Origin of the sequence: Pseudomonas cedrina subsp. cedrina (genome assembly GCF_001983175.1) — a bacterium.
In the GTDB taxonomy this organism is placed as follows: domain Bacteria; phylum Pseudomonadota; class Gammaproteobacteria; order Pseudomonadales; family Pseudomonadaceae; genus Aquipseudomonas; species Aquipseudomonas cedrina.
Map to the genome: position 1 here is coordinate 281840 of NZ_MNPW01000006.1, position 57671 is coordinate 339510.

Genomic DNA, 57671 nt, shown 5'->3' on the forward strand with positions numbered 1-57671 from the left:
GCTTTGACGGACTTGGGCGACAACCGCAGGCTGCGCAAGCTGCGTTTGACGCTCTTGAGGTGGTTGACCAGGCTCGGCCCCCGCGCCATGGCCACGCCCATCGCCAGCACGTCGATGACCACCAAATGGGCAATACGCGAGGTCAGCGGCGTGTAGATCTCGGTGTCTTCGTGCACGTCGATCGCCAGGTTGACTGTGGACAGCTCCGCCAACGGCGTCTGGCTCGGGCACAGGGTGATCAACGAAGCGCCGCTCTCACGCACCAGGTTGGCGGTGATCAGCAGGTCTTTGGAACGTCCCGACTGGGAAATGCAAATGGCGACGTCGGTGGGCTTCAAGGTCACCGCCGACATGGCCTGCATGTGCGGATCGCTGTAGGCCGCTGCGGTGAGCAGCAAGCGGAAGAATTTGTGCTGGGCGTCGGCGGCAACGGCACCGGAGGCACCAAAGCCGTAGAACTCGACACGCTGGGCCTGGGACATGGCCGTCACGGCCTTTTGCAACTCCACCGGGTCGAGCTTCTCGCGCACTTCCATCAGGGTGTGCAGGGTGGTGTCGAAGATTTTCAGGCTGTAGTCGGCGACGGAGTCGTCTTCGTGAATCGCGAATTGCCCAAAGCTGGCACCGGCGGCCAGGCTTTGGGCCAGCTTGAGCTTCAAGTCCTGGAACCCGGAGCAACCGATGGCGCGGCAAAAGCGCACGATGGTCGGCTCGCTGATGCCCACGCTATGAGCCAGGTCGGCCATGGAACTGTGCATCACAGCCGCAGGGTCAAGCAGCACATGGTCGGCAACCTTGAGTTCCGATTTGCGTAACAGGTGGCGCGACTGGGCGATATGTTGCAACAGGTTCAAAGGGCTGGACTCTTTGTTATGGGCAGGGCCGAGGATGTAGCAAGCTTGTAGTTATACTACAGGAATTGCCGTTTTGCCCGTCCGGCGCATCACTAAATCGTCCTGTTCCCCTTTATCTCTGCGGGCGACGCACATGTAGCCACAGGGGCGGTGTCGCCATCACTAAGGAAAATCTGCATTTTCCCGTAACAAATCTGCCAGCGCTTGGGCCTCTATCGGCCGGCTGATCAAATAGCCCTGCACTTCGTCGCAGCGCTCTGCGCGCAGGAAGTCCAATTGCTGCTGGTCCTCCACCCCTTCAGCCACCACCTTGAGCGCCAAACCGTGGGCCATGGCGATGATGGCTCGGGTGATGGCGGCATCTTCACGACCCTGGCCAAGCCCGCGAATGAAGGTTTGGTCGATCTTCACGTAATCCACGGGAATGCGCTTGAGGTAGCTGAGGGATGAATAACCGGTACCAAAATCGTCGATGGCCAGCTTCACGCCCAGGTCGCGAAGTTGCTGGAAGGTGGCAATGATGTGCTCGACGCTATCGAGCAATTGGCTTTCGGTCAGCTCCAGCTCCAGGTATTGCGGGTCCAGACCGGTTTCTTCGAGCACCTGACGCACCAGGCTGACCAACTTGCCCTGGCGCAACTGATGCACCGACAGGTTCACCGACACCCGGATCGGCGCCAACCCCTGGCGCTGCCATTCACAGGCTTGCCGGCAGGCCTCGCGCAGCACGAACTCGCCCAGCGGCACGATCAGGCCGGTCTCTTCGGCCAGGCCGATAAAGTCCCCCGGCGGCACCATGCCCCACTGTGGATGCTCCCAGCGGATCAAGGCTTCAGCAGCGTTCAGCTTGCCGGTGGCCAGGCACAGTTTGGGTTGATAGAACACCGCGAGCTGGCGCTCTTCAATGGCCTTGCGCAGGTGATTCTCCAGTTGCAAGCGCTCCAGCGTGCTGGCTTGCAGACTGTCGGTGTAGAACTGGAAATTGTTGCCGCCCAGGTGTTTGGCGTGCTGCATGGCCATGTTCGATTGGCTGACCAGCGCAGAAATTTCCCGCGCATTGTCCGGCAACAGGCTGACGCCCATTGATGCACTGACCACCAGTTCATGCCCTTCTACCGTCACCGGCACCCGCAGTTTGGCCAGCAACCGCGTCGCCACCCGCGCCAGGCTCGACAGGTTGCCGTAGGCGTCGAACAGCACGGCGAATTCGTCCCCGGAAAGGCGTGCAATGGTGTCGGCCTCGGGCAGGGCATTGATCAAGCGCCGCGCCATTTTCTGCAGCAACTGATCGGCAACCTCGTGGCCCAGGCTGTCATTGAGCAGCTTGAAGCGGTCCAGGTTGATATGCAGCAACGCCAGGCTGCGCCCGCCCTGGCGTACACGCTGGTGGGCTTCGCGCAGCCGTTCGCGGAACAAGGAGCGGTTGGCCAGGCCGGTCAGCTCGTCATAATGGGTGAGGTAGCGCATGCGCTCTTCGGACTCACGCCGCGCCGATAGATCGGCGAAGAAGCCCACGATATGGCTGACTTTCCCGCGGATATCGCGCACCACATTCAATTGCAGCCACTGCGGGTAGAGCTCGCCGTTCTTGCGCGTCTCCACCAGCTCGCCCTGCCAGGTACCGTGACTGAGCAAGGCCTGGCGGATCACCGGGAAGTGGCGGCGAGCATCACGGCTGCTGGGCAGCTCCACCACGTTGCGACCGAGCATGTCGTCGATTTCAAAGCCGGTGACACGGCTGAAAGCCTGGTTGACCGCGATCAGTTTGTAACTCGGATCCAGGATTACAATGCCTTCGCTGGCCGCTTCAAATACGGTCGACGCCAGACGCTGTTGTTCCTCCAGGGCCTTGCCGGCGCTGATATCACGGCGAGTGCCGAGCATGCGCGTGACCCGGCCGCTGGGCGCACGCTCCACGGCGCGGCCTCGGTCTTCGATCCACACCCAGTGCCCATCGCCATGGCGTACGCGGTATTCGACCTGATAATCCTCGCTACGACCCTTCAAGTGTTCCACCAAGGCGCGCTTGAGCAGTGGCAGGTCGTCGGGGTGCAGGCGCGGCTTGAGGTGGCCGAGCATCGCCGTGACGTACTCCGGTTCCAGGCCAAACAGCTCCTTGAGCTGGGTGTGATGGACTTCGTCAGTTTGCAGGTTCCAGTCCCATAGCCCCAACTCACTGGCCTGCAGCGCCATGGCCAGGCGCGCTTCGCTTTTATTCAACGCCAGGCTGGCGGCGTCCAGCTCCTGGCTGCGCTGCGCCACGCGATCCTGCAGGCCGATCTGGGCTTCGCGCAGTTCCTGTTCGACCTGGCGGCGCTGCTCGACTTCGCGCACCAACTCCTGGTTGAGCTGCTCGCTGCGCTGCTGTGCCTGCTGGAGATGCTCGATCAATGCCTGGTTCTGGAAGCGGCGCAGCAGGCCGCGCTGGATCAGGCGATTGACCTGCCACGCCACTAGGCTCAAGGACGCGAGCAGGATCAGGCCTAATACGCCCCAGCCGCGCTGCTGCGGGTCGCCGCTCCAGAACAGGTAAATGATGGCCGGCACCAGACAGGGCACGGCGAACGACAGGAACGCCGGCAGGCTCACGGCATAGGCCACGCTGGCCGACAGCGTCGCCGCGCCAATCAGGCCGAACACCCAGGCCTGTTGCATGAAACTGTCCACCGGCACCAGGGCAATGGCGGCAGTGGCCAGGGTCAAGCCGCTGACCGCCGAGCCGAGCATGAACATGCGTCGCCACACCGGCTGGGCCTGGCGGCTGGGCATGGCCGAATCAAACGCCGCCACTTGGATCACGCGCATCGCCACCAGGGCCAGCAGCCAGACCAGCCAGATGCTGTCCAGCAGGTATTGCTTGGGGTTCCAGAGCAGCCAGGCGCACACCAGGCCATTGACCAGCATCAACAGGGTCGGCAGCAGCGAGCCCTGATACAACAGGCGCGTACGTTCGACCGCCATCTCGGTGGCGTAGTGTTTGCGAAGAACCTGCGCGGGCGCCGTCGAGTGGCCGAGCAGATCGGTGCTGAGGGTCATAGGCAGTATTCTTATAATGGTGAGCCCGAAACGTCGACGGAGCATACACAAGCAAACGCTTGGGCCAAACTGCTCCACGTCATAAAAACTGCGCGGGCATGGCCCGCAAACTCCGGGGCCAGACGGCTTGAGCGAGACACGGCGGGGGCTGCGACCCTTGACCGACCAGTCATCACCCCGGATGTTTTGCGTCGACCACCCGGCATTGGTATTTGCCCCACTCCCCCGGGGGCCATAGAATGCGTCGATGCGCGATGATCTCTCCCTTTTGCTGAATTCCCTCAACGATGCCCAACGCCAGGCCGTAGCGGCCCCCGTTGGCCGTCAGTTGGTCCTGGCCGGTGCTGGCTCCGGTAAAACCCGAGTGCTGGTGCACCGTATCGCCTGGTTGATCCAGGTCGAAAACGCCTCCCCGCATTCCATCCTGTCGGTGACCTTCACCAACAAGGCTGCCGCCGAGATGCGCCACCGCATCGAGCAGTTGATGGGCATCAGCCCGGCCGGCATGTGGGTCGGCACCTTTCACGGCCTGGCGCACCGCCTGTTGCGCGCGCACTGGCAAGAAGCGGGGCTGGCCCAGACCTTCCAGATCCTCGACAGCGATGACCAGCAACGCCTGGTCAAGCGGGTGATCCGCGAGCTGGGCCTGGACGAGCAACGTTGGCCGGCGCGCCAGGCGCAATGGTTTATCAACGGTCAGAAAGACGAGGGCCTGCGCCCTCAGCATATCCAGGCCAGCGGCGACCTGTTCCTGGCCACCATGCGCAGCATTTATGAAGCCTACGAGGCCGCCTGCGCGCGCGCCGGGGTCATCGACTTCTCCGAACTGCTGCTGCGCGCGCTCGACCTGTGGCGCGACAACCCGGGCTTGCTGGCCCATTACCAGAAGCGCTTCCGGCACATCCTGGTGGACGAGTTCCAGGACACCAACGCCGTGCAGTACGCCTGGTTGCGCCTGCTGGCCAAAGGCGGCGACAGCCTGATGGTCGTGGGCGACGACGACCAGTCGATCTACGGCTGGCGTGGCGCGAAAATCGAGAACATCTACCAGTATTCCGAAGACTTCCCGGACGCGGTCACCATCCGCCTCGAGCAGAACTACCGCTCCACCGCCGGCATCCTCAAGGCCGCCAACGCCCTGATCGCCAACAACACCGGGCGCCTGGGTAAAGAATTGTGGACCGACGGCGGCGAAGGCGAAGCGATCAACCTGTACGCGGCGTTCAACGAGCACGATGAAGCGCGCTACGTGGTGGAAACCATCGAAAGCGCGCTGAAGACCGGTTTGGCGCGCAGCGACATCGCAATTCTGTACCGCTCCAACGCCCAGTCGCGGGTATTGGAAGAAGCCCTGTTGCGCGAGCGCATCCCCTACCGCATCTACGGCGGCCAGCGCTTCTTCGAGCGCGCGGAAATCAAGAACGCCATGGCCTACCTGCGCTTGCTGGAAGGCCGCGGCAACGATGCGGCGCTGGAGCGGGTGATCAACATCCCGGCCCGTGGCATCGGCGAGAAAACCGTCGAAGCTATTCGCGACCACGCGCGCCACGCCCATGTGTCGATGTGGGAAGCCATGCGCTTGCTGATCGCCAACAAAGGCCTGACCGGCCGCGCGGCGGGGGCGCTGGGTGTGTTTGTCGAGCTGATCGAGAACCTGGCGGCCAAGTGCGCCGAAATGCCCCTGCACCTGATGACCCAGACCGTGATCGAACAGTCCGGGCTGATCGCCTACCACGAAGCGGAAAAAGGCGAGAAAGGCCAGGCCCGGGTAGAAAACCTTGAGGAATTGGTGAGCGCCGCCCGCGCGTTCGAAAACGCCGAGAACGAAGAGGACCTCACACCACTCGCCGCCTTCCTTGGCCATGCTTCGCTGGAGGCCGGCGACGCCCAGGCTGACGAACATGAAGACAGCGTCCAACTGATGACCTTGCACAGCGCCAAGGGCCTGGAATTCCCTTACGTATTCCTGGTAGGGATGGAAGAAGGCTTGTTCCCGCACAAGATGAGCCTGGAAGAACCCGGCCGTCTTGAGGAGGAGCGCCGCCTGGCGTACGTGGGCATCACCCGGGCGATGCAGAACCTGGTGATGACCTACGCCGAAACCCGACGCTTGTACGGCAGCGAGACCTACAACAAGGTGTCGCGCTTCGTACGGGAGGTGCCGAAGGGCCTGATCCAGGAGGTGCGCCTGTCCAACAGCGTCAGCCGCCCATTCGGCGGTGGCCAGCAGCAGAACTCCAGCAATATGTTCGCCGGCTCTGAAATTCCGGAAACCCAATTCAGCCTTGGCCAACAGGTCAGGCATTCGGTGTTCGGCGAAGGCGTGATCCTCAACTTCGAAGGCGCCGGCGCCCAGGCGCGGGTGCAGGTGAATTTCTCAGAAGGCAGCAAGTGGCTGATGATGGGTTACGCGAAGCTCGAAGCGATCTGAGGACCTACCCCCCTGTCACTGATCGTTCCTACGCTCTGCGTAGGAATGCCGCCTGGGACGCTCCGCGTCCTGCTTTAAAGTCGCGACGCGGAGCGTCACCGGATGCATTACCACGCAGAGCGTGGGAATGATCAGTGAGCCGCCCTTGTTTTTAACGAGTGCGGGCCAATATGTGTAATAAGTCCTACAGACCACTCTGAATCGGTCCTACGCAAAAGCCCGAAACATTATGTCGCTAGCCACTGTCTCTACACCTGTGCAACATGGCGCGCGTGCAATCCACAAATGGGAATTCCCTTTATGAAACGTTTTCTTAGCATCGCCATGGCGTTGTGCATCGGCCTGACGATGAGCATCGACGCCAACGCCAAACGCTTCGGTGGCGGCAAAAGTTCAGGTGCGGCACCGACTCACCAGACCAGCCAAATGGCTCCATCCGCCGGTGCCGGCGGTGCTGCGGCTACCGCAGGCGCAGCCGGTGCTGCCGGCGCCGCTGCCAAGGCCGGCGGTGCTTCGCGCTGGCTGGGCCCTCTGGCCGGTATCGCAGCCGGCGGCCTGCTCGCTTCCATGTTCATGGGCGGCGGCTTCCAGGGCATGCAGATCTTCGACATCCTGATCCTGGCGGTCATCGCCTTCGTGATCTTCCGCTTTATCGCCGCCCGTCGCCGCAAGCAGCAGGAGCACCTGGCTCCGGCCGGCGCGCCGATGCAGCGTGAAGTGTTCGAGCAGAAACCAGCCATGGGTTCGATCTTCGGCGGTTCGGCGGCACCTGCTGCCGCCCGTCCGGTGATCAACGCGCCGGCCTGGTTCAACGAAGAGCGTTTCGTCGAAGCGGCCCGCAGCCACTTCCAGTCCCTGCAGCAGCACTGGGACGCCAACGAAATGGACAAGATCGCCGAGTTCGTGACCCCGCAACTGCTGGAGTTCCTCAAGCGCGAACGCGCTGATCTGGGCGACGCTTTCCAGTCAACCTATATCGACGACCTGCGCGTACAACTGGAAGGTGTGGATGATCGCGCCGACAAGACCATTGCCACCCTGACCTTCAGCGGTGTGTCGAAGACCTCGCGTTTCGACCAGGGCGAAGTGTTCAGCGAAAGCTGGAACATGGAACGTCCACAAGGCGAGAACCAGCCTTGGCTGGTTGCTGGTATCCGCCAGAACGGCTGATCGCATAGCGCCTTGAGCGTGCTGTAAACAGCCCCGGCTGTGTATCGCCTGAAAAGGAAATACGCAGCCGGGGTATTTTTTTGCCCGTCAAAAAGCACTGCATGGTTTTGCTGGATTAATGAGAACTGTTCTCACTATACTCGAATCCTCTCCCGGTTCTGCCCGAGCATAGGAACGTGCCGCCGTGCTGGAAAAACTGTTCAACCAACATGCATCTGCGCTGCACCGTTATCTGTTGCGCAAAAAATGCTCGCCCAGCCTGGCATCGGATCTGGTGCAGGACACGTTCCTGCGCATCGCCCAGCTGGAGAACCTGGAGCGCATCCTTTGCGCGCCGTCCTATCTGTTTCGGGTAGCGCACAATCTCATGATTGATCATCATCGGCGCTACGGTGAAAAGCGCTTCGATAACGACGCCGCAGCGTATTTCGCGACCCTGGTGGATGAGGCCAGCGGCCCTGAGGCACAGGCTTTCGACGCCTTGGCCATGGAGCAGTTGGAAAGCCTGCTGGAACGGATGCCGGAGCGCACCCGTGATATCTTCATGCTTTGCCGCGTCGAAGGCATGACGCACAAAGAAACCGCCCGCTATTTACGGATATCCACAAGCTCTGTACAAAAACACATGGCGATGGCACTGGCCAGGATCGGCAAGGCACTCGATCCCGACCCAGAGGATTAAAGCCTTGGATATTCCAGGAAGCACGAAGGTAACCAGTCAGAACCGTGAACGATTCCCCTCAGTCTATCGACCCGGTAGAGCGCAACGCGGCCGACTGGGTGATGCGTCACCGCCAAGGACAGCTTTCACCACGTGAGCTGGAGGCTTTCCGGCGCTGGCAGGCGGCCGACCCCCGGCACGCCGCCGCCGCACGCCAGGCGGATCGCGCCTGGCAGGCAACCGCAATGCTCAAGCGTCGTGCGGGCTACATCAAACCCTCACGCCCACCCCGTGCCCGCTGGATACGCCGGCCACTGCCGGCCAGTGGCGCCATAGCCGCCCTGGCACTGGGTTGCTGGCTGTTGCTCGCCCCGCCATTCTGGCTGGAAGCCTTGAACAGCGACTATCACACAGGTTTTGGTGAAACCCGCCAGATCACACTGGCGGACGGCAGCCACGTGGAGTTGGGTAGCCATAGCCTGCTGAATATCGCTTACGACGACCAAACCCGCCTCGTACGCCTGAGCCAGGGCGAGGCGGTCTTCACGCCCGCCCCGGTCAATGAGCAGGAGCGACGCCCTTTTACGGTACGCGCGCCCGGAGCCGATATCACGGCTCGCGGCACGCGCTACGTGGTCGGTGTGGGCAACGACCGCGAAGGCTGGGTCGGGGTGTTGCAGCATCAGGTCGAAGTCAATCTGACGCCTCAGCAACGCGATGACGCGGCCGGCTCTGCGCAACTTGAGCAAGGCAACAGCCTGGGCTTCAGCCCCAAAGCCGGCATCGTGCCGCTCTCTGCCCGTCCCGATGAGCTGGCCAGCTGGCAGCAGGGACAGTTAGTGTTCCAGCGCGAACGCCTGGGTGAAGTCGTGGCGCGCATTAATCGCTATCGGCCGGGCCTGGTGATGGTCAAGGGCGACGCGCTGCGTGATGTGCGTATCAGCGCTGTCACGCGGCTGGACAACCTCAACGACGCGCTCAAGCGCATCGCAGCCCAAGCCAATGGGCGCCTGCTCGACCTGCCGGGCTTGACGTTGATCTATTGAAGATCGGCCGCGCAGCGCAGCAACCCTAAATATCCATATAAAACCTCACGCCTAGATCATATCGATCTATCGCGTTTTCATTGTTGGCGCGTTTCTACTACATGTGAATAACTCTTATTTGCTTTAGTGAGGCCGGTTTTGCAAATGCAACAGCACAACAAGAAGCGTAAGGCGATAAACCGCACTCGACTGAGCCTGGGGATACAGTTGGCCGTTTTCGCACTGTGTGCCAACGCCGCAGATCTCAGCCCTGCTAACAGCAACACCGCGCAAAGCTCCACTCACGCTCAAACCCGAGGCGGTTATCACGAATTCGATGTACCCGCCTTGTCACTGGATGCGGGGCTCGTGCTGCTGGCACGTCAGGCCGGGGTCGAACTTTACCTGGGCAGCAACGACCTGACCGGTCGCAACGCCAACCCGGTCAAGGGCCGACTCTCCCTGGACGCGGCGCTCCAGCAATTGCTGGCCAACCAGGCCGTGACCTACAACCTGGTCGGCGAACCTGAAAGGCCCGTCATCCAGGTGCAATCCGCGCAGGGCACCAGCGGCATCCAGCAAGGTGACCTGGCGCCCATCTATGTACTCGGCATGGAGGGCAAGGAGTCCCGCGACGAAAAGGGCTACAACGATATCTACGATCAGGACACCTCTTCCGTCTACGCCGGCAAGGAACAGATCGAACGCTACAAAGGCGCCGCCCCCGCCGATATGTTCAAAGGCATGCTCAACGTCTACAGCGGCGACGGCCGCAACAGTGGCGCGCTGGACCCAAACGTGCGCGGCATTCAGGGCCCCGGCCGCGTGCCGCTGACCATCGATGGCACCGAACAGGCGCTGACCGTATATCGCGGTTACATGGGCGCCAACAACCGTAACTACATCGATCCCAACCTGATCGGCAGCATCAAGGTGCTCAAGGGGCCGAACCTGGAGCGCAACGTCTACAGCGGCGTGGGGGGCGCGGTGGTCGCCAACACGTTGAACGTGGATGACATCCTCAAGGAAGGCCAGGCGTTCGGCGGCGAGCTGAAAATCGAAGGCAGCAACAACTCGGTGTCGCCCAAGCTGCCGACGCTGATGACCGGGCAAAGCCCGCCAGCCGACTATCAATACATCCCGGTGTATTCCTACTATGACCCGTCGCTGTACAAACACCCGCGCACCGGTCGCGACAACAACCTGATCTCCGGTGACGACTCGGCTTATCGCCTGGCCCTCGGCACCCGCCAGGAAAAATTCGAACTGCTCGCCGCCTACGCCTACCGCGAAAAAGGCAACCACTACGCGGGCAAGAACAAAACCGGTTTTTATTCCACCGGCAAACAGATCAATGGCCAGTTCGACTACATCCCCAACCTGGCCAACATATATAAGCCCGGCGACGAAGTGCCCAACACCTCCAGCAAGATGGAGTCCTGGCTGGCCAAAGCCAAACTCAAGATCGATGACGACCAGTCCCTGGAATTCGGCTACCGCGATACCGATTCGCTGTACGGCGAGATCATGCCGTCGCGCATTTCGTTCTTCCGCCCCGGCGATCAGTTCGACGCCCAAACCAGCGGCGTGCCGCAATGGCCCCTGAGCCATGTGCAAAGCAAAGCCTACAACCTGGAATACAATCTCAAGCCTCAGGACAACCCATGGGTGGACTTCTATTCCAACCTCTGGACCACCAATACCCAAAGCGACACCTACTCCAGCGGCGGCGTGCCCAATGCCACCAGCGCGGCCAACCCGGTCTTTCGCAACACGGCGGTGGCCAACGCCCAGCATGATCGCGCCGGGGTGACCCTCAGCAACAAATTCAAGATGCTCGACAGCCTGGACCTGACGTTGGGCGCCAGTTATCAGCATGAGAAATTGAGTTCGAAGGATGATTACAACGATCCCATCATCTTCGACACATTGCGCATGAATCCGCGAGCGGGGCGCCGTGACGAAAGGGAGTACAACTTCAACTTCGATTGGCGCCCGGTGACCTTTGCCAAGTTCACGGCTGGGGCGCGGTACTCGTCGTATTGGGCATTTGACGATTATTTGAAGGGAACCCAAGACAAAACGGGGGTTACCACGCAGTTCGTGGAAAGCGGCCGGACCGTCAGTTATACCACCCGAAAAACACTGAGCAACGCCGAGTGGCAAGCCAATGTCGATCAGAAAGTGGCAAATAACCAGTTCTTCTGGGACATGTTTGGCATTCCACAGGCGCAGCGTCTGGCCGAAATAGAACAAATCAAAAAAGACACCGCCCTTATTGAGGACACTCAACATCAGGCCAATTGGGCTAGCGACGGAAAAGGCAAGTATTCACGCGCCAACAACCCGTGCATCAACGGCCTGAGTGCCGGTGAAGCGATCATTGCGTGCAGTGCCTCAGCCAGCACCACGGGTTATCAGAAAGATGTCAGCGCCAAACATCAGAAAGACAGTGCTTGGGCGCCTAACTTGTCAGCCACTTTCTATACCTCGGAGAATGGCCGGTTTTATTTGCGCTACAGCGAAGCTATCCGTTACCCCAGCCTGTTTGAAAGCACGCTTGGTTTCTCCTCATCGGTCAATCCCTGGGGGCTGGAGCCGGAACATGCCTATAACTATGAAGCCGCCTATATCCACAACTTGGCCGGCTGGGGCGGCAGCGAGCGCGCCGATATCAAACTGACGTATTACCACAACACCATCAAAAACGTAATTGAACGCAGCCCGGAGTTGCGCTTCAGCAACTTGGAGAAACAGATAACTTCCGGCGTGGAATTCCAGGGCCGTTACGACAACGGGAGGGTGTTTACCGACCTGAGCATCGCCCATGTACTGAAAAACAAAGTCTGCGACGAAGACTCCGCCGTCGCGATCAGCACCAATGGCAGTACCCCCAATTGTGTGGACGATGGCTTCGTGGGGGGTTACCTGGTGAGCATGGCCCAGCCGGAATGGTCAGCCAACCTGGGCGCCGGTGCACGTTTCTTCAATCGCAAACTGGAAGTCGGCGCACGTGCCATCTACTACCGCCAGCATCAGAGCAAGTTCTATAGCAACTATCCAGACAGCGCGATGGTGAGCTATTACATCAATACGCCCATGTCGTGGGACAAGATCATTACTTATGACGCGTACGTAAACTACAAGTTGACCGACGATGCATCCATCGAATTAACCGGCACCAACCTGAGCAATCTCTATTACATCGACCCGCTGACACGCTCCGCGATGCCCGCACCAGGTCGAACATTGAAAATCGGCTTTACCACTACGTTCTAACTTGTGAGGTGAGCTATGGGAGGCTAAGAGCACTTGGCAGCTGCTTGACGTGTTGACTTAATTAAAGTTACTTAATGGATGATAAAAAATGAAAACTTTCAACTACACAGTATTGGCAGTAGCGCTTCTTGGTTTGGCCGGCGTTGTTCAAGCGGACGTTTCGTCGGGGCAAAGTTATACCGGCACTATCGTCGTTGAAGGCACCGGCGGCACGGGCACCGTGAACCACCCTGGCACGCCAGGCCAGCCGGCCGTGGGCGTCCTGGCATTTTACGGCGGTGCAAAAGTCGGGTTCGCCGGCCTCAAAGGCATGGTTGCCACCGACGCCAACGGCGTTACCACCATCACACCGGCCATGATGCCTGCCTCCCACGCCGCGCTGGGCAACTTCGACTTCAAACAAGTCGCCAGCCAGCAGGTGTACTACGGCGAGTGGTCGCAGAACGGCACCAATAATGACCCGACCCGCGTCGTCTACTACTCCGGCGACACTACCGGCCGCGTGCTGCCGACGGCCAGCGTGACCTACGCGGTACAGGGCATCAACAACTACTCCGGGGCCAACGTGCTGTCCGGCGACCTGACCGCCTCCTTCGGCACAGCCTCGCCGACCCTGACCGGTTCGATCGCCAACGCCAACCTGCGCGTGGCGGTGAACGCCAACATCAACACCACCACCGCCGGCTTCAGTGGCACCGCAGCCGCCCTGAACCCAGCTACCAACGGCTTGCTGTCCACGGGTACCACCCAAGGCAGCTTCTTCGGCGCAGGCTCCACCGCGTCGCTGGCCGGTATCGCCAAGTTCGACAACCGCAACTACGACACCGCTTTCGGTGGCGTCGCCAAGTAACCGCGGCTTGAACTGACGTAGCACCGCGAAGCAAGTGCCTGACGGTCGGGCACTTGCTTTTTGGCGTTTTGAAGCGATTCCGAGAGCCCGGTAATGCCCCAGCCCTACTGCAAGCGACCCTTCACGCTCCACGTTTTGCCTGTTTCTTTGCTGCTGTTCATGCCTGCAACGGCGTTTTGCGCCGACCAGGACACCACCCTGCGCCTGAACCAGACCATCGAGTACCGCGCCAACCAGCAAGAGCGCAAGCTGCTCAAGGACGAACTGTCCGGCGATGGGGCCGCGCCGCTGTTGAATGTCGACGGCCAAATCTACAGTGTCGGCAACAACCTCGATGAACTGGGCCGCGCGGTGTACTTGTCCGTCGAGCGCCAGCAATGGCCGCAGGCCCGCGACTACCTCAGGCGCTACAACGCCCTGCCCGGTCACGACCCGATGCTCACCGCCTATGCCAATGGCGGCCTGGCCCGCGCCGACGGCGATCTGGAAAAAGCAGAAGGCTATTACCGCGACTTGCTGGCCATCCAGCCGGATTTCCTGCCCGGTCGCCTTGAGTTGGCGCGGGTGCAGTTCGAAAACCGTAAGGATGGCGATTCGAAAGTGGCGTTCGAGCAGATCAGCAGCGGCCTCAGCCCGTCGGATGCGCAGGCTATGGGCCTGGGCAAGACCGTCGACAGCTTCGTCCAGGCCCTGGACCACCGCGAAGACTGGCAAGGTTCCTTCGCCATCGGCCCGACCTGGAGCGACAACCTCAACCAGTCTTCCGAAAGCACGGTGACCTACCGCTTTGTCACCGACCAGGAAACCATTCTGGTCAAGCGCTCCCTGCCCAAGGCCGTGTCAGCCCATGGCCAGGACTACGAGGCCACGCTCAACAAGCGCATGGCTGTCAGCGGTCATCACGGGCTGTTTGTGCGTTCGTTGTTGTACGGCCAGGCCTACGAAAAGGAGAGCATGTACAACGAGGGCACCGTGATCAATAACGCCGGCTACAGTTACCACGACGCCCGCAACCAGTACGCATTCGGGCCGTCGTACGAGTTCAACACCATCGGCGACAATGCCATGTACAGCGCCTGGGGGCTGCATGGCGAGTGGATCCATAACCTGTCCGCCACGCGCATGTTCAAGCTTGAAGGCGATTACAAGGACATGGCCTACAAGCACGAGATCAACAGCAACCTCGACGGCGGTCTCAGCACAGTGTCCGCTACCCTGTTCCAGGTGCTGCCGCAACAATGGACGCTGTTCGGCGGTGTCGATATCGCCGATCGCAACACTCGCGACCGCACCGCCGCCTACCTGCAAAAAGGCCTGCGCCTGGGGGTCGCCAAAGACTTTGACATCGGCGTAAGCGCAGTTGTTTTCGCCTCGTACCGCCAGCGTCAGTACGATGCCTACAGCGCAATCCTCGATGATCGACGCTATGACGAGGAACAAAGCTACATCGTCATCCTGCGGGCGCCGCGCCTGGCGGTGTACGGCATCGTTCCCAGCCTCACGGTCAAATACAACAAGGTGCAAAGCAATATCGACTGGCTTTATTCCTACGACAAAAACAGCATTAGCCTAAAACTGGAGAAACAGTTCTAGCCCCCTCGTTACTACAGACGATGTGCGGGCGCCGGGATTTCTATTTCACGGTTGCACTTATAGCGAGCTACTGTATAAAACGCCCCTATAAACCGCGCCATCAGCAAGAGGATCCCGGCCGTGGAAGAAATCATCGAACAACTGCGTGAAGCCAACGAACCGGTCCCGGTTCCGCTGGAGCTGCCTGACGAAGACCAACTGGTGGAAATCGAGGAACAGCTGTTCATCGACATCCCGTTTGTCTTTCGTGAATTCCTGCTGACCGTCAGCGACGTGGTGTACGGCAGCCTGGAGCCGGTGACCGTCACCGACCCGCAATCCCACACCTACCTGCCCGACGTGGCCGCCAACGCCTGGGATGCCGGTGTTGATCGCAGCATGATCCCGATCTGCCAGGACGGCGACGACTACTACTGCGTCGAAGAAGACGGCACCGTGGTGCTGTGGTCCGGCGAAGAAGAACTCGTCACCGAAGAGACCTGGGAATCGGTGTGGCACTGGGCGCGGGACGTCTGGCTCGAAAGCTGATCGCGAAGGCTGTAGTGAGCGAGCTTGCTCGCGCTGGGCTGCAACGCAGCCCCCACTGCCCGTCAGTGCTCCGGCGTGTCCTTGTGGTTATCCAGTGTCTCCAGCAAGGCGACCTGCATCCGCGTATGCACGCGGATGAACCACCGCCAGAGCACGGCCGCCACCGCCGCCGCGACCACCGCGACCAGCACCAGCAACTTGTTGGTCGGCAGAATACTGGCCGACAAGGCTGCCAATAGCACGAAGATCAACAGCAGCGAGAGAATCGGGATCAGCTCGGAAATTACCCGCCGCACGCGCTGGGTATGCCGCCCGGCCATTTCCGGTTTCACGCTCATCTCCGCCAGCAGCATCGACAGCGCCTTGAGCTTGCGATACGCCGCGATCAAAAACGGCAGAGAAACCAACAGCGCCCCGCCCCAGATCAACGCCTTCTGCCAGCTCGGGTCGCTGATCCAGCCTTCCAGATACCCGCCAATGCGTGCCGCAAAATAACTACCGGCAAAGAAGATCGCCACCACCAGCGCCAGGTTCACCCCCACTTGCAGGATGATTTTGCGGATCATCGACGCCAGCATCGCGCCTTCGCCCTGGGGCTGAATGCTGCGCAGCCACTCGCCATACATGCCGAACACCCGGCTCATGCGCTTGGGCATGACCGCCGCGATCTTCAATGACAGCGGGTCCGCGCCACGAATCAGGTAAGGCGTGAGTAAGGTGGTAATCGCCGACACCGCCACCGCGACGGGATAAAGAAAATCGCTGGTCACCTGCAACGTCATCCCCAACGCCGCGATGATGAAGGAAAACTCACCAATCTGTGACAGCCCCATGCCCACGCGCAGTGAGGTGCGGCCATCATTGCCGGCGATGAAAGCGCCAAGGCCGCAGGACAGCATTTTGCCCAGCACCACGGCCACGGTGATCACTGCAATCGGCCAGGCGTACTGCAGCAGGATCTGCGGGTCGATCATCAAGCCAATCGCCACAAAGAAGATGGCGCTGAACATGTCGCGCACCGGCTCGATCAAGCGCTCGATCTTAATCAACTGCCGGGATTCGGCCATGATCGCGCCGATCAGGAACGCGCCCAGCACCATGCTGTATTCCAGCTTGACCACCAGCAGGCAGAAGCCGAAACACAGGCCCAGTACGGTGATCAGCAGCATTTCGTTACTTTCGAACTTGGCCACGTAGGCCAGTAGACGGGGCACCAGCAAAATGCCGATGACCAACGCAACGATCATGAACAGCGAAAGCTTGCCGACCGTGGAAAACACCTCGCCGGAACTGACCGTGCCGCTCACCGCAATGCTCGACAGCAAGGCGATGATGCCGATACCGAGGATGTCTTCCACGATCAGCACGCCAAAAATAAGCTGGGCGAAGCGCTGGTTTTTCATCTTCAGGTCATTGAGCGCCTTGACGATGATGGTGGTGGAAGAAATCGCCAGGATCGCCCCGAGAAACAGCGAGTCCATGGTGTTCCAGTCGAACCACTGGCCGATCTCGTAACCGATCCAGATCATCAGGATGATTTCCAGGAAGGCCGCGATAAACGCCGTGGCGCCCACCTTGAACAGCTTGCGCAGGCTGAACTCCAGGCCCAGGCAGAACATCAGGAAGATCACCCCCAGCTCAGCGAGGGTCTTGATGGTGTCTTCGTCGTGGATCAGGCCGAACGGCGGGGTGTGGGGGCCGATGATAAAGCCGGCGACGATATAGCCCAGCACGACCGGCTGCTTCAACCGGTGAAATAGGACAGTGACAACCCCTGCCACCAGCATGATCACGGCCAAGTCCTGGATAAAGCTGATGGCGTGCATGGCGAGGGGCTCCTTGAGGGTACCGGCGCTTTTCCCACTTCCGCCCGCGCCGTTGAAATATCGCTAAGTTCGGAAGGAAAAGTCTGCCTAAATCGTAAGAAATGCCCTGAGATGGGCTTTTGAAGGTTAACACCGCGACTTCCGACAGAAAGCCGGTGCAATATATGGAAACAGATCGGTAGAAGCGTGACGGCAAGCTGCCCAGTGGCGTCCCGTTAGGGATGGCGCTGCAAAGATTCCAGCACCCACAGAGGTGCCTCCCCAACCAATGCCTACAACCCGTGAGTGTGCTATGGAACCCGGAAACGCCCAGCTGTCGATGACGGTATTGATGACCCCAGATATGGCCAACTTCTCAGGCAATGTGCATGGCGGCACGCTGCTCAAGTACCTCGACGAAGTGGCCTACGCCTGCGCGAGCCGTTATGCCGGCCGCTATGTCGTCACGCTGTCGGTGGACCAGGTGATTTTCCGCGAGCCGATCCATGTCGGCGAACTGGTGACGTTCCTCGCGTCGGTCAACTACACCGGCAACACCTCGATGGAGGTGGGCATCAAGGTGGTGACCGAGAACATCCGCGAGCGCTCGGTGCGCCATACCAACAGCTGCTTCTTCACCATGGTGGCCGTGGACGACCAGCGCAAACCGGCCCCCGTTCCGCCGCTGCAACCGCATAACAGCGAAGACAAGCGCCGCTTCGTGCAGGCCCAGCAGCGCCGGCAGATCCGCCAGGAGCTGGAAAAGCGCTACCAAGAGATCAAGGCTGACGCGCTGTAAATTCCAAGCTGTAAACCCAATCAAAATGTGGGAGCGGGCTTGTGTGGGAGCCGGGCTTGCCCGCGATGCAGGCGCCTCGGTATTTCAGTTACACCGAAGTGATCCTATCGCAGGCAAGCCAGCTCCCACACAAGCCCGCTCCCACATTTTTGATCTGTGTCGTTACAAACCGATCGGCGTTGCCTCGAACCGCACACGAGGATGGGCAATACGGTCCTGGGCGCGCACCAGTTCCAGCTCATAACTGGCGCAGGCCTGGGTTTCCAGCAGTACTTCATGCACCGCTGCGGCGGTGAACTCAAAGGCTGCCAGCAGGCTATCACCCAAGAGTACGCGTGCCAGGAACAGGCCCGACGTCAGGTCGCCCACGCCCACCGGCTGGCGCGCAAATGCCAGCAGCGGGCGGCGCAGGTGCCAGCTGCCTTCGGCTGTCACCAGCAGCATCTCGAAACCGTCCGGCAGCTTGCCGGGGTAATCCAGATGTTTAACCAGCACGGCCTTAGGCCCGCGCGCCAGCAACGCCTTGGCCATGGCCAGGCAGTCGAACAGCGATTGCGGCTTGCGCCCGGCAAAACTGTCCAGTTCCAATTGGTTAGGGCACAGGAAATCAGCCATGGCCGCGGCTTCATCCAGCAGGAAATCGCTGACGTCCTGGGGCACGATGCAGCCTTTTTCCGGGTGGCCCATCACCGGGTCGCACAGGTAAAGCGCCCTGGGGTTGATGGCCTTGATGCGCGCCACTCCGGTCAAAATGGCCCGGCCCTGGGCCGCACTGCCCAGGTAGCCGGAGAGCACGGCGTCGCAGTTACCCAGCTCGCCGATTGCGGCAATGCCTTCCACCAGCGCCGGAATTTGCTGCGGCGCCAACACTTCGCCTGCCCATTGACCATACTGGGTGTGGTTGGAGAACTGCACCGTGTTCAACGGCCAGACGTTCACCCCGACCCGCTGCATTGGGAACACGGCGGCGCTGTTTCCCGCGTGGCCAAAAACCACATGAGACTGGATCGCAAGCAGATGAGGTGTGCGTTTCATGCGGGAGATTTCCGTAAAGCCGTTGAAATTCTGGCCGCGCAGTATGCGACTAAACGCAGCCTGTACGACAGACCGGCGACACAGTTAAGCTGCTCTCACTTTGTTGGAGTCTTTTCGCATGCTGACCCTGGGAAACATGTTCGTGTTGATGCTGCTGGCGACCGGCGCCGCGTGGGTATGGCACAACCACGGCCTGCGCGAGCGGGCGCTGGAGCGGGTCAAGCAGCACTGCGCCAAGCTCGACATCGAACTGCTGGACGGCGCGGTCGCACTCAAGCGCATCGGCTTTGTGAAGGACGCCAATGGCCGGCGGCGCCTGGCGCGCATCTACAACTTCGAGTTCACCGTGACCGGCGAAGCCCGTCATGCGGGGACCATCACCCAGTTCGGCGCCCACAGTGCGCAGATTGAACTGGCGCCCTACCCGTTCGAGATCAAGACGCCGCTGCCCAGCGCCGACGTGATCGAGCTGAGCCAGTGGCGCCAGGACCACGGCACCAAGAAACGTCAGTAACGGCAGGCCGCCAGCGCGGCCTGCAAGGCGCCCACGTCCTGTGGGGTGCTGAAGATCAATTCGATGCGTGAATCGCGGCGCCACTCGCTGGGCTGCCAGGTGAGCACGTCGTTATCCACAGCGTTGGCGCTGATCCAGCCTTCGACGCTGTGGATAACCAGTTTGGCGCGGCGCCAGTCAAGGCTTGCCAGCCAGTGACGCAGGCGTCGAGTATCGAACTGCTGGCTCGGGTGCCAGCGCCAGCCGATACTCCAGCCGCCTTCCTGGGCCTGGTTCAAGCAAATAGGCCGCGACGGATCGCTCCAGATCGCCGGCATTTGCGCGAGCCCGTTGGGCACAACAAAGTTATCCATAGCCGTGCGTGCCTGTGCGTTCAAGCCAGGCAACTGCTCCAGCGGCAACTGGGCCTGGCGCGTCCAGTACAGTGGACAATTGGGTAATTGCCGGTCGATGGCCTGGCGCTGTACCGCGTCCAGCGCTTCATCCTTGTTCAATACCAATAGACCCGCACTTGCCAGCGCTTGCTGTTGGGCTTGCGGTAAAGGTTTGCCGGCTGCCAGGGCTTGCGCATCCAGCACCATCACGCAAGGTTGCACGGCCAGCACGGTCTGCCACGGCGTCTCCCGCAACTGCCTGAGCAACTGTGCCGGATGGCCCAGCCCCGACGGTTCGATAAACAACCGGTCGGGCTTGGTCTTACGCAACAGCCGCCCAAGTCCCACCTGGAACGGTGCGCCATTCACACAGCACAGGCAGCCGCCAGCGACTTCACCCAGGGCAATGCCGTCGTCATCTTGCGTGAGCAAGGCGGCGTCCAGGCCGATCTGCCCGAACTCGTTGATCAGCACGGCCCAGCGCTCGTCTGCCGGACGCTGGGCGAGCAGGTGCTTGATGAGGCTGGTCTTGCCGGCGCCCAAGGGGCCGGCGATCACGTGGGTGGGAATGTTCTGCAGCATGGGGAGCATCATTCAGGCCGTGTAGAGCGTTTGATCCTACGCGGTTATGCGAGCCAATCCAGTGTCAGGATCAAGCGGCGTTCAGCCGCCTTGAGGGCTGGCGAGCGGTGAATCAGACCGTGGCCTTCGTTGCCATGCCATTTGGTGCCCTTGAGCAGGGCGACTTCGCCGCACTGGATCTGCTCGATACGGTCGGTGGGCTCGGCGTCCGGCTGACCGAGCGTGCGACGGTCCATGACGCCCTCACGCAACCATTGGCTGCCGATTCCGGCATAGGTGGTGATCAGCCGCACCGGCACGTGGTCGACGTGAAAACGCGGGCACATGGCCTTATCCAGCAGCCGCAGGCGCACGCCGATACGCTTGGCACCCAGCAAGCAGGCAAACGCGCTGATCAGCCACGACACATCGGCGATAAACCCCTCGTATCCTTCAAGATCGCGACAATGACGCGCCAAACCTCGCAAGTCGGGCACTGCGTCTTCGCGGTCAAGTTCGATGACCATTGAATCGGCCAACGGCTCATTGAGCGCCACCAGCAAGGCGCCAAACTCCGCGATATGCAGTGGTAATTGGCGCTGCCACAACGCCAGGTTGACGCCGTCTTCGAGGATATCGGACAGCGCCAGCGGAGTTTCCCCACGCGTCTGGCGAATCACGGGGCGCAGGGTAATCACCGGGGCCAGCATCAGGCTGCCTCTTCAAACCAAGGGCCAAAGGGATCGGCCAGCAGGCACCAGCCTTCGACGCCCAGGGCCATTTCTTCATCGCTGAGCAAGCAGGCGTCCAACTCGGCACGCATCTGCGTGAAGTCGATGTTTTGCCCGATAAATACCAGTTCCTGGCGGCAGTCGCCGGTGCTCAATTGCCAATTGCCCATGATCGCCGCGACGCTTTCCTCGTCCTGGGGCCACTGGCTTTTCGGTACAAAGCGCCACCAGCGCCCGGCAAACCCATGGCGCATCAAGCCACCGGCCTGGGACCAACTGCCCGCGTCCTGGTGCTTGCTGGCCAGCCAGAAAAAGCCCTTGGAGCGCAGCAGTTTGCCGTTGACCCAAGGCCGGTCGATGAAATCGAAAAAACGCTGGGGATGAAAGGGACGCCGAGCACGGTAAGCGGTGGAAGCAATGCCGTATTCCTCGGTTTCCGGCACATGTTCGCCGCGCAATTCCTGCAACCAGCCTGGGGCCTGGGCGGCGCGTTCGAAGTCGAAGCGCCCGGTGTTGAGGATCTTGTCCAGCGGCACTTCGCCCATGACCATCGGGATGATCTGTGCCTGGGCATTCAGGCGCTCAAGGATCGCGGTCAGCTCTTCGCGTTCGCGGCTGCTGATCAGGTCGATCTTGCTGATGAGGATCACATCGGCGAATTCGATCTGCTCGATCAGCAAGTCGGTGATGGAGCGTTCGTCTTCTTCGCCGAGGGTTTCGCCGCGTGAGGCCAGGCTGTCCGCAGCCTGGTAGTCGAGCAGGAAGTTCATGCCATCGACCACGGTGACCATAGTGTCCAGGCGCGCGATATCGGCCAGGCTTTGGTCGTTTTCATCACGAAAGGTGAACGTTTCGGCCACCGGCAAGGGTTCGGAAATGCCGGTGGACTCGATCAGCAGGTAATCGAAGCGGCCTTCCTTGGCGAGCTTTGCGACTTCTTCCAGCAAGTCTTCGCGCAAGGTGCAGCAGATGCAGCCGTTGCTCATCTCCACCAGCTTTTCTTCGGCGCGGTTGAGGGTGACGTCGCGCTGGACTTCGCCGCCGTCGATGTTGATTTCGCTCATGTCGTTGACGATCACCGCCACCCGCAGGTTTTCGCGGTTGCGCAGGACGTAGTTGAGCAGCGTGCTTTTACCGGCGCCGAGAAAGCCGGATAACACAGTAACGGGGAGACGATTGGGCATCAGGTCATTCTCATCAGGTCGCCGGTCGGGCCAGGCTGTGCATTTATGTTATAGTATAACAACTCAAATTAGCCAACCCTCTTGTTCGTCACGACAAAGAGCGCAATGCTTGCGCACCCTCCCGGCGTTGAGTAACCCCATGAAATACCTGGTGTGCGCCCTACTTCTATTGGCAACCGCAGGCACTGCCTGCGCCCAGGCACCCAGCCTGCTGACCAAGTGCACACGCAGCGCCAACCTGCTGGCCTGCGTTGATCCGTTGGGTAATGCCTACAGCGTGGCAACCGTTGGCAGCACCACGTACTTGCGCGGATACGAGGTGATCGGCAAACGCTACTGGGCTCAGACCAACAGCCGCTACGGACAACTGACGTTCTTTACCGGGCTGGCGTCGGATGGTGAGGCGTGGGTCGGCTACACACGGCGCGTGGGCTGGACCACCCTCAACCGGTTTTCCAGTTCGGGTGGCGCCAGCGCCAAGTTCACCTGCAGCCGCGTGACCGGCTGTTAGACCTGAGCGTTCTTCTGTTGCTGCACCCACGCCAGGTAGCTGTTCATCGGTGGGTTCTTCTGGAAATACTTTTTCAGGCCTTCGAACAGGCCGTCGGCAACCGCCTGTTGATGACGCGCGGTAACCAGGCGTGCGCTGTCTCGTGCATTGGAGATAAACCCGGTTTCCACCAGGATCGATGGCACATCGGGTGACTTGAGCACCGCAAAACCTGCCTGTTCCACGCGTTTCTGATGCAGGCTGGTGATGCCTTCGAGGCTGCCGAGGATTGAGCTGCCCAGCTGCAGGCTGGAGGCGATGGTGGCGTTCATCGACATGTCCAGAATGACGCCCGCCAGCATCGGGTCCTTGTCCTTCAGATTGAGCAAGCTGGTGGCGCCAAGCAAATCCGCGCCGTTTTCCCGTTGCGCCATGAACCGCGCGGTGGCGGACGTCGCACCGCCTTCGGACAAGGCATACACCGAAGCGCCAGAGGCGGTGATGCGCGGTGCGGCATCCGCATGCACCGAGATAAACATATCGGCGTTGTGCTTGTGCGCAATTTCTACCCGCTTGCGCAAGGGGACGAAGAAGTCATCGTTGCGCACCAATTTCACGTCAAAGCCCTTTTCGCGCTTCAAGCGTTTGGCCAACAGCTGGGCAATGGACAGCACCACGTCTTTTTCGCGCTGGCCCTTGGAGCCGACGGCGCCTGGGTCCTTGCCGCCGTGACCAGGATCGACCACCACAATAATGTCGCGCTTGGGATGCGCGTTATCCACCAACGGCGCAGGCTGGGCGGCAATCTGACGAGGCGCCTGGGTGGCGCTGGTCAGGTCCAGCACCAGGCGATGGCCCTGGCCATCCTGGGGTGGCAGTAAAAAGCTGTTGAGCTGCATCGGGGCGGCCAGGTCGAGCACGATGCGCGTATCGTCTTTGCCGAAATGCCCCGAGCGGATCGAAGTGATGCCGCTGTTCGTCAACGCCAACTGCGAGAAATCACCACTGAGCCCGGCGCCACTCAGGTCGATGATCAGGCGCTCCGGCGCGCTCAGGGTAAAGGTCTTGTATTGCACCGGCCCGCTGAGGTCGAACACCAATCGCAGCTTGTCGTCCGAGCGCCACAGGCGAGCGTTGCGAATCTGCGTGGCCGACGCCGCGAAAGGCAAGGTGAACAGAGGGCTGGCCAGGAGCAGGTTAAGAAGCTGACGTCTGTGCATGACAAATACCGCAAGTGAAGGAGCTTCCCTACTCGACATGACTGAAAAAAGGCTGGAGCAGAATATTCATCGTCGACCGTATTGTTATACTATAACATGTCTAATTATTGCCAACGATGGACCTGCCTATGAATGCGCTGACTCTGCCGGATATCGCCGCGCAGGCTTCACGCCAAGCCTTGCCACTGGATTGGGTTGGGATGTGCGGCATCGCCCTGCCGATCCTGATTGACGGCCAGCGCCTGGCTGCCACCGCCGATGCCGGCGTGAGCCTGGACGATGGCACCGCCCGTGGCATTCATATGTCACGCCTGTACCTGGCGCTGGAGATGCTCGACCAACAGCCGCTTACGCCTGCACTTCTGCTTAATGTACTGCAGCGTTTTCTCGACAGTCATGAAGGTTTATCTAATAACGCGTACCTGCGGATTCACACCGACCTGCTGCTCAAACGTGCGGCGCTGGTCAGCCCGCTGGCCGGCTGGAAAAGCTACCCGGTGAGCGTCGAAGCGCGGCTGGAAAACCAGATGTTCCACGTGGAACTAAAAATTGACGTTGCCTACTCTTCAACCTGCCCCTGCTCCGCTGCCCTCGCCAGGCAATTGATTCAACAGCAATTTATCGATGATTTCGCCAACATACCGTTGCAGCATGAAGACGTGTTGACCTGGCTCGGCAGCGCTGGCGGCATCGTCGCCACGCCCCACAGCCAGCGCAGCAGCGCGCAGCTGCATGTCCAACTGCAAGGCGAGCTCCTGCCGCTTACAGAATTGATCGATAACGTCGAAGCCGCCCTTGGCACCGCCGTTCAAACCGCCGTAAAACGCGCGGACGAACAAGCCTTCGCCCTGGCCAACGGTCAGAACCTGATGTTCTGCGAAGACGCCGCCCGCCGCCTCAACCTCGCCTTGAAACGCTCGGATGCCATCAAAGCCTTCCACCTGAAAGTGATCCACGCCGAAAGCCTGCACGCGCACGATGCCGTGGCTGAAAGCCGCTGGACGAGAAACCCCGCATGATCACCTGCACCGCTTTGCGCTGGGGCGCCCCCGGCCAACCGCTGACACCCCCGATTGATCTCAAGCTGGAAAAAGGCAGCCTCACTGGTGTTATCGGCGCCAACGGCACGGGCAAAAGTAGCCTGCTCAAGGTCATCGCCGGCCTGCAAAAACCCCTGGCCGGCCATGTCAGCGTCGATGTTCCACGACGTGGCGGCCTGTCGTTTCTGCCGCAGCAGCAACACTTGGATCGCCAGTTCCCCATCAGCCTGCAAGAGTTGGTCGCCGCCGGTTTCTGGGGCACTCAACTCAGCCCGCAGCACCGCGTCCGGCGCCTTGAAGCGGTGCTGGAAGACTGGTGCCTCGTCGGTCTGGAACAGCGCCCATTGATGGCGTTGTCCGGTGGCCAATTGCAACGCGCCCTGCTGGCCCGCATGAGCCTGGCCGAAACGCCGGTGCTGCTGCTCGACGAGCCTCACGCCGCCCTCGACGAAGAAGGCCAGGCGCTGTGCTGGCAACACATTCACGCCTGGCATGCGCAGGGCCGCACAGTGGTCGTTGTCTGCCATGACCTCGCATCCGTGCGCCACCACACGCAGCACGTGGTACAGATCAAAAGCACCGGCTGCGTATTCGGCCCGAGCAAAGCGCTGATCCGCCCGCAACCTCAGATGCAGGTAGCCTGATGCACTTCGCCGCCCAGCTGTGGATGCCCTTCCTCGACTTCGTCTTCATGCGCCGCGCGTTGATCGGCGGCCTGGTACTCGCCTGCAGCACCGCGCCGCTGGGCGTGTTTCTGATCCTGCGGCGCATGAGCCTGATCGGTGACGCCGTGGCCCACGGCATCCTGCCCGGCGCCGCCCTAGGGTTCTGGTTCGCCGGCCTGAGCCTGCCCGCCCTGACCCTCGGCGGCCTCGGCGCCGGCTTGAGCATGGCCGGCCTGTCGGCCTGGATCACCCGCCGCACCGGGCTGCGTGAAGACGCCAGCCTGGCGGCCATTTACCCCATCTCCCTCGCCGCTGGCGTGCTGATCCTCGGCATCGCCGGCAAACGCCTGGACCTGCTGCACCTGTTGTTCGGCTCCGCCCTGGCCGTGGACGAAGCCACCCTCACCGGCATGCTCTGGGTGTGCGGGTTCAGCCTGATCGTGATGGCCGCGATCTACAAACCGCTGCTGCTGGACACACTCGACCCCCTGTTCCTGCGAACCGTCAGCCGACTCGGCCCGTTAGCCCATGGGCTGTTCCTGACGCTGGTGGTGCTGAACCTGGTGATCGGTTTCCAAGCGATCGGCGCCTTGATGGTGGTGGGGTTGATGATGTTGCCAGCCATCGCTTCACGTTTCTGGAGCCGGCGCCTGCCGGTGTTGATCGCGGTATCGGCGGTGCTGGGATGCCTGTCGGTGTGGCTGGGTTTGTTGCTGTCGTTCTATTACTCGTTGCCCAGCGGCCCGGCCATCGTGCTGGTGGCTGGCGCCGGGTATCTGCTGTCCGTGGTCTTCGGTCCGGTGCATGGCTTGCTGCGCCGCCCGCCCTTGCTTACATCCCAATGAGGTGTTTCCCGATGCGCGCTCTATTCGTGCTGTTCAGTCTCGTCCTGTCGTTATCGACGGCTCAGGCCGCAGACAAGCTCCAAGTGGTTACCAGCTTCAGTATTCTTGATGACATCACTCACCAGATCGGCGGCGATCACATCCAGATCAGCAACATGGTCGGCCCCGATGCCGACGCCCACACCTACGAGCCAACGCCGGACGACGCCAAAGCCCTGCTCAAGGCCAACGTGATTATCAAGAACGGCCTGGGTTTCGAGCCCTGGCTGGATCGCCTGGTGGCCAGCACCGAAACCAAAGCCACCGTGGTCACCGCCAGCAAAGGCGTGATCTCCCACACCATGGATGAAGACGGCGAGACCATTCCCGACCCGCACGCCTGGCATAACCTGGCCAACGCGCAAATCTACGTCAACAACATCACCAAGGCGTTGATCGCTGCCGACCCGGCCAACACCGCCGACTACCAGCACAACAGCCAGACCTACCTGAAACAGATCTACCGCCTGCTCGCCGAAGCCAAGGCCAAGTTCGCTGCATTGCCACCCGGCAACCGTCGCATCGTCACCTCCCATGACGCCTTTGGTTATCTGGGCCAGGCCTATGGCATCGAGTTTCTCGCGCCCCAAGGTTTGTCCACAGAACGTGAGCCGTCCGCCGCCGAAGTGGCCGAGCTGATCACGCAGATCCGCAAAGACAAAGTCAAAGCCGTGTTCATGGAAAACATCAAGGACTCGCGCCTGCTCAAGCAGATCGCTGACGAAAGCGGCGCGCAGATCGGCGGCACGCTCTACTCGGACGCCCTCGCCGCAGAAGGCCCGGCCAGCACTTTCACCGGCTTGTTCGAATACAACCTCAATACCTTGTGCGCAGCGTTGGCCAAGCCATGATCCGCAAGAACCCCTCCGGCGATCTGCCGGTGATTGCCGAATCGGCCTACGTCGACAAGACCGCGATCATCTGCGGCAAGGTGATCATTGGCGAGAACGTGTTTGTCGGCCCCTACGCGGTGATCCGCGCCGACGAAGTCGATGCCAGCGGCGCCATGGACCCGATCACCATCGGCGCCAATTCCAACATCCAGGACGGCGTGGTCATCCACTCCAAATCCGGCGCGGCGGTGACGATCGGAGAGTTCACCTCCATCGCTCATCGCTCCATTGTCCACGGGCCATGCAGCGTCGGCGACCGCGTGTTCATTGGCTTCAACAGCGTGCTGTTCAACTGCGTAGTGGGCGACGGCTGCGTGGTGCGCCATAACTCGGTGGTCGACGGGCGCGACTTGCCCGCCGCGTTCTATGTGCCCTCCACCACCCGCATCGGGCCCAACACCGACCTGTCGCAATTCCCGCCCGTGAGCGTCAGCGCCTCGGAGTTTTCTGAAGACGTGGCACGCACCAACGTCGATCTGGTACGCGGCTACAAAGCCCTGCAAAACGAGTTTTGAATCATGAGCCGCCTGCTGATCCGCAACGCCCGTCTGGTGAATGAAGGCCAGGAATTCGACGCCGATGTACTGATCGCCCACGGTCGCATCGAGAAGATTGCCGGCAGCATCGAAGGCTGCGCTGCGCCCGTCGCTATCGACGCCCAGGGCCAATGGCTGCTGCCGGGCATGATCGACGACCAGGTGCACTTTCGCGACCCTGGCGCGCCGGACAAAGGCAGTTTCTACAGCGAATCGCGCGCGGCGGTGGCCGGTGGCATCACCAGTTTCATGGACATGCCCAACACCCAGCCGGCCACCCTGACCCTGGAAGCCCTGGCGGACAAAAAGCGCCGCGCCGCCCTGCATTCGGTGGCCAACTATGGTTTTCACTTCGGCGTGAGCAACGACAACCTCGACACCGTCGCCGCGCTCGACCCGCGGGAGGTGGCCGGGGTCAAAGTGTTCATGGGCGCCTCGACCGGCAACATGCTGGTGGACGACCCACGCATCCTGGAGCGCCTGTTCGCGCAAGTCCCGACCATTCTGTTGGCCCACTGCGAACACACGCCGAGCATCCAGGCCAACGAACTGCGCCTGCGCGAGCGCTTCTGCGAGCACATTCCCGCCGTGGCACACCCACTGATCCGCGATGCCGAGGCGTGCTATCGCTCGTCGTCCCTCGCGGTGGAATTGGCCAAGCGCCATGGCACACGTCTGCACGTGCTGCACCTCACCAGCGCGCGAGAATTGAGCCTGTTCGAGGATAAGCCACTGGCGCAAAAACGCATCACTGCGGAAGTCTGCGTGCATCACTTGCTGTTCGATGACCGCGACTACCACCGCCTCGGCCACCAGATCAAATGCAACCCGGCGATCAAGACCCGCGCCGACCGCGACGCGCTGCGCCTGGCCTTGCTGGGTGATCGTCTGGATGTGATTGGCACGGACCATGCGCCGCATACCTGGGCGCAAAAACAGAAGGGGTATCGTGAGGCGCCCTCGGGCTTGCCCCTGGTGCAACACGCCCTGCCGGCGCTGCTGGAATTAGTCGCCGACGGGCTGCTGCCGTTGACCACCCTGGTGGCGAAAACCAGTCACCGTGTGGCCGACCTGTTCGCCATCCCGGATCGGGGTTATCTACGCGAAGGTTATTGGGCCGACCTGGTGTTGGTCAAAGCAGAGCCCGCAGGCAAACCGGTCAGCAGCCAACCGATCCTCGCCCGCTGCGGCTGGACGCCTTTCGCTGAGCGCAGCTTTCGCCATAGCGTCAGCACCACGCTGGTCTCCGGCCACCTGGCTTGGCACAACGGCCAGGTGGTCGACAGTTGCCAGGGCTTGCCCCTGCATTTCCTGCGTTAAGCGCGCGGCTTGACCGTACCGCAATCGTTGCCCAGCCATTGGGCGTGGGTGTCCAGGCTGCCCTTCTGCTGGATGCCGGTGGCATTGAAGGTGCCGTTGACGGTGGTGGTGAATTCCTTTTGGCTTTGGAACGTAGCGACGCCGGTGCCCTGGGCTTTGGGGCAACTGAAGCGGAATTTCCATTGATTGCCGGTCTTGTCGGTGACCTCCTGTTTGCAGCCCGATTGCGGGTCGGTCAGGGGGATCGAGTCCGAGGCGACCTGCGCCGGGGTGAGGCACACCTGCACGCCTTTACCGGCCATGGTGATGCCTTGCTTTTCCAGCATGGCGCGCTGTTCGGGGGTCATCTGTTGCTTGAGCTGACCGAGGATCAGCGACAGGTCCGGCAGGTCCTGGTTATCGACTTTCATATTGCTGGTGGTCAATTCCCACAAGCCCGGCGCCAGCATCTGCGCCTGCGCCGCCACCGGCAGCGACAAACCAATAACCATGGCTAAAGACAGCAGACGAGCATTCATCGGGTAACTCCTGGGTAATTGTTGGGCGTTAGACGCTGCAAAGGCGCCAGTGTTGCACGGCAAATAAAATAGCGACATTCCTCACCAGACATGGTCTGTTAGGCACTGGATTGCCTGGAGTACCGTCGTCCATGGATTTCTTTGGCCCGCACCTGCTCGCCTACTTCATCGCCACGCTGCACTTTCTGGGGACCCTCGCCGCGATTCACGCGGTGCTGACCGTCAGGACCGCCCAAGGCTCGATCGCCTGGGCCTTGTCACTGATGTTCATGCCTTACCTCACGCTGATCCCCTACCTGATCTTCGGCCGCAGCACATTCGACGCCTACATCCAGGCGCGTCGCCAAGCCAATCAGGAGATGCACAAGGCGATCACCGCACTGAACTGGCGCCCGTGGGTCGAGGAAGCGCTCGCCGCGCGTAACTCCAACGCCTACGCTTCCCTGCGTGCCATGCCCAAACTGGGACGCATGCCGTGCCTGGCGAACAATCAAGTGCGCCTGTTGATCAACGGCGAGGCCACCTTCAGCGCGATCTTCGACGCCATTCGCAGCGCCAGGACCGCCGTACTCTTTCAGTTTTTTATCATTCATGACGACGAGCTCGGCCGGCAACTGCACACCCTGCTGAAGGAAAAAGCCGCGCAAGGCGTCGCCACCTACGTGTTGTACGACCGTATCGGCAGCCACGCCCTGCCCCATCGCTATGTGCAGTCGTTACGTGAAGCCGGCGTGCATATCAAGGCATTTGCCACCCGCAGCGGCTGGCTCAATCGCTTTCAGGTCAACTTCCGCAACCACCGCAAGATCGTGGTGGTGGACGGCATCACCGGGTTTGTCGGCGGGCATAATGTCGGCGATGAATACCTGGGCAAAAAGCCGCCACTGGCGCCATGGCGCGATACCCACGTGCAGGTCGCCGGCCCTGTGGTGGCGTGCTTGCAGGAGTCGTTTGCCGAAGACTGGTTCTGGGCCGCGCGCGAGTTGCCGCCGCTGATCCTGCCGGACGCCTACCCCGAGGACGGCGTGCTCTGCCAGTTGCTTGCCAGTGGCCCGGCCGACCCGTATGAAACGTGCTCGCTGTTTTTCGTCGAAGCCATTCACGCGGCGACCGAACGCGTATGGATCACCAGCCCGTATTTCATCCCTGACGAAGCCGTATTCGCCGCCCTGCGCCTGGCGGTCCTGCGCGGTGTCGATGTGCGCCTGCTGCTGCCGTCGCGCCCGGACCACCGCATCGTCTACGCCGCTTCCAGCCTTTACGCCATCGAAGCGGTGCGGGCAGGCGTGCGGGTGTTCCGCTATACGCCGGGCTTTCTGCATCAGAAGGTGGTGCTGGTGGACAGCGAAATCAGCGCCATCGGCAGCGCGAACATGGACAACCGTTCGTTCCGGCTGAATTTCGAAGTGATGTTGTTGACGGTCGATGTCGCCTTCGCCAAAGAGGTGGAGCAGATGCTGCTGGACGACTTCGCGCACGCCCATGAAGTCAGCCATAAAGAAAGCCGCGAGACCCGCCGCCTTCAGCAACTGGGCATGCGGGTGGCGCGGCTTATTTCACCGATTCTGTGATAGACAATGGTTAACTAACTGTGGGAGCTGGCTTGCCTGCGATGGCGGTGTATCAGTCAACTCATCCGGTCCTGACACACAGCCATCGCAGGCAAGCCAGCTCCCACATTTATGTCTCCAGCGTTCTGAGATCAGCGATAGATATCCTCCCGCGTCCACGGCAGTTCATGGCTGCCATCCGCATGGGGCTTCACCGCCAGAATCTGGTGCAGGTTGATCCAGCCACGCGCAAACGCATAGGCGCACCCGGCCAGGTACAGGCGCCAGATCCGCAATGCCTGCTGCGGCACCATTTTCGCTGCCGCTTCCAGGTTGTCTTCCAGACGCTCGCTCCAATGGTCCAGGGTGCGTGCGTAGTGCAGGCGCAGGCTTTCGACGTCAACCACTTCCAGCCCGACTTCGCTGATTTCAGCGGTCATCATTGCCAGGTGCGGCAGCTCGCCATTGGGGAACACATAACGCTCGATGAATTCACCGGCGCCACGGCCTACAGGGCGGCCGTCGGTGTGCTTGGCGGTAATGCCATGGTTCATCACCAGGCCGCCTTCGCGCACCGCGCCGAACAGGGTCTGGCAGTACTGCGCCAGGTTGGCGTGGCCGACGTGCTCGAACATGCCCACGCTGACCACTTTGTCGAAACGGCCGTCTTGCGGCAGGTCGCGGTAGTCGAGCAACTGCAGGTCCACCTGGTCTTCCAGGCCTTCAGCTTTAACCCGTTCCCGGGCCAGTGCCAGCTGTTCCTTGCTCAGGGTGATACCGAACACTTTCACCCCGAATTCCCGCGCGGCAAAACGCGCCAACCCACCCCAGCCACAGCCGACGTCGAGCAGATACTCGCCCGGCTGCAACCGCAATTTGCGGCACAGATGGCGAAATTTGTCTTGTTGGGCCTGGTCGATGGATTCGCTGCCGGTTTCGAAATAACCGCAGGAGTACGCCATGTCCTGGTCCAGCCACAGCTGGTAGAACTCGTTGGACAGGTCGTAGTGATAGGAAATGGCCGCTGCGTCGGTGGCCTTATCGTGGAACGAGCGTACCGGGCGGCTGCCCTCGTCGTCTTCGATCAGGGCGTGACTCAACTCATCACATACGCGGATGACTTCCGAAATAGAGCCTTCCAGCTCCAGCTTGCCCTCGACGAAGGCTTCGCCCAGTGAGTCAAGCGTTGGATGGGTCAGCCTGGTCACGACCGTGGGATCCTTCACCACGATGGTCACACTGGGCTCGGGGCCCAGGTTGAATTCATGGCCGTCCCAGAGTCGAAGACGCAGTGGTAGCTGAAGATTCTGTAAGGCCGGTGGAAGTTGCGCGAGCATGAGTAGTCCCCCCCTTGTTTCAGACGTCTGAATGAGGGTAGACCATTCGCAGACAAAGTAGGAGGCTATCGATTTGATAGCCCTCTTCTATGCAGCTCGGCGCTCGAGCAGGCCTTCCTGAATCCACTGTTTCAGCCACGTGACCGCCTGCAATGGCGCACCCTCTGCGTAAGTGACTGCCAACTCGGCGCACAGTTCGGCAAAGTTCCAGCCGGTGGTCGCCATCCCCGCCAGAGCGCTGGCCTCGGCGGGTTCCAGGCTGCGGTAATGGCACACACGCTGATAGCGCCATACCAGGCAAGTCTGCGCCGAGTCCAAGGCCTGGCTCCCAGGGAATTTGGACTCGTCCTTGCTGGCACGCCAGAGCGCAACGCTGTTGAAATGGCAGGGCACCCGTTGCACCGACGGCGCCAGGCTCACCTGCAACACCGGCCAAGCTTGGGGAGGCAACAAGGTCATGTCGTTGAGGGTCAGTGGTTTGCCCTGCGGCGCATCAAACGCCAGGGTAAACACCCACTCTAACCGCGCCAGTTCCGCCAGCGGCGCACTTTGCTCCGCCACCAAGTGCTCGAGGATAAATGTGGGAAAACGCTCGCCCAGCCAGCGCAGGCTGTAATGAACCGATGGGTAACGGCGCACATAGGCCGCGGTCAGCGCCGCGAATTCATCGTCGCCCAGCCAGTAAAGAACCGCGCTGAAGTCATGCCGCAAAACGTCCTGCAGCCGCGAGAGATAAGCGTTGTGGTAAATCGCCAGGCCCGTGTCCACAGCCAGCGTCGGGCCGCCCAGCAAGGTGGCGGCGAAGCCACTGCTGGCGTTGGGCTTTTCGGCTGAAAGATAGTCTTCAAAGGCCAACTGCCAATCGGTCAGGCGCATGACTGTCTCCTGGCCAGGGCCGTCGCGCCCAATTGGCGGGCTTTGCTCAACTCGGCAAGCAGGTCCTCGAAAGGCGGGAAATGATCGTCCCGCTCCAGCAGCGTCGACACAGGCCCCAGGTGCTCAAGCGTCTGTTGATAGAGCGCCCACACCGGATCACAGACAGGATGGTCATGGGTATCGACCACATAGTCGCCATAATCCATATGCCCCGCCAGATGCAGCTGGCGGATGCTCCCCGGCGGCAGGTTGCGGATAAAGGTCCACGCGTCGAAACCATGGTTGCGCGAGCTCACATACACGTTGTTGACGTCCAGCAACAACTGGCACCCCGACAGGTGAGCCAGGGCATTGAGGAATTCCCACTCGGTAAATTCGTCCGCCCTGGAGCGCACATAACTGGAGACGTTTTCCAGCACCAGGGGGCGTTGCAACACGTCCTGCACTTGGCGCACGCGGGCGGCCACGTGGTAGAGGCTTTCTTCGGTGTACGGCAGTGGCAGCAAGTCATGCAACTGGTGGGCACTGCCGCGGCTCCAGCACAGGTGATCCGAAATCCACATGGGCTGGATACGCTCGGCAAGCTGCTTGATGTGCTTGAGGTACTCGGTATCGAGGGCGTGGGGGCCGCCGATGGACAGGGACACGCCATGCATCACCAGGGGATAGCGTTCGGCAATCGCATCCAGGTAGTACAAGGCTTTGCCGCCCTGGACCAGATAATTCTCGGAGATCACTTCGAACCAATCCACCGGCGGTGATTGCTCAAGAATCTGTTCGTAATATTCGTTGCGTAAACCCAGGCCGTAGCCCAGGAAGGGAAGAGACGTGGCCATCAAGGACTCCTGGAAAAGTGTCCGCAGCGGCTTGGAGACCCGCTGCGGTGCACCCGGTTTTGCGATTACTCGCCGACTTTGCCGCCGGCAGCGTCGCAGGCCGCCTTGGTCATGGCCTTGAAACCGTGGCCCTTGCAGACAGCCTGGCCCTTGCAGGCGTTTTCAGCGGTCTTGCAGTCGTTCATGCCTTTGCAGGAAGTCACACCGTAGCAATGAACGGTAGCGTCGGCGGCCTGTGCCTGGGTGGCGACACCGGCAAACATCGTGGCGGCAGCGATAGCCAGGGCAGCACCGGAAACGGCGTTCTTGATCTTCATTGTGTAGTCCTCATCGATCAGTAGGTAGGTCGGCCCGAACGGATTGCTCAGTCTCGACACACCACTAGAGTGAGGTGCACTGCGGGCGTTACAGCCCTCTCCAAAAAAACGGAAAATCAGTCTTCAAGCTTCAACAGCGGCTCCTGGAAGCGCAGCAAACGCCCGGCATTGCCCAGTACCAGCAAGGTACTGAGGTTATGCAGCACCGCCGCAATCATCGCGCCTGCCGCCCCGAGCCAGCCAAACGCGGCAAACACGACGATGGCCAAGGTCCAACCCAGGCCGATGATCACGTTGACCTGCAACGTCTGCCGGCACTGGCGGCTCAAGCGCACGCACGTGCCCAGGCGCCGCAGGTCGCTGCCGATCAGCACCACGTCCGCCGACGCCAGGGCGATATCCGCCCCGCCCGCGCCCATGGCCACCCCGACTACACCTGCCTTGAGCGCCAGGGAATCGTTGATGCCGTCGCCCACCACCATCGGGCGGAAGCCGCTGCCGATTTCACCCAGGACGCGGTTGAGCTTGTCCTCCGGAAGTGCCTGGGCTTCGACGTCGCTGATGCCCACCTCCAACGCGAGGCTGTCGGCCACACTTTGACGGTCACCGGTCAGCAGCAGTTGGCGACCCAGGCCCAGGTCACGCAGCTCTTGCAAGGCTTGGCGGGCTTCCGGTTTGACGCTATCGGCCAGCAGCAGCCAGGCCAGGAATTGCCCGTTCAGCGCCAGCCCGGCGATGGGGCCATCGTGAATCGGTACGGCTGTAGTGACGATACCCAATTGCTCGAATAGCTCTGGCCGGCCCAGCGCCGCTTCGCCCTGATCGGTTTGCGCCACTACGCCAAGGCCTTGGCGCTCGCGGATATCGGTCAGCGCCAGCCTGTGTTCCTGCGTCGCCAGCACCGCCAGCGCCCGGCTGACCGGATGGCTGCTGGCCGAGCCCAGGCTGGCCGCCAGGTTCAAGACGGTTTGCCGATCCGGCGCAGCGGTTTCGAGGGATTGCAGACGCAAGGTGCCAAAGGTCAGGGTGCCGGTCTTGTCGACCACTAATGAGGTCAGGTCCGCCAGTTCCTCCAGAAACGCCGAGCTGCGAATCAGAATGCCGTGCCGCGCCGCCACCGCGATACCGGCAATCGCCGTGGCCGGCGCCGACAACACCAATGCGCACGGACACGCCGCCACCAGCACGGCAAGCATCGCCTGGGCGTCATTGGTCACAAACCAAGTGACCGCCGCCAGCAACAACACCAGCACCATATAGCTGCCGGCATAGCGTTCCAGCAGCCGTGTGATCGGCGGTTTGGAGCGCTCGGCGTTCTGCATCAGTGCAATGACTTTGCCCAGGGTGGATTCATTGCCGGTGCGGGTCACCTCAAGACGCAACACGCCGTCGAGGTTGATCGCGCCGCCAAACACTTGCACGCCGACGCTGGCTTCCAACGGCACCGACTCACCGGTAATCGGCGCCGTATCCAGGCTCGCCTGGCCCGACAGCACCACGCCATCGGCCGGCACTCGGTCACCCGCCCGCACTTCCACCACATCGCCGGTATTCAGCGTGCCGTTGTCCACTTCCACGATGCCGCCGTCAGCCTGCACCAACCGCGCATGGCTGCGGGTCAGCTTGCCCAGGGCATGAATCGCCTCCTGGGAGCCGATCACGCTGCGCTCTTCCAGCACGTGGCCGAAGATCATGATGATCGGCAACAACGCCGCCGTCAGCAGATCCCCGGTGGCCCAGGCGCCGAGCATGGCCAGGGCGATGAGTTGGTCGGTGATGCCATGCAGGCTGGGAAACCGCAGGCTGTACCAGGCCGAACGCATCACCGGCACGGCCACCAGCAGGGACGCCACGCCCAGCAGCAATTGACTGACACCGCCCTGGTCCGGCGCCAGCCAGCGCCACACCAGGCCCAGTACCAGCAAGCCCAAGGCCAGCATGGCCAGGGTCAATTGCCGGGCAGCGCTGCGCTGCTCGGCAGAGGTCAGCATGGGTGCGCTCATTGTTCGGCTCCCTGGATGATCAAGCGGGCGTCGTCTTTCGGATCGACCGTGGTCACGGAACCGGCCTGGCCGAGAATCTTCGGCAGGCGCTCGCGGTACAGGCGCAGCAGCAGACCTGGGTCTTTCACCTGGGCCAGGCTGGCGACGGTCGCGGTTTGCGCCTGGGCATTGGCCAGACGTTCGCTGGCCTGGGCGTGCGCCACTTGCACCAGGCGATCGGCCTGTTGGGCCGCATTCTGGGTGAGCTTTTCAGCGTCGGTGCGCGCGTTGGCCACCGCCTTATCGGCTTGCTGGCTGGCGGTGAGGACCGCATTGAAGGCATTCACCGCCGGGCCCGGCAGGCTCGACTGCACGTCGACACGGGTGACGGCGATGCCCAACCCCAGGCCCGTGGACGCCAGTTCGGTGAGGCGTTTATTGATGCCTTGCACCAAGTCACCGCGCAGCCGCTCACGGCGTTCGGCGGCGCCGTTGTCGGTGCCGATCAGTTCGGGGCGCGCCACCAGGATCGTGTCCAGGTCGCGCGCCGCCGTCAGCGCCACGGCGCTGCGCGTCACCAAGCGGTCCAGGGCCGGCAGCACATGCGCGCCCTGCAACACAAAGGCGTAAGGCTCGGTGACTTTGTAGAACACCCGCACATCCAGTTGCACCACGCCGGCATCGCCGGTCAGCAGGTAACCGGAACCAGCCAGCGCATCACTCAACGGCGTGGCGAAGCTGGCCACGCGGTCGGCCTGGATCGCCGCGTCGGAGCGCAGCAGGGTCTCTACCCGACGTTCGATCACCCGGTCGGCAGCCGGCAACAGCACCACCTGTTCGAACGGCTGCGGCCAGGCCAGCAACAACCCGGCATTCTGGATACGGTCGAGGGCGCCGAAGTGCAACACCACGGCGCGGTTCTGCGGGTCGATCTGGCGCACATTGGAAAACGCCCAGGCCAACGCCGCCAGCACCGTCACCGCGTACAGCGCCATGAATGTCAGGCGCCCGGCCTGAATCCACGGGCTGTCCGGGCTGTCACGCTCGGTCATGGCTGGACATCCTTCGGCCCGTCCACCAATGCACGGAACGGTGCAGCGTCGGTACGCAGAATGATTTTTGTACCCGGTGTAACCACTGTGCCCAGGGTGTCCAAGGACCGCAGCAGGTTATACAACTGCGGATTACCGGCGTAGGCCCGGCCATAAATCTGCGCCGCTTCAACCCGCGATTGCGCTTCGATATCGGCGGCTTTCACCGTGGCATCGGCTTGCACAATGCGCGCATCGCGCTCGGCGGCGGAACGGATCTGCGCCGCCTCGCGCTTGCCCACGGCGGTGCGTTCTGTGGCGATGGTTTCCCGCTCGGCGCGCATGCGGTCGACCGTGGCGGTGAGCGTCACCGACGGCAGGGTCAGCCGTTCGATCCCCACCTGGGCCACGCGCACGCCGTAGGTAGTGAGCAGTTGTTGATCAATCTGCTGGCGCAATTGCGCTTCAAAATCGGCAATGCGCACCTGGCTGGCGTCGGTGTTGATCAGGCTCGACAGGTCGAAGCTAGCCGCCGTGGTTTCCAGCGCCGAACCGACAAAGGTGCGAATCTGCCGCGCCGCTTCATCCGGCTGGTTCTGTACCGCGCGCATGAAGCGCTGCACATTGTCGGCATCGCCCTGCACCTGCCACGCCACATAGGCCTGCACGATAATCCGCAGGCCATCGCGGGTGCCCACATCCTGCAAACCGCTGGACGTGGTGCGCAGGCGCAGGTCCACCGGAATCGCCGCTTCGAATGGCGCCGGCCAGCGCCAGCCCAGGCCCGGCTCCAGCAGCACGCGCGACGGGTTGCCGAAGCGGGTTATCACCGTGGCCTCGCCGGAACGCACCTGCACCAGGCTGGCGGCGGCTACCGCGAACAGCACCAGCAGCAACGCCCAGGCCATGCGCCGCCAGGGGAACGGGCCTGCCGCCTGGTCATCGCCGTGGTGATGATGGTGATGGCCGTGATGGTGATCGTGGGAATGAGCGCTCAACAGACAGACTCCTTATTGAACGGCTTTACGCGGCACCGAAGGGTCGGCCGGTAAGGTAAAAGAACGCAGATCAATCGTCGGCGCGCCATCGGCGCCCAGGCGGTGATCCAAAATAAGCAGCTTGGCGTGGGCCAGGCCCAGGCTGAGTTGGCCGAGGTAGTGTTCCAGCACGAACGCCTGGCCGGCCGTGGCATAGGCCTTTTGTTCAGCGGCAAATCGCAGGCCGGCAGCTTGGGCGCCCGCGTTCACTTCATGGGCGGTGGCCTGGGCCTGGTCGCGGGCGGTGCTGGCCAGCAACAAGGCCTGGTTGGTTTGCTCGCTGGCGGCGCCGCGCTCGCGGGAAATCAGGGCCTGGGCGCCAATTTGCGCGGCCTGTACACCGTGATACGCATTGGCGGCGCCGGCCGGAGGGTGGATCGCCTCGACGACCGTGGCGAGGATTTCCACGCCGCTGTCGAGTGTTTGCAGGTCCGCCTGCACGGCGCGGCCGATTTCATCGGCCAGAAGGGTGCGTTGCTCGCCGAGCAATTCATCGAGGGTGCGCGAGGCAAAGTCATGCACCAGGATGCGGCTGGCGGTGCTGCGAATCAGCTTCGGTACATCCGCGCTGTTATAGGTGGCGGCGAGCGCGGCCTGGTCGGTGAGGCCGATGCGGTAGACGAAACGCACATCCATACTCACGATCTGGAAGCTCTGCTTGTCACCGCTGCTGCTGGCGATCACTTGGGATTTGTCGTTCACATGGCTGGCGTCCCATAAGCGATTGGCAATCAACGGGGCCGGCCCTTCGGCGGGCGCCAGTTCTGGCGTGGCGGCTTCACTGACGCTGGTGGCCAGTTCGTGCACCACGCCGTTTTCGACGCTGATCACGCGGCCCAGCGGCCAGGGCAACCCAGCATGCAAGCCAGGGCCGAAGACTTGCACCGGTTTACCGAAGCGCTCGTAAATCCCACGGCCTTGCAGGGGCACTTCGTGCACGCCAGTGAGTGCCCAGCCTACCGCCAGCACTACAAGCAGCACCGGGAAAAACGCCCTGCGCATGTAGGTAAACGCCCAGATCTGGCGCAGGTCAATGCCGAAGCGGTTGTGCAGCTCATGCTGCAACGCGAGCAGGGGTTGCGGCGGCCAGCGCAGCAAACCGGCGATGAAACTGTGCGCCATCAAGCGCGGTTCGAGACGGGGCTGACGTGGGCTGAACAGTGACAGTACCGCCCTTAACAGAAACTCCAGCGCGACCAGCGCCGGCAGCAGGCCGATCAACACCGCCAACCGCACCGGCCAGACGGACTCAGCCCCGGCAAACAGCAGGCAAATTGCACTGATCAGCAGGCAGATAATCGCTACCCGGCTCAGTTGCGCCAGTTGCGAGGCTTCAGGCCACTGCGCGACGGTTTCCTGGGCCAGCCGACGTTCAAACACCAACAGGCCAAACGCCAAGGCCAACGCCATCGCCGCACCGATGCTTGCTGATTGCCCGACCGGGGCCGCGGGCAGCGCCAGGTTCCAGAATTCAATGACGCTGACCAGCGCCAGCAGCGACCAGCCGGCGAGCCAGAACACCGGCGCACCGATCTGCCTGCCAAGACGTTGCACAATGCGCGCGTACCGGGACGTTTCTTCAAGGGGCACCTCAACCGTCGGCGGCTCCAACGCCTGGGCACGCCAGTCGGCCACCCACCACGCCGATTGCAACCCGGCCACCAGCAGCAACAACGCCGACGCACAGTTGATCAACACCACCGGCCAGATCGACAGCGGCGCAAACAGCGCGACAAACAGTGCCAGTACCCAACCGGCGACCGCCAAACCCGTCAGGCCTATACCGGCCTGACGCAGACGACGGGCATGGAACACACCCTGTTGAAAACGCGGGAGGCCTTCCACCGAAGCGCCGTCAGCTTCCAGATCCACTTGCATCCACTCAACGTCCGCTCGTACATAATTCGTTACGATATAACACGGAGCGTGAAATTTTTGTTCGTTGAACACCGCTTTCGAATCCCCCCCCAAAACCCTTGTGGGAGCTGGCTTGCCTGCGATGCAGACACCTCGGTCTATCCGTCGCACCGAGGTGATGCTATCGCAGCGGTGCGACGACTCGACAAGCCAGCTCCCACATAAGCCCGCTCCCACAGGAGTACATCATTGAGCTCCAGACCGTGACTAAACCCCCATAAACACGCGCCATCACTGGTGCGGGCCGCGATTAATCGGCACACTCCAGACACTTTTTCGCGGGTCCACGGACAAGGATGCGTTACCCCTCATGATTTCGATCTACCAGCTCAAGCCGCGTTTTCAAAACCTGCTGCGCCCGCTCGTGCAGCGCCTCTACGACAACGGCACCACCGCCAACCAGATCACCGTGCTGGCCGGCGTGGTTTCGCTGCTGGTCGGCCTGCTGATTGCCAGCTTTGCCCAACACCTGTGGCTGTTTGCGCTGATCCCGCTGTGGATGATCCTGCGCATGGCCCTCAACGCCATCGACGGCATGCTCGCCCGGGAATTCGGCCAGCAGTCGCGCCTGGGCGCCTACCTCAATGAGCTGTGCGACGTGATCGCCGACAGCGCACTGATCCTGCCCTTTGCGCTGATCCCTGGCGTGAGCCTGGCGCCGGTGCTGCTGGTGGCGCTGCTGGCGGTGTTCAGCGAATACGCCGGCGTGCTGGGGCCGATGGTGGGCGCGTCGCGCCGCTATGACGGGCCGATGGGCAAGAGCGATCGGGCGTTTGTATTGGGCGTGCTGGCCACCGGCGTGGCGCTGGGCTGGCTCGGCGCGGCTTGGGTCGACGCGGTGATGTGGCTGGTGGCCGCCCTGCTCGCCTACACCCTGGTCAATCGCGTACGCCAAGGCCTCAAAGAACAACCAGACACTTCCCCTTCTGCATAAGGATTTTGCGATGCGCACACAGCAAGAGCACAACTTCGGTACCCATGATGGCGTTGAGCTTTTCTACCGGCACTGGCCGGCCACCGCTCCCGCGGATGGCCAGGTGCGCAAGGCAATTGTGTTGTTCCATCGCGGCCATGAGCATTCGGGGCGGATCGCCCATCTGGTGGATGAACTGAACCTGCCGCAATTCGACTTCTTCGCCTGGGATGCACGCGGCCATGGCCAGTCCCCCGGCGAGCGCGGTGACAGCCCGAGCTTCGCCACCAGCGCCCGCGATGTGCAGACCTTCTGCAATCACATCGGCGCCACGTATCACATCGAGGAAGAGAACCTCGCCGTCATCGCCCAAAGCGTCGGCGCGGTGATTGCCGCGACTTGGGTGCATGATTACGCGCCCAGGATCCGCGCGCTGGTGCTCGCTTCCCCGGCGTTCAAGGTGAAGCTCTACGTACCCTTCGCCCGGCAGGGGCTGGCGCTGATGCGCAAGTTGCGCGGCAATTTTTTCGTCAACAGTTACGTCAAGGCCAAGTTTCTCAGCCACGATCCGGAACGCGTGGCGTCCTATGACACTGACCCGCTGATCACCAAGGCTATTTCGGTGAATGTGCTACTGGGCCTGTACGAAGCCGCCGACCGAGTGGTCGCCGACGCCCAGGCGATCCAGGTGCCGACTCAACTGCTGGCCTCCGGCTCCGACTTCGTGGTGCACCGCAAACCCCAGCAGCAATTTTTCGACCGCCTGGGCAGCCTGAAAAAAGAACTGCATGTCCTGCCCGGGTTTTTCCATGACACCCTGGGCGAACGCGACCGCGCCACCGCCGTGAACAGCGCCAGGCGTTTTATCCTGCAGAACTTCGAATACCCGCTGGACCGCGCCTCGCTGCTCGATGCCGACAAATTGGGCGCCACCTGCGCCGAATCCGAAGCCCTCGCAGCGCCGCTGCCGCGCAACTCCCTGCGCGACCTGTACTGGCGCATGACCCGCGCCAGCATGGGCCTGGGCAAGAACCTGTCGGAAGGCGTAAAGCTGGGCTTCGACACCGGCTTCGACTCCGGCAGCACCCTGGACTACGTGTACCGCAACCAACCCACCGGCAAGGGCGGGCTGGGCCGGATGATTGACACCAACTACCTCAACTCCATCGGCTGGCGCGGCATTCGCCAGCGCAAGCTGAACGTCGAGGAGCTGCTGCGCCTGGCCATGGCCAAGTTGCGCGCCGATGCTCGCGAAGTGCGCATCGTGGATATTGCCGCTGGCCACGGCCGCTACATTCTCGAAGCGTTGCAGGGCGTGTCGCCGCTGCCGGAATCGATCCTGCTGCGCGACTACAGCGACATCAACGTGCGCGACGGTGGCGCGTTGATCCGCGAGAAGGGCCTGGGCGATATCGCGCAGTTCGTCAAAGGCGATGCGTTCGACCGCCTGGATCTGGCCGCGCTGGAGCCCAAGCCGACCCTGGCGGTGGTGTCCGGGTTGTATGAATTGTTTGCCGATAACGCCATGGTCGGCGGCTCACTGGCCGGCCTGGCCGAAGCGGTGGAGCCCGGCGGTTACCTGGTCTACACCGGCCAACCGTGGCACCCGCAGTTGGAACTGATCGCCCGCGCGTTGACCAGCCACCGCCAGGGCCAGGCTTGGGTGATGCGTCGACGCAGCCAGGCGGAGATGGATCAACTGGTGGAGGCCGCCGGTTTCCGCAAGATCACCCAGCGTGTGGATGAGTGGGGCATCTTTACCGTGTCCCTGGCGCAGAAGATCTGAGCATGCGCGAACCCGGTTTATTCAAACCCGCGTTGCTGTGGCTGCTGCTGTTGGCGCCGCTGTTTTTCAGCACCTACGGCTTTGCGACCTGGGTCACCAGCCAACGCAGTGACGTCGGTACGCTGGTGTTCGGCTGGGAAACCCATATGCCGTTCTGGGCCTGGACCATCGTGCCCTACTGGACCATCGACCTGCTCTATGGGTTCTCCCTGCTGTTGCCCACTACACGGCATGAGTTGAAACAACACGCGTTGCGCCTGTTGAGTGCGCAGCTGATCGCAGTGAGCTGCTTCCTGATCTGGCCGCTGCGCTTTACCTTCGAGCGCCCGGAGCTAGACGGCGTGTTCGGCTGGCTGTTCGCGGTGCTGGCCGGGTTCGACAAGCCGTTCAACCAGGCGCCCTCGCTGCATATCGCACTGCTGGTGATCCTGTGGGTCATGTATCAGCGGCATGCCCAGGGTGTATGGCGTTGGCTGGTGCATGGCTGGTTCGCGTTGATCGGTATTTCGGTGCTGACCACTTATCAACATCACTTTATTGACCTACCCACAGGCGCGCTCGCGGGTTGGATCTGCGTGTGGCTGTGGCCGGTGGAGCATCCGAGCCCGCTGTTGAAGGCCCGATTTACACGGGATCCCAAGCGTTGGCGGTTGGGCCTGCGTTACGGCCTGGGCGCGTTGGTGTTGGCGATCCTTGCCTTTGCCGTAGGCGGTGGTGGGTTATGGCTACTGTGGCCAGCGGTTTCCCTGGGCTTGGTCATGGCGAATTATCTGCTGCTGGGGGCCGCGGGTTTCCAGAAGCGTGCCGATGGTCGGCTGACACCTGCTGCGCGCTGGCTGTATGCGCCCTATCTGGCGGCCGCGTGGGTCAATTCGCGCCTGTGGACCCGCAAGCATCCACAGCCTGACCTGATTGTGGATAACGTCTGGCTTGGGCGCATTCCTACAGCAAGCGAGCAGGAGTCCTTCAAGGCCATCGTCGATATGTGCGCCGAATTGCCGATTAATCCACAGGGCCGCGCCTATCAATCCATCCCGGTGCTGGACTTGATCGCCCCGACACCCGCCGAATGCCTGCAAGCCGCGCAAGCCATCGAGCGCCTGCGCCGCAATGGCCCGCTGCTGGTGTGCTGTGCTCTCGGCTACTCACGTAGCGCCACCGCCGTCGCCGCCTGGCTGTTGCATACCGCACGCGCCGCGACGATAGAGGATGCGCTGGCTATCATTCGTACAGCGCGGGCCGATGTGGTCCTGCACCCCGCACACCGTGAAGCCTTGGAGGGTTTGCCCCATGCCCGCTGATATGGAACTTCAGGTTGTCGCCAGCCTGCTGCGCCGTGGCCGTTCGCTGGATCAGTTATCCACAGGCCTGACGCTGATCGGTGTCGGGTTTGGCCTCGCCCAATTGCTGATGGCCAGCATTGCGCCGATCTGCCTGCTGCTCAGCCTGTGGATGATTATCCTCGGGCTGTTGCAAAAGTACTGGGCGCTGCGCGTGGCTTTGGATGCCGACCTGTTCGCCCTGCTGGCCCGCGATATCGACCGCACGGCGGACCTCGACCAGGCCCTGCAAACCCTTGGCCTGCAATCGCCCAAGCGTGCCGGCCGGCCTTGGACGGAGCGCCGTCGCGGTGCCCTTAAATTGCTGCGCAAACAAGCCTGGCTGCTGGCCGCGCAAGCGCTGCTGACCCTGGGCGTCATTCTCGCCAGCCCCTGGCTGCCTTTCGCCGGATAAGGAACCCCCATGTTCGAACCCGTGGTCGCCACGCTGATTACCTCCATGGCCCGCACCGTCACTGGCGCGCGCAGCCTGTGGCTGGGTTGCGCGCCAGTGCCGGTGCAACGCATCTACTTCGCCAACCACAGCAGCCACGGCGACTTTGTCCTGTTGTGGGCCTCCTTGCCGCAGAACCTGCGCAAATTCACGCGCCCGGTAGCCGGCAGCGACTACTGGAACAAAAGCGCTTTGCGTCGCTACATCATCAACCGGGTGTTTAACGGCGTATTGATTGACCGTGAACGCAAGGACCCTGTGGATAACCCGTTGCAGCCCATGCTCAACGCGCTGGAAGGCGGCGACTCGCTGATCATCTTCCCCGAAGGTACACGCAACCTGGAGGACGGCTTGCTGCCGTTCAAAAGCGGCCTGTACCACTTGGCGAAAAGTTACCCACAGGCCGAACTGGTCCCGGTGTGGATCGCCAACCTCAACCGGGTCATGCCCAAAGGCCGCGTGCTGCCGCTGCCACTGTTGTGCACCACCAGCTTCGGCGCGCCGTTGCAATTGGAAGAAGGCGAAGACAAGGCTGCCTTTCTCGCCCGTACCCGCGACGCCCTGCTCGCCCTCGCCCCGGAGCATTCCTGACATGGATAGCCAAACCTTGATGCTGTTCGGCGGTATCGGCGCGATCCTGGTGCTCGCCTCGCTGATTGGCCTGATTCTCAAGCTGCGCACACGCGGCACCCAAAACGCGGTGATCGACAACCTCAACGCACGCATCAACGCCTGGTGGGTGATGGTGGTGGTGATCGGCATCGCCTTCTGGCTGGGCACCGGCGCGGTGATCCTGTTGTTCTACGCGGTGTCGTTCTACGCCCTGCGCGAATTCCTCACCCTCACGCCCACCCGCCGCAGCGACTACCCGGCACTGGTCGCCGCGTTCTACCTGGCACTGCCGCTGCAATACCTGTTGATTTACTCGGACTGGTACGGGCTGTTCTCGATCTTTATCCCGGTGTACGTGTTCCTGCTGCTGCCGATCCTTGCCTCCCTGGGCGGCGACAGCACGCATTTCCTGGAACGCGCCTCGAAGGTGCAATGGGGCCTGATGATCGCCGTGTTCTGCGTATCCTTCGTCCCGGCGTTGCTGACGTTGGACATCCCCGGCTACGAAGGCCGCAACCTGCTGCTGATTGCCTACCTGGTGATCGTGGTGCAACTGTCCGACGTGCTGCAGTACGTGTGCGGCAAGCTGTTCGGCAAACACAAGATCGCCCCCAACCTGTCACCGTCCAAGACGGTGGAAGGGTTTGTCGGCGGGATTCTGCTCTCATCCCTGATCGGCGCCGCGTTGTGGTGGACCACGCCGTTCAACCCGTGGCAGTCATTCTTGATTGCGCTGCTGATCAACCTGCTCGGCTTTGCCGGCGGGATTGTGATGTCGGCGATCAAGCGCGACCGGGGTGTGAAGGATTGGGGACACATGATCGAAGGCCACGGCGGGATGCTGGATAGGCTGGATTCGGTGTGTTTTGCGGCGCCGATTTTCTTCCATCTGGTGCGGTACTGGTGGACTTGAATTTTTTAAAGCTAACAAATTGAATTGTTTTATAAGCCTATCGGCTAACGATAACGTATATTCTGTTAGCTTATAGGCTTATTTATTATATTTTTTGTATGCCTATAGGCTAATATCTATTTCAATATTGATAGCCTATAAGCTTACAAAGGTCTTTTATCATGGGTACTTCCAATCTCTACAAGCTGCGCCTTTCTCAAGTAGAACGCGCCATCGAACCTTTCAATACCGTTAAAGGCGTGCCCGTTCCGCAAGGCGGTTGGCTGCGGTCTATCAGAGAATCGCTAGGTCGCTCATTAAGAGCTCAGGCCGAAATTGCGGGCGTCTCTTCAGTGACCTTGACCAAATCCGAACGCTCCGAGGCCGAAGATCGGATATCGCTCGCACAGCTGAGAAAGCTGGCGGCAGCGCTGGACTGTGAACTCGTCTACGGCCTGGTCCCCAAAAAGCCTCTGCATGAAGTCATACAAGACCGCGCCGAACTGATGGCCAAGCAAGAAATCCTAGGCGTCGCACATTCCATGAGCCTTGAAGATCAACGGCCTTCCGATGCGTTCATCGAACGTCAGATTGATGAGCGCCGCAAAGAATTGCTCGACGGTTCGTGGAAACGCCTATGGCAATAGAACTGGAACTTAAACCCGGCCAAACCCCTCTCGACCCTGACGAAGTCGCTGGCCTGAAACCGAGACACATCGCCACCCAAGGCGAATTGGATGAGTGGGAGGCGCAAAACATCGTCAAAGCCTCACGCTGGATAGCCCGGCAGAGAAAGCTGGATGTGCTGAACGATCATTTCCGCCGTGAGCTGCACGCGAAAATGTTCGACGACACATGGAAATGGGCCGGCACGTTCCGCAAATCAGATAAGAATATCGGCTGTGACTGGACGCAGATTGCCGTCAACTTGCGCCAGTTACTCGACAACATGGCTTATTGGCTGGAGCACAACGTCTTCCCGCCAGAAGAGGTTGCGGTGCGCTTTCATCATCGACTTGTTTGGCTACACGCCTTCCCGAATGGCAACGGCAGACATGCTCGCCTCATGACCGATTGCCTGCTCAGGCAATGTGGTCTTGCGCCCTTCTCCTGGGGGCGCGGTAACCTGGTGACCGCGACCGAAGTTCGCCAACGCTACATCCAGGCGCTTCGCGCTGCTGATGCCAATGATTACGCTCTGCTGTTGGCATTCGTGCGTAGTTGAAGCGCCGCTTAAGGATGACGGGCAAAGTCTGAAATTACGTCTCCTACGCCCCGCGTCCCTTTCTTTCGCAGGACATTTCCGAGAGAATCCCAGCCGCTTGTGCCCCGCCCTTTCGATGGCTAGTCTGCGTTCGTCACTGCCAGTTCAGTGACCGGGTTTAGCAGCTCGAACGTTCAACATTGGGCGCACAAGCGCCATCTCAAGCATGGCGTTTTTTTATGCCAAGGCTTTATGGTGGCTGTGCGCAGGGCACTTTCGGGTGCGCCGGGTTCCCAATGTTCCGGCCTGCTAACCTGCGTACAGCTGCCACCCATTGTTTAGCAGCGATGGTTGTCGGCTCCAATTACCTACATTGGAGTTACCGCAATGAGCAAAGTAAAACCCAACCCGCCCCACCATTTTTTCACCACCCATCCCGACCTCAGCCTGGAAGACGCCCTGGCCTACGCCTCGGACCTGCTCCACTGTGCCGAAGGGTTAAGCGATTCGCCCAAAGCCGCCGGCTACCTGATGGAAATGGCCAAAGTCATGGTGGATCGTTCACTGGAGTGCATGAGTCCGCAGTAACGCTGTGGCGAGCCTGTCAACGCGGCCAGGCTCCTTGTTGAAGAGATGGGATGCTGCGCAGTTTTGATCGGTTTTGCGCTACGTCTCACTTTTGTGCAAAACACCTGGCGGTACGGCGTATTGCCGTCATCTTTTGGAGCAAAGACGCGTGTAAGATACGCCGCACTTAGCCAGGGATGCCCACCATGTTCGATTCGTTCAAAGCGCTCAGCCGCCGTATTGCCGGCGCGTTATCCAGTGTGGTGGGTGCCGTCCTTGGCCAATGGCATCCGCCGTTCTGGCTACGTGCGATCGGCCGTGGGCTGGGCAACCTGGGCAACAAGGCTCGCGCTTATCCGCGTCAGACCGGTGCGGGGGTGTTGGGCCTGGTCTTGCTCGCCGCCGCCGGGTTCTACGGCTGGCATTGGTATTCCAACCTGCCGCAGCCGCATACCGCGAGCTACTCGCTGCACAAACCGAACCTCACCGATTACACCCAGCAAACGCCGGTTGTGGATAACTTGCAGGTGCGTTTTGGCGAATCCGTGGCCCCGCTGGCGGCCATCGGCAAGCCGGTTACCGAGGGCATTACGCTCAAACCGAGCGTCGCCGGCGCCTGGCGCTGGTCCGACGACCGCACCTTGCAGTTCGTACCTGAAAAAGACTGGCCCATCGACGCCCATTTCACCCTCGATCTGGCCAAGCGCGACCTGCTGGCGGACGGCGTGCTGCTGGACCAATACAGCACGCAGTTTTCCACCCAACCATTCCGCGCCACCCTGGCGCAAAACGAGCTGTATCAGGACCCGTCCAACCCGACGTTGAAACAGCTGGTGGCGACCTTCCATTTTTCCCACCCGGTTGACGAAGACACCCTGCGCAAACGGGTAACGGTTACCCTGGGCAAAGGCCTGGCCTACCGCGACGCCCAGTTGCCCAATCGTCCGGAAATCACCTTCGACGAGAAAAAACTCAACGCCTACGTGCGCTCCGCCGCCCTGGCCACGCCATTGGAAAGCACGCCCGTGAGCGCCAAGCTCGACGAAGGCATCAAGGCGCGCGACGGCGGCAACGCCACTAACGCGCCGCTGGTGGCGGAAGTCACCGTGCCTGGCCGCTATCGCTTGACCTTTACTGCGGCCGAAGTGAGCTTCGTGGACAACGAGCGCAGCGAGCCGGAGCCGGTGCTGATGTTCAGCAGCTCCAGCGCCGTGGCCGATGACACCATCGCCGGTAAGGTTCAGGCCTGGCTGTTGCCGGAAAAAGCCCAGGACGACACGCGCCCTTACAGCAGCAACGACATTGACGACGCCCTTCTCGCCCGCAGCACCAAGCTCAACCTGGCCCATGTGCCCAGCGTCGAACCGTTGAACACCCTGCATGCCTTCAAATTCAAGGCACCGGCCGGTCGCGCCGTGTATGTGCGCGTGCCCGCCAACCTGGAAGCCATCGGCGGCTATCTGGCGAAGAATCCGACGGCGTCGCTGATCAGCATGCCCGCGTACCCGCGCACGTTGCAGTTCCTGTCCGACGGCGCCTTGCTCAGCCTCACCGGCGAAAAACGCCTGGGCTTCATGGCCCGAGGCGTACCCGGCGCCCACGTGGAAATCGCGCGCCTGTTGCCTAACCAGTTGCAACATCTGGTGGACCAGAGCAGCGGTAGCTTTGCCCGGCCGAACTTTGGCAACGAATACTTCGATCGCATGGTCGAGCGCCAGTCGTTGGACATTGCGCTGTCATCCAATGACCCGGCGAAAACCGTCTATGACAATGTCGACCTCAGCCACTACCTGACCGCCAACGGCGGCCGTCGCGGCATCTTCGTGCTCAAGCTCAGCCCGCAGGATGAACCCGCCGAGCGCACGTTCGAATACGAGCGCACCAGTACCAGCGACCTGCGTTTTATCGTGGTGACCGACCTTGGCATCATCGCCAAACGCTCCAGTGATGGCAGCCATGACGTGTATGTGCAGTCCATCGGCAATGGATCGCCGGTGTCCGATGCGCAAGTCGACATCATCGGCCGCAACGGTTTGCCCGTCGCCAGTGGCCACACCGATGGCGAAGGCCACGCGCATTTCGCCAAGCTGGATGAATTGCGCCGTGAGAAAACGCCGCTGATGTATGTAGTCACTCGCGGCAATGACCAGTCCTTCCTGCCCATCGCCCGTCAGTCACAGCAGCTGGATCTGTCGCGTTTCGACGTTGGCGGCTTGGAGGAAGACGGTGCGATTGATCGCCTCAGCGCTTACCTGTTTACCGACCGTGGGCTGTACCGGCCCGGCGAAACCGCGCACCTGGGCATGATCGTGCGCAGCGGCAACTGGAAAGGCGCACTGCAAGGCCTGCCGGTGGAGCTGCAAATCACCGATCCGCGGGGCCTGGAAGTGATTCGCCAGCCGTTGAAACTGTCCGCCAGCGGTTTTGAAACCTTTGACTTCCCCAGCAGCGAAGTCGCCCCCGCCGGGGACTACACCGCGACCTTGCAGTTGATTGGCCAGAAACAGACCCGTACCGACTTGGGCAGCGTGAGCTTCAAGGTCCGCGACTTCGAACCGGACCGCATGAAGGTCAGCCTGAGCCTGCACGACACGCCCGTGCAAGGCTGGATCCCACCGGACCAGGTCGTGGCCAAAGTCACCGCCATGCACCTGTTCGGCGCCCCGGCGTCGGGCCGCCGCGTGACCGCTAAAATGTCCCTGAGCCCAACGCTCGCGGCGTTTGACCGTTATCCCGATTACCGCTTCCGCCTTAACGACTCCCTGGAAGACGCCAGCGCCGAAGACCTGGCCGAAACCGCCGTGGACGACAACGGCCAGGCCGTGCTCGACCTCAACCTGCAACGCTTCGCCAACAGCACGTATCGCCTGCAGGTGATGACCCAAGTGTTCGAGGCCGAAGGCGGGCGCAATGTGGCAGCGCAAAGTGCGTTGCTGGTGTCGTCCGCGCCTTACCTGGTCGGTGTGAAAAGTCAGGATTCGCTGTCGTACGTCGCCAAGGACGCGCCACGCCAGGTGCAATGGCTGGCCGTCGCGCCAGACCTCACTCCGCTCGCGGTGGATGGCCTGACCAGCGAAGTGGTGGAACACCGCTACGTGTCGGTATTGGTCAAGCAATCCAATGGCACCTACAAATACGAGTCGCGCATTAAGAATATCAGCCAGCCGGCTTCACCTTTGGTGATGACCAAGGAAGGCGCCAAGCAGACCCTGAACACCGGCACGCCGGGGGATTTCACCCTGCAACTGAAGGACGCCAACGGTAACCTGCTCAACCAGATCGACTACAGCGTGGCCGGCCGTGGCAACACATCGCGCTCCCTGGAACGCAACGCCGAGCTGCAACTGCGCCTGGATAAACGCAGCTACGCCACCGGTGATGAGATCGCTATCAGCATCCGCGCGCCGTATACCGGTGCCGGCTTGATCACCATCGAGCGCGACAAGGTGTATACCCAGCAGTGGTTCAAGGCCGACAGCACCAACAGCGTGCAACATATCCGCGTTCCTGCCGGGCTTGAAGGCAATGCCTACGTCAACGTGCAGTTTGTGCGCGATATGGGCTCGTCCGAGGTGTACATGAGCCCGCTGTCCTACGGCGTGGTGCCGTTCAGCATCAACCTGGATGCGCGGCGCATGGCGCTGAAGGTCGAAGGGCCGGCGAAAATCGAGCCTGGGCAAATGCTCGACATCAAGGTCACCGCCGACCGCCCGGGCCGCGCCGTGGTGTATGCGGTAGATGAAGGCATCCTGCAAGTGGCGCGCTACCAGACGCCGGACCCGCTGGGCTTTTTCTTCCAGAAGCGTGCGCTGGAGGTCGGCACCAGCCAGATCCTTGACTTGATCCTGCCGGAATTCAGCCGTCTGCTCAGTGGCGCAGCGCCCGGTGGCGATACGGACGGCGCCCTGGCCAACCACCTGAATCCATTCAAACGTAAACACCAGCCTCCGGTGGCCTGGTGGTCAGGGTTGGTGGACTTGCCGGCGGGCGAAACCGTGCTGCATTACCAGGTTCCGGACAGCTTCAACGGCAAGCTGCATCTATTTGCAGTAGCGGTGGACAGCGACAGCGTCGGGGTCAGCGAAGCCAATACCGAGGTGCGCGGGCCGATCGTGATCACGCCTAACGTACCGGCCTTTGTGGCGCCTGGAGACGTGTTCAATGTCAGCGCCGGGGTATTCAGCAACCTCGACGCAGCGGCAGACGTGAAGTTTGAATTGCAGACCAGCGATGGCCTCAAGGTGCAAGGTGACAAAGGCAGTACCCTGTCGCTGCAACCGCGCAAAGAGGGCACCGCCGAGTTCAAGATCAAGGTCGGCGAAACCCTCGGTTCGGCGGACCTGCGTTTTGTCGCGGTGCTGCCCAACGGCAAACGTATCCAAGTGGCGGAAACCACCTCGATCCGCCCTTTGAGCGAACATCGCGTGGCCTTGAGCCTGGGCCGCTTCGACAGCGCCAGCAAAGAGCTCAAGCCCACCCGCGAGCTGTTCAGCCAGCTGCGCGACGTTCAACTGGGCGTAGCGGCCTCGCCGCTGGTGTGGGCCAACGGCCTCAAGCATTACCTGGATGACTACGGCTACGCCTGCACCGAGCAGTTGGTGTCCAAAGCCATGCCGGCCCTGATCTGGGGCGGCAACGCACCTGAAGCCGAACAAGCCTTCGGCAGCGCCGTGCGCATGCTGCGCCAACGCCAGAACCAGGCCGGCGGCTTTGGATTGTGGGCGGCCAACCCGGACGTGGCACCGTACGCCAGCCTGTACGCAACAGACTTCCTGATCGAAGCCAAGGAGCGCGGGTTGTCGGTACCGGAAGACCTGCTGGTGCGCTCCAATGCCTATCTGACAGACCTGGCCAACGGTCCTAGCGAAGGCCTGTCGGAATTGCGCAACCGTGCCTACGCCAGTTACCTGCTGAGCCGTCAGGGGATTCTGGTGAGTGGCGCGTTGAGCGATATCCGCGAGCGTTACGAGCGCTACTTCAAGGACACCTGGCAGAACGACCTGGGCGCTGCCTACCTGGCGGCCAGCTACAAATTGCTCAAGCAGGATCGCCAGGCCGATACGCTGTTCCGCAAAATCCCGTGGCGCGCCCTTGTGGATAAGTGGGACAGCGACGGGCTGTACTACGACCCGCTGGTCCATGATGCCGAACACCTGCACCTGCTGGCGCGCCACTTCCCCGAGCTGCTGGACGACGTGCCCGCCGCGCTGTTGGATAAACTTGGCAAGCGCCTCAACGAGCAGCGTTACAACTCGCTGTCAGCCGCCCTGCTGCTGCGCGCCCTGGACAACTATGGTCAGCGTGCGCAAACCGACATGACCCTCAAGGCGACCGCCTGGCTGGGTGACAAGCAGCAGCAATTACTGGAGATGGCCGGCCAGCCACCGCGCGCCGCCGTGCCAGGCACCACGCAAAAGCTGGTGATGGAAAAATCCGACGGCCCGGCCGCGTTCTACATGCTCAGCGAAGCCGGTTTCGACAAGGGCGCCAAGCTCAAGCCGATCAACAATGGCCTGGAAATCATTCACGAATACCTCGACCTTAAAGGCGAGCCGGTAAAAACAGTGGCCGTGGGTGACGAGTTCCTGGTGCGCCTGCGACTGCGTGCCACTGACCGCGACCAGGTGCAGCAAGTGGCCGTGGTCGACCTGCTGCCGGGTGGCGTCGAGCCTGTGTATAACTTGCCGGCGGAGCCGGAAGCCGCCAGCAGCGAGGAAAGCGAGGGCGAAGAGTCGGAGTATGTGGAAGAGGACAGCCAGGAAGAACACGCCTGGCAAGCGCCCATCGGCGAAACCGAGCTGAGCGACTGGCAGCCGGACTACGTGGACGTACGTGATGATCGGGTGGTGTTGTACGGCACCGCGCTGCGTGATGCAGGCACGTTCGTCTACCGCGTACGGGCTACCAACGCGGGGACCTTCAATACGCCACCGGCCTACGCCGAGGGCATGTACGAAACCACCCTGCAAGGGCGCGGCAAAGTAGGCCAGCTTGAAATTACCAAGCCTTAAACGCCTCACGCCGCTGTTCGCAACGGCAGCGGTACTGGTGGGGCTGAGGCTTTGGCCTCATGCCCCGCTGGAACAGGCGGTGACCTCGTCGCGTGTAGTGTTGGCCGACGACGGCTCGCTGCTGCGCATGACGTTGGCGGCTGACGGCCAATACCGCCTGTGGTTGCCACTTGAGCGTATGTCGCCATCACTGGTCGAAGCCTTGCTGCTCAAGGAGGACCGTAATTTCTACTGGCACCCAGGCATCAACCCTCCAGCGTTGCTGCGCGCGGCGATGGCCACCTACAGCGGTGGCTTGCGCCAGGGCGGCTCGACCTTGAGCATGCAATTGGCGCGGCGCTTGTGGGATTTGAACACCCGCCAAGTGCCGGGCAAGTTGCAGCAGATGGCGTTGGCGCTGTGGCTGGAGGCGCGCTACAGCAAGCACGACATCCTTGAGGCCTACCTGAACCTGGCGCCCATGGGCGGCAACATCGAAGGTGCCGAAGCGGCAAGCCGCATTTACTTCGGCAAATCGGCGGCGCAGGTGTCGTTGTCCGAGGCGCTGGCGTTGGCGGTGATTCCGCAACAGCCGGGACGGCGTGCGCGTTTCGGGCCGTCGCTGCAAAATGCGCGGCTGCGGTTGATGGCTGACTGGCGCCAGACTTATCCACAGGACCCGCGCAACGACAGTTTGCTGGACTTGCCCCTGGAAGCACGCAACCGTCAGCAGATCCCGTTCCTGGCGCCGCACCTGAGCGAGCAGTTGCTGGCCTCTCAACCTGGCAACGAGTTGAACAGCACACTTAACCTGCCGCTGCAGCAATTGCTTGAACGCTTGATCACCGGCTTTATCGCCGAGCGGCGCAGCACGGGTGTGGAAAACGCCACGGCGATCCTGGTGGACAGCCGCGACCAGAGCGTCAAAGCGCTGGTGGGTTCGGCGGACTACTTATCCACAGGCATTCACGGTCAGGTCAATGGCGTGCTGTCGAGGCGCTCGCCAGGATCGACGCTCAAGCCCTTCCTGTACGGGCTGGCGCTGGACCAAGGGGTGATCCACCCCATGAGTATCCTTAAGGATTTGCCGAGTAACTTCGGCTACTTCCAGCCGGAAAATTTCGACGGCAGTTTTGTCGGGCCGCTGACCGCGCGTGATGCGCTGATCCGTAGCCGCAACATCCCGGCAGTATGGCTGGCCAGCCAACTCAAATCGCCTTCCTTGTATGGGCTGCTGCAACGCGCCGGGATCAAAGGCCTGCGCGATGAAAGCCACTATGGCCTGGCCTTGGCCCTCGGTGGCGGCGAGATGACCCCGGAAGAACTGGCGCGGCTGTATGTGATGCTCGCCGGCGACGGGCATCTGCGACCCTTGCGCTATTTGCAGGAACAGCCCCAAACCACCGGCGCCCAACTGCTGACGCCTCAGGCCGCGTTCATGGTGCGCGACATGCTGCGCCGCAACCCGCGCCCGGATGGCCTGCCAAGCCGCCACTGGCGCACCGCCTGGAAAACCGGCACATCCTGGGGTTTTCACGATGCCTGGAGCGCCGGCCTGGTCGGACCGTACGTGCTGGTGGTGTGGGTGGGCAATTTCGATGGCCGGCCGAACCCGGCATTTATCGGCGCCAAGACCGCCGCGCCGTTGTTCTTCCGCATCGCCGACGCCCTGCCCCTGGCCTTGCCCAATGTGGTGATCAAGCCGGATAAGCCTCCCGCCGGTCTGGTGCGCATCGACGTCTGCGCCGCCTCCGGCGAGTTGCCCAACCGCTGGTGCCCGCAAACCCGCAAGACCTGGTACATCCCCGGCGTTTCGCCGATTCGCGTGTCCAACCTGCACCGCCGGGTGCTGATCGACACCCGCACCGGCAAAGCCGCGTGCCCGCCGTTCGACCCACAGTACACCCGCGAAGAAGTCTTCGAGTTCTGGCCCAGCGACGTGCAACGCCTCTACCGCGCCGCCGGCCTGCCCCGACGCACGCCGCCCAACGTGATGAAAAATTGCCAGCCCAACCGCATCAGCGACCAAAGCGAAGCGCCGCAGATCCGCTCGCCGCTGACCCAGGTGAGCTACCAACTGCGTCTGTCCCAGCCACAGGAAAGCATCCCGCTGAACGCCAACGCCGCCAGCGATGCGACGACGCTGTACTGGTTTGCCGATCAAACCTTGATCGGCCAGGGCCCGCCGCAAAGCACGCTGAACTGGCGGCCGGGGAAGTCGGGGGAGTACCGGTTGCGGGTCAGTGATGATCAGGGGCGTAGTGCGAGTCGGGGGTTGAAGGTGGAGTTTGTGCCGTGAATATCAGGCGGCAATCTCAACATAGCTGGATTCCCCACCTCCGGATGCACCCAACGTCCAACCCCATACAAAGCTGAGCGTGATTCGTCCGGCTTGATCAAGGCCTACCACGCCTCGCGACCAGCCTGCGAGCAACTCACCGCCTTGCGTCAGGCATTGAAAAAGCAGCTCGATATTATCGGGACCCGTCACACGACCGACTTGCGTACCCAAGCGAATCCGACCGCCTTGGTAGGTACTGGTGATGGCATCGCCATCGACCTGGTAATGAAACACCGTGTCCACACCAGAGAGGCCTTGAGTATTGTTCGCGACCGCAAACCGACGGTTGTTCAATCGTTGGCTGAGCTGGAAGGAGGGAGATTGCATGGGAGCGCTTCCTTGCGTTGAACCGGCCCTGGAGACCCGGCGGGCCTCCAGGATGCGGCGCGTTTACTCCACCGTTACCGACTTCGCCAGGTTGCGCGGCTGGTCGACGTCAGTGCCTTTGAGCACCGCCACGTAATACGAGAGCAACTGCAGCGGAATGGTGTAGAGGATCGGCGACAGGGTGTCGTGGATGTGCGGCATGTTGATGACGTGGGTGCCTTCACCGTTGGTCATGCCGGCTTTTTCGTCAGCGAACACTACCAGTTGGCCGCCACGGGCGCGGACTTCCTGCAGGTTGGATTTGAGCTTCTCCAGCAGTTCGTTGTTCGGCGCTACGGTCACCACCGGCATGTCGTCATCCACCAGGGCCAATGGGCCATGCTTGAG

General features: G+C 61.6%; 48 protein-coding genes (2 of these 48 running past the window's edge). 29 read left to right on the forward strand and 19 right to left on the reverse strand.

What is annotated here, in order from left to right:
• A protein-coding gene (hexR, locus tag BLL36_RS14610) for a transcriptional regulator HexR (protein WP_003177007.1) crosses the window boundary here: on the reverse strand, window positions 1-854 show its 5' portion. Its footprint begins 13 nt before the window's first position; 854 of the gene's 867 nt are visible here — the first part of the coding sequence; its start codon is at window positions 852-854; its stop codon lies off the left edge, out of view.
• A gap of 162 nt (window positions 855-1016) precedes the next feature.
• Entirely contained in the window at window positions 1017-3890 is a 2874-nt protein-coding gene (locus BLL36_RS14615) for an EAL domain-containing protein (RefSeq protein ID WP_076952109.1), read from the reverse strand.
• A gap of 247 nt (window positions 3891-4137) precedes the next feature.
• Between BLL36_RS14615 and uvrD the strand changes: the two genes are divergently transcribed.
• From uvrD to BLL36_RS14655, 8 genes are all read left to right on the forward strand, one after another.
• Entirely contained in the window at window positions 4138-6321 is a 2184-nt protein-coding gene (gene uvrD / locus BLL36_RS14620; RefSeq protein WP_076952110.1) for a DNA helicase II, read from the forward strand.
• 300 nt (window positions 6322-6621) lie between these two features.
• Window positions 6622-7491: a Tim44 domain-containing protein gene (locus BLL36_RS14625; protein ID WP_076952111.1), complete on the forward strand. Its 870-nt coding sequence runs from the start codon at window positions 6622-6624 to the stop codon at window positions 7489-7491.
• A 184-nt stretch (window positions 7492-7675) separates the two neighbouring features.
• Complete coding sequence (locus BLL36_RS14630; RefSeq protein WP_076952112.1) at window positions 7676-8173, forward strand: RNA polymerase sigma factor; 498 nt, start codon at window positions 7676-7678, stop codon at window positions 8171-8173.
• Window positions 8174-8217: 44 nt separating this feature from the next.
• The gene (locus tag BLL36_RS14635) at window positions 8218-9198 is read left to right on the forward strand and encodes a FecR family protein (protein ID WP_231998936.1); all 981 of its coding nucleotides are present in this window, start codon (window positions 8218-8220) and stop codon (window positions 9196-9198) included.
• A gap of 144 nt (window positions 9199-9342) precedes the next feature.
• Complete coding sequence (locus BLL36_RS14640) at window positions 9343-12456, forward strand: TonB-dependent receptor domain-containing protein (RefSeq protein WP_076952113.1); 3114 nt, start codon at window positions 9343-9345, stop codon at window positions 12454-12456.
• 88 nt (window positions 12457-12544) lie between these two features.
• Complete coding sequence (locus BLL36_RS14645) at window positions 12545-13306, forward strand: Slam-dependent surface lipoprotein (protein ID WP_076952114.1); 762 nt, start codon at window positions 12545-12547, stop codon at window positions 13304-13306.
• A 93-nt stretch (window positions 13307-13399) separates the two neighbouring features.
• Window positions 13400-14899, forward strand: a complete 1500-nt coding sequence (locus BLL36_RS14650) for a surface lipoprotein assembly modifier (protein WP_083735287.1) — start codon at window positions 13400-13402, stop codon at window positions 14897-14899.
• 120 nt (window positions 14900-15019) lie between these two features.
• On the forward strand, window positions 15020-15427 hold the full coding sequence (locus BLL36_RS14655) for an SMI1/KNR4 family protein (RefSeq protein ID WP_017739032.1): 408 nt from the start codon (window positions 15020-15022) through the stop codon (window positions 15425-15427).
• Window positions 15428-15489: 62 nt separating this feature from the next.
• Here the strand turns inward: BLL36_RS14655 and BLL36_RS14660 are convergent, their stop codons facing one another.
• On the reverse strand, window positions 15490-17253 hold the full coding sequence (locus BLL36_RS14660; protein ID WP_076952115.1) for a cation:proton antiporter: 1764 nt from the start codon (window positions 17251-17253) through the stop codon (window positions 15490-15492).
• A gap of 292 nt (window positions 17254-17545) precedes the next feature.
• On the opposite strand from BLL36_RS14660, the gene BLL36_RS14665 reads away from it, so the two are divergent.
• Window positions 17546-18031 (forward strand): acyl-CoA thioesterase, encoded by a 486-nt coding sequence (locus BLL36_RS14665; protein WP_076952116.1) that lies wholly within the window; start codon window positions 17546-17548, stop codon window positions 18029-18031.
• Between the two features lie 162 nt (window positions 18032-18193).
• Here BLL36_RS14665 and pdxY read toward each other — a convergent pair whose 3' ends face one another.
• Complete coding sequence (gene pdxY / locus BLL36_RS14675; protein WP_076952118.1) at window positions 18194-19066, reverse strand: pyridoxal kinase PdxY; 873 nt, start codon at window positions 19064-19066, stop codon at window positions 18194-18196.
• A gap of 118 nt (window positions 19067-19184) precedes the next feature.
• Here pdxY and BLL36_RS14680 point away from each other — a divergent pair, with 118 nt between their 5' ends.
• Window positions 19185-19580 (forward strand): DUF3301 domain-containing protein, encoded by a 396-nt coding sequence (locus BLL36_RS14680; RefSeq protein ID WP_076952119.1) that lies wholly within the window; start codon window positions 19185-19187, stop codon window positions 19578-19580.
• Here BLL36_RS14680 and BLL36_RS14685 read toward each other — a convergent pair.
• From BLL36_RS14685 to zigA, 3 genes are read right to left on the reverse strand one after another with little or no spacing between them, the layout of a single operon-like run.
• Window positions 19574-20536: a CobW family GTP-binding protein gene (locus BLL36_RS14685; protein WP_076952120.1), complete on the reverse strand. Its 963-nt coding sequence runs from the start codon at window positions 20534-20536 to the stop codon at window positions 19574-19576. The two genes, BLL36_RS14680 and BLL36_RS14685, sit on opposite strands and share 7 nt — an antisense overlap.
• Window positions 20537-20580: 44 nt before the next feature.
• Complete coding sequence (locus tag BLL36_RS14690; RefSeq protein WP_076952121.1) at window positions 20581-21225, reverse strand: DUF1826 domain-containing protein; 645 nt, start codon at window positions 21223-21225, stop codon at window positions 20581-20583.
• Window positions 21225-22430 (reverse strand): zinc metallochaperone GTPase ZigA, encoded by a 1206-nt coding sequence (gene zigA, locus BLL36_RS14695; protein ID WP_076952122.1) that lies wholly within the window; start codon window positions 22428-22430, stop codon window positions 21225-21227. The genes BLL36_RS14690 and zigA overlap by 1 nt, the downstream gene beginning before the upstream one ends.
• Before the next feature lie 139 nt (window positions 22431-22569).
• Between zigA and BLL36_RS14700 the strand changes: the two genes are divergently transcribed.
• Window positions 22570-22941, forward strand: coding sequence for a glutamine synthetase (locus tag BLL36_RS14700; protein ID WP_076952123.1), 372 nt, complete (start codon window positions 22570-22572; stop codon window positions 22939-22941).
• On the opposite strand, the gene BLL36_RS14705 is transcribed toward BLL36_RS14700, so the two are convergent.
• Window positions 22938-24140: an N-acetylmuramoyl-L-alanine amidase gene (locus BLL36_RS14705; protein ID WP_076952124.1), complete on the reverse strand. Its 1203-nt coding sequence runs from the start codon at window positions 24138-24140 to the stop codon at window positions 22938-22940. The genes BLL36_RS14700 and BLL36_RS14705 overlap by 4 nt on opposite strands.
• Window positions 24141-24268: 128 nt before the next feature.
• Between BLL36_RS14705 and folE2 the strand changes: the two genes are divergently transcribed.
• The 6 genes from folE2 to BLL36_RS14735 are packed head-to-tail and all read left to right on the forward strand — an operon-like array spanning window position 24269 to window position 29478.
• The gene (gene folE2, locus BLL36_RS14710) at window positions 24269-25159 is read left to right on the forward strand and encodes a GTP cyclohydrolase FolE2 (RefSeq protein ID WP_076952125.1); all 891 of its coding nucleotides are present in this window, start codon (window positions 24269-24271) and stop codon (window positions 25157-25159) included.
• Window positions 25156-25824 (forward strand): metal ABC transporter ATP-binding protein, encoded by a 669-nt coding sequence (locus BLL36_RS14715; RefSeq protein ID WP_076952126.1) that lies wholly within the window; start codon window positions 25156-25158, stop codon window positions 25822-25824. The genes folE2 and BLL36_RS14715 overlap by 4 nt, the downstream gene beginning before the upstream one ends.
• The gene (locus BLL36_RS14720) at window positions 25824-26690 is read left to right on the forward strand and encodes a metal ABC transporter permease (RefSeq protein ID WP_076952127.1); all 867 of its coding nucleotides are present in this window, start codon (window positions 25824-25826) and stop codon (window positions 26688-26690) included. Before BLL36_RS14715 ends, BLL36_RS14720 begins: the two co-directional genes overlap by 1 nt.
• A gap of 11 nt (window positions 26691-26701) precedes the next feature.
• Complete coding sequence (locus BLL36_RS14725; protein ID WP_076952128.1) at window positions 26702-27580, forward strand: metal ABC transporter substrate-binding protein; 879 nt, start codon at window positions 26702-26704, stop codon at window positions 27578-27580.
• On the forward strand, window positions 27577-28137 hold the full coding sequence (locus BLL36_RS14730; RefSeq protein WP_076952129.1) for a gamma carbonic anhydrase family protein: 561 nt from the start codon (window positions 27577-27579) through the stop codon (window positions 28135-28137). Before BLL36_RS14725 ends, BLL36_RS14730 begins: the two co-directional genes overlap by 4 nt.
• Window positions 28138-28140: 3 nt before the next feature.
• A complete protein-coding gene (locus tag BLL36_RS14735; protein ID WP_076952130.1) occupies window positions 28141-29478 on the forward strand; it encodes a dihydroorotase in 1338 nt (445 codons plus the stop codon).
• On the opposite strand, the gene BLL36_RS14740 is transcribed toward BLL36_RS14735, so the two are convergent.
• Window positions 29475-29996: a DUF3617 domain-containing protein gene (locus tag BLL36_RS14740; RefSeq protein ID WP_076952131.1), complete on the reverse strand. Its 522-nt coding sequence runs from the start codon at window positions 29994-29996 to the stop codon at window positions 29475-29477. The genes BLL36_RS14735 and BLL36_RS14740 overlap by 4 nt on opposite strands.
• Window positions 29997-30127: 131 nt before the next feature.
• Between BLL36_RS14740 and cls the strand changes: the two genes are divergently transcribed.
• Window positions 30128-31567, forward strand: a complete 1440-nt coding sequence (cls, locus tag BLL36_RS14745) for a cardiolipin synthase (RefSeq protein ID WP_076952132.1) — start codon at window positions 30128-30130, stop codon at window positions 31565-31567.
• Between the two features lie 131 nt (window positions 31568-31698).
• Here the strand turns inward: cls and cfaB are convergent, their stop codons facing one another.
• The 8 genes from cfaB to hflK (BLL36_RS14785) form a co-directional block, all read right to left on the reverse strand.
• Window positions 31699-32883: a C17 cyclopropane fatty acid synthase CfaB gene (gene cfaB, locus BLL36_RS14750; RefSeq protein WP_076952133.1), complete on the reverse strand. Its 1185-nt coding sequence runs from the start codon at window positions 32881-32883 to the stop codon at window positions 31699-31701.
• An 87-nt stretch (window positions 32884-32970) separates the two neighbouring features.
• Window positions 32971-33759 (reverse strand): HvfC/BufC N-terminal domain-containing protein, encoded by a 789-nt coding sequence (locus tag BLL36_RS14755; RefSeq protein WP_076952134.1) that lies wholly within the window; start codon window positions 33757-33759, stop codon window positions 32971-32973.
• On the reverse strand, window positions 33750-34595 hold the full coding sequence (bufB, locus tag BLL36_RS14760; protein ID WP_076952135.1) for an MNIO family bufferin maturase: 846 nt from the start codon (window positions 34593-34595) through the stop codon (window positions 33750-33752). The genes BLL36_RS14755 and bufB overlap by 10 nt, the downstream gene beginning before the upstream one ends.
• Window positions 34596-34660: 65 nt before the next feature.
• Window positions 34661-34912: a BufA2 family periplasmic bufferin-type metallophore gene (bufA2, locus tag BLL36_RS14765; RefSeq protein ID WP_076952136.1), complete on the reverse strand. Its 252-nt coding sequence runs from the start codon at window positions 34910-34912 to the stop codon at window positions 34661-34663.
• A 116-nt stretch (window positions 34913-35028) separates the two neighbouring features.
• Window positions 35029-36915 carry a cation-translocating P-type ATPase gene (locus tag BLL36_RS14770; protein ID WP_076952137.1) on the reverse strand — a complete coding sequence of 629 codons (1887 nt, stop codon included), beginning with the start codon at window positions 36913-36915 and terminating at the stop codon, window positions 35029-35031.
• Entirely contained in the window at window positions 36912-37946 is a 1035-nt protein-coding gene (hflK, locus tag BLL36_RS14775) for a protease modulator HflK (protein ID WP_076952138.1), read from the reverse strand. The genes BLL36_RS14770 and hflK (BLL36_RS14775) overlap by 4 nt, the downstream gene beginning before the upstream one ends.
• Window positions 37943-38923 (reverse strand): protease modulator HflC, encoded by a 981-nt coding sequence (gene hflC, locus BLL36_RS14780; protein WP_076952139.1) that lies wholly within the window; start codon window positions 38921-38923, stop codon window positions 37943-37945. The genes hflK (BLL36_RS14775) and hflC overlap by 4 nt, the downstream gene beginning before the upstream one ends.
• 12 nt (window positions 38924-38935) lie before the next feature.
• Complete coding sequence (gene hflK, locus BLL36_RS14785) at window positions 38936-40840, reverse strand: protease modulator HflK (protein WP_076952140.1); 1905 nt, start codon at window positions 40838-40840, stop codon at window positions 38936-38938.
• Between the two features lie 349 nt (window positions 40841-41189).
• Between hflK (BLL36_RS14785) and BLL36_RS14790 the strand changes: the two genes are divergently transcribed.
• From BLL36_RS14790 to pbpC, 11 genes are all read left to right on the forward strand, one after another.
• Window positions 41190-41813, forward strand: coding sequence for a CDP-alcohol phosphatidyltransferase family protein (locus tag BLL36_RS14790; protein ID WP_076952141.1), 624 nt, complete (start codon window positions 41190-41192; stop codon window positions 41811-41813).
• A 10-nt stretch (window positions 41814-41823) separates the two neighbouring features.
• Window positions 41824-43578 (forward strand): bifunctional alpha/beta hydrolase/class I SAM-dependent methyltransferase, encoded by a 1755-nt coding sequence (locus tag BLL36_RS14795; RefSeq protein ID WP_076952142.1) that lies wholly within the window; start codon window positions 41824-41826, stop codon window positions 43576-43578.
• Between the two features lie 2 nt (window positions 43579-43580).
• Window positions 43581-44879, forward strand: a complete 1299-nt coding sequence (locus BLL36_RS14800) for a phosphatase PAP2/dual specificity phosphatase family protein (RefSeq protein ID WP_076952143.1) — start codon at window positions 43581-43583, stop codon at window positions 44877-44879.
• Window positions 44869-45312, forward strand: a complete 444-nt coding sequence (locus BLL36_RS14805) for a hypothetical protein (RefSeq protein WP_076952144.1) — start codon at window positions 44869-44871, stop codon at window positions 45310-45312. Before BLL36_RS14800 ends, BLL36_RS14805 begins: the two co-directional genes overlap by 11 nt.
• Window positions 45313-45321: 9 nt before the next feature.
• A complete protein-coding gene (locus BLL36_RS14810) occupies window positions 45322-45942 on the forward strand; it encodes a lysophospholipid acyltransferase family protein (protein ID WP_049710832.1) in 621 nt (206 codons plus the stop codon).
• 1 nt (window position 45943) lies between these two features.
• Window positions 45944-46876 (forward strand): phosphatidate cytidylyltransferase, encoded by a 933-nt coding sequence (locus BLL36_RS14815; protein WP_076952145.1) that lies wholly within the window; start codon window positions 45944-45946, stop codon window positions 46874-46876.
• A gap of 161 nt (window positions 46877-47037) precedes the next feature.
• Window positions 47038-47502: a helix-turn-helix domain-containing protein gene (locus tag BLL36_RS14820; RefSeq protein ID WP_076952146.1), complete on the forward strand. Its 465-nt coding sequence runs from the start codon at window positions 47038-47040 to the stop codon at window positions 47500-47502.
• Window positions 47493-48080 (forward strand): mobile mystery protein B, encoded by a 588-nt coding sequence (locus BLL36_RS14825; RefSeq protein WP_076952147.1) that lies wholly within the window; start codon window positions 47493-47495, stop codon window positions 48078-48080. Before BLL36_RS14820 ends, BLL36_RS14825 begins: the two co-directional genes overlap by 10 nt.
• A gap of 366 nt (window positions 48081-48446) precedes the next feature.
• The gene (locus BLL36_RS14830; RefSeq protein WP_076952148.1) at window positions 48447-48647 is read left to right on the forward strand and encodes a DUF3077 domain-containing protein; all 201 of its coding nucleotides are present in this window, start codon (window positions 48447-48449) and stop codon (window positions 48645-48647) included.
• A 185-nt stretch (window positions 48648-48832) separates the two neighbouring features.
• Window positions 48833-54637 (forward strand): alpha-2-macroglobulin, encoded by a 5805-nt coding sequence (locus BLL36_RS14835; RefSeq protein ID WP_076952149.1) that lies wholly within the window; start codon window positions 48833-48835, stop codon window positions 54635-54637.
• On the forward strand, window positions 54618-56915 hold the full coding sequence (gene pbpC / locus BLL36_RS14840) for a penicillin-binding protein 1C (RefSeq protein ID WP_076952150.1): 2298 nt from the start codon (window positions 54618-54620) through the stop codon (window positions 56913-56915). Before BLL36_RS14835 ends, pbpC begins: the two co-directional genes overlap by 20 nt.
• Before the next feature lie 3 nt (window positions 56916-56918).
• Here pbpC and BLL36_RS14845 read toward each other — a convergent pair whose 3' ends face one another.
• Entirely contained in the window at window positions 56919-57284 is a 366-nt protein-coding gene (locus tag BLL36_RS14845) for a hypothetical protein (protein WP_076952151.1), read from the reverse strand.
• A gap of 63 nt (window positions 57285-57347) precedes the next feature.
• Window positions 57348-57671: the 3' end of a glutamine--fructose-6-phosphate transaminase (isomerizing) gene (gene glmS / locus BLL36_RS14850; RefSeq protein ID WP_076952152.1), read on the reverse strand. The gene runs 1509 nt beyond the window's last position; 324 of the gene's 1833 nt are visible here — the last part of the coding sequence; the start codon falls outside the window, past its right edge — the gene reads right to left on this strand; its stop codon occupies window positions 57348-57350.

Bases quoted from the DNA above. Each gene is read 5' to 3' on its own strand.
- BLL36_RS14810 (WP_049710832.1), top strand. From the start codon at position 45,322: ATGTTCGAACCCGTGGTCGCCACGCTGATTACCTCCATGGCCCGCACC.
- BLL36_RS14825 (WP_076952147.1), top strand. From the start codon at position 47,493: ATGGCAATAGAACTGGAACTTAAACCCGGCCAAACCCCTCTCGACCCT.
- BLL36_RS14615 (WP_076952109.1), bottom strand. From the start codon at position 3,890: ATGACCCTCAGCACCGATCTGCTCGGCCACTCGACGGCGCCCGCGCAG.
- BLL36_RS14725 (WP_076952128.1), top strand. From the start codon at position 26,702: ATGCGCGCTCTATTCGTGCTGTTCAGTCTCGTCCTGTCGTTATCGACG.
- BLL36_RS14805 (WP_076952144.1), top strand. From the start codon at position 44,869: ATGCCCGCTGATATGGAACTTCAGGTTGTCGCCAGCCTGCTGCGCCGT.
- BLL36_RS14735 (WP_076952130.1), top strand. From the start codon at position 28,141: ATGAGCCGCCTGCTGATCCGCAACGCCCGTCTGGTGAATGAAGGCCAG.
- BLL36_RS14660 (WP_076952115.1), bottom strand. From the start codon at position 17,253: ATGCACGCCATCAGCTTTATCCAGGACTTGGCCGTGATCATGCTGGTG.
- folE2 (WP_076952125.1), top strand. From the start codon at position 24,269: ATGAATGCGCTGACTCTGCCGGATATCGCCGCGCAGGCTTCACGCCAA.
- BLL36_RS14700 (WP_076952123.1), top strand. From the start codon at position 22,570: ATGAAATACCTGGTGTGCGCCCTACTTCTATTGGCAACCGCAGGCACT.
- uvrD (WP_076952110.1), top strand. From the start codon at position 4,138: ATGCGCGATGATCTCTCCCTTTTGCTGAATTCCCTCAACGATGCCCAA.
- zigA (WP_076952122.1), bottom strand. From the start codon at position 22,430: ATGCCCAATCGTCTCCCCGTTACTGTGTTATCCGGCTTTCTCGGCGCC.
- BLL36_RS14795 (WP_076952142.1), top strand. From the start codon at position 41,824: ATGCGCACACAGCAAGAGCACAACTTCGGTACCCATGATGGCGTTGAG.
- BLL36_RS14705 (WP_076952124.1), bottom strand. From the start codon at position 24,140: ATGCACAGACGTCAGCTTCTTAACCTGCTCCTGGCCAGCCCTCTGTTC.
- BLL36_RS14680 (WP_076952119.1), top strand. From the start codon at position 19,185: ATGCTGACCCTGGGAAACATGTTCGTGTTGATGCTGCTGGCGACCGGC.
- BLL36_RS14685 (WP_076952120.1), bottom strand. From the start codon at position 20,536: ATGCTGCAGAACATTCCCACCCACGTGATCGCCGGCCCCTTGGGCGCC.
- BLL36_RS14650 (WP_083735287.1), top strand. From the start codon at position 13,400: ATGCCCCAGCCCTACTGCAAGCGACCCTTCACGCTCCACGTTTTGCCT.
- BLL36_RS14740 (WP_076952131.1), bottom strand. From the start codon at position 29,996: ATGAATGCTCGTCTGCTGTCTTTAGCCATGGTTATTGGTTTGTCGCTG.
- BLL36_RS14790 (WP_076952141.1), top strand. From the start codon at position 41,190: ATGATTTCGATCTACCAGCTCAAGCCGCGTTTTCAAAACCTGCTGCGC.
- BLL36_RS14690 (WP_076952121.1), bottom strand. From the start codon at position 21,225: ATGCTGGCCCCGGTGATTACCCTGCGCCCCGTGATTCGCCAGACGCGT.
- cfaB (WP_076952133.1), bottom strand. From the start codon at position 32,883: ATGCTCGCGCAACTTCCACCGGCCTTACAGAATCTTCAGCTACCACTG.
- BLL36_RS14720 (WP_076952127.1), top strand. From the start codon at position 25,824: ATGCACTTCGCCGCCCAGCTGTGGATGCCCTTCCTCGACTTCGTCTTC.
- BLL36_RS14770 (WP_076952137.1), bottom strand. From the start codon at position 36,915: ATGAGCGCACCCATGCTGACCTCTGCCGAGCAGCGCAGCGCTGCCCGG.
- BLL36_RS14625 (WP_076952111.1), top strand. From the start codon at position 6,622: ATGAAACGTTTTCTTAGCATCGCCATGGCGTTGTGCATCGGCCTGACG.
- BLL36_RS14815 (WP_076952145.1), top strand. From the start codon at position 45,944: ATGGATAGCCAAACCTTGATGCTGTTCGGCGGTATCGGCGCGATCCTG.
- bufA2 (WP_076952136.1), bottom strand. From the start codon at position 34,912: ATGAAGATCAAGAACGCCGTTTCCGGTGCTGCCCTGGCTATCGCTGCC.
- cls (WP_076952132.1), top strand. From the start codon at position 30,128: ATGGATTTCTTTGGCCCGCACCTGCTCGCCTACTTCATCGCCACGCTG.
- BLL36_RS14640 (WP_076952113.1), top strand. From the start codon at position 9,343: ATGCAACAGCACAACAAGAAGCGTAAGGCGATAAACCGCACTCGACTG.
- bufB (WP_076952135.1), bottom strand. From the start codon at position 34,595: ATGGCCACGTCTCTTCCCTTCCTGGGCTACGGCCTGGGTTTACGCAAC.
- BLL36_RS14715 (WP_076952126.1), top strand. From the start codon at position 25,156: ATGATCACCTGCACCGCTTTGCGCTGGGGCGCCCCCGGCCAACCGCTG.
- BLL36_RS14845 (WP_076952151.1), bottom strand. From the start codon at position 57,284: ATGCAATCTCCCTCCTTCCAGCTCAGCCAACGATTGAACAACCGTCGG.
- BLL36_RS14645 (WP_076952114.1), top strand. From the start codon at position 12,545: ATGAAAACTTTCAACTACACAGTATTGGCAGTAGCGCTTCTTGGTTTG.
- hflK (WP_076952138.1), bottom strand. From the start codon at position 37,946: ATGACCGAGCGTGACAGCCCGGACAGCCCGTGGATTCAGGCCGGGCGC.
- pdxY (WP_076952118.1), bottom strand. From the start codon at position 19,066: ATGAAACGCACACCTCATCTGCTTGCGATCCAGTCTCATGTGGTTTTT.
- BLL36_RS14830 (WP_076952148.1), top strand. From the start codon at position 48,447: ATGAGCAAAGTAAAACCCAACCCGCCCCACCATTTTTTCACCACCCAT.
- BLL36_RS14820 (WP_076952146.1), top strand. From the start codon at position 47,038: ATGGGTACTTCCAATCTCTACAAGCTGCGCCTTTCTCAAGTAGAACGC.
- BLL36_RS14665 (WP_076952116.1), top strand. From the start codon at position 17,546: ATGGAACCCGGAAACGCCCAGCTGTCGATGACGGTATTGATGACCCCA.
- BLL36_RS14755 (WP_076952134.1), bottom strand. From the start codon at position 33,759: ATGCGCCTGACCGATTGGCAGTTGGCCTTTGAAGACTATCTTTCAGCC.
- BLL36_RS14835 (WP_076952149.1), top strand. From the start codon at position 48,833: ATGTTCGATTCGTTCAAAGCGCTCAGCCGCCGTATTGCCGGCGCGTTA.
- BLL36_RS14800 (WP_076952143.1), top strand. From the start codon at position 43,581: ATGCGCGAACCCGGTTTATTCAAACCCGCGTTGCTGTGGCTGCTGCTG.
- BLL36_RS14730 (WP_076952129.1), top strand. From the start codon at position 27,577: ATGATCCGCAAGAACCCCTCCGGCGATCTGCCGGTGATTGCCGAATCG.
- hflK (WP_076952140.1), bottom strand. From the start codon at position 40,840: ATGCAAGTGGATCTGGAAGCTGACGGCGCTTCGGTGGAAGGCCTCCCG.